At 67.7% G+C, this 56,879-nt stretch carries 55 protein-coding genes and 1 pseudogene (2 of these 56 only partly in view); 34 read left to right on the top strand and 22 right to left on the bottom strand.

Annotated features, from left to right (window positions below):
* From FDK12_RS13885 to FDK12_RS13875, 3 genes are all read left to right on the top strand, one after another.
* Window positions 1–1,673: the 3' portion of an ABC transporter substrate-binding protein gene (locus FDK12_RS13885; protein ID WP_137370098.1), read on the top strand. Its footprint begins 22 nt before the window's first position; only the last 1,673 of its 1,695 coding nucleotides appear in the window; its start codon lies beyond the left edge, outside the window; it ends in the stop codon at window positions 1,671–1,673.
* Window positions 1,674–1,772: 99 nt separating this feature from the next.
* Entirely contained in the window at window positions 1,773–2,777 is a 1,005-nt protein-coding gene (locus FDK12_RS13880) for an ABC transporter permease (RefSeq protein WP_104116356.1), read from the top strand.
* On the top strand, window positions 2,774–3,715 hold the full coding sequence (locus FDK12_RS13875) for an ABC transporter permease (RefSeq protein ID WP_137370097.1): 942 nt from the start codon (window positions 2,774–2,776) through the stop codon (window positions 3,713–3,715). Before FDK12_RS13880 ends, FDK12_RS13875 begins: the two co-directional genes overlap by 4 nt.
* 83 nt (window positions 3,716–3,798) lie before the next feature.
* Here the strand turns inward: FDK12_RS13875 and FDK12_RS13870 are convergent, their stop codons facing one another.
* From FDK12_RS13870 to FDK12_RS13855, 4 genes are all read right to left on the bottom strand, one after another.
* Window positions 3,799–4,800 carry a DUF5996 family protein gene (locus FDK12_RS13870; protein ID WP_223263293.1) on the bottom strand — a complete coding sequence of 334 codons (1,002 nt, stop codon included), beginning with the start codon at window positions 4,798–4,800 and terminating at the stop codon, window positions 3,799–3,801.
* A 98-nt stretch (window positions 4,801–4,898) separates the two neighbouring features.
* Entirely contained in the window at window positions 4,899–6,818 is a 1,920-nt protein-coding gene (locus FDK12_RS13865; RefSeq protein ID WP_137370096.1) for an ABC transporter ATP-binding protein, read from the bottom strand.
* A gap of 55 nt (window positions 6,819–6,873) precedes the next feature.
* On the bottom strand, window positions 6,874–7,359 hold the full coding sequence (gene aroQ / locus FDK12_RS13860) for a type II 3-dehydroquinate dehydratase (RefSeq protein WP_137370095.1): 486 nt from the start codon (window positions 7,357–7,359) through the stop codon (window positions 6,874–6,876).
* A gap of 7 nt (window positions 7,360–7,366) precedes the next feature.
* Entirely contained in the window at window positions 7,367–8,692 is a 1,326-nt protein-coding gene (locus FDK12_RS13855; RefSeq protein WP_223263292.1) for an MFS transporter, read from the bottom strand.
* A 250-nt stretch (window positions 8,693–8,942) separates the two neighbouring features.
* On the opposite strand from FDK12_RS13855, the gene FDK12_RS13850 reads away from it, so the two are divergent.
* A complete protein-coding gene (locus FDK12_RS13850) occupies window positions 8,943–9,365 on the top strand; it encodes an organic hydroperoxide resistance protein (RefSeq protein ID WP_137370093.1) in 423 nt (140 codons plus the stop codon).
* Between the two features lie 131 nt (window positions 9,366–9,496).
* Here the strand turns inward: FDK12_RS13850 and acs are convergent, their stop codons facing one another.
* Window positions 9,497–11,455, bottom strand: coding sequence for an acetate--CoA ligase (gene acs, locus FDK12_RS13845; protein WP_137370092.1), 1,959 nt, complete (start codon window positions 11,453–11,455; stop codon window positions 9,497–9,499).
* A gap of 284 nt (window positions 11,456–11,739) precedes the next feature.
* On the opposite strand from acs, the gene FDK12_RS13840 reads away from it, so the two are divergent.
* The 3 genes from FDK12_RS13840 (at window position 11,740) to FDK12_RS13830 (ending at window position 14,732) form a co-directional block, all read left to right on the top strand.
* Window positions 11,740–13,140, top strand: a complete 1,401-nt coding sequence (locus tag FDK12_RS13840) for a PrgI family protein (protein WP_137370091.1) — start codon at window positions 11,740–11,742, stop codon at window positions 13,138–13,140.
* 62 nt (window positions 13,141–13,202) lie between these two features.
* Complete coding sequence (gene nth / locus FDK12_RS13835) at window positions 13,203–14,006, top strand: endonuclease III (RefSeq protein ID WP_137370090.1); 804 nt, start codon at window positions 13,203–13,205, stop codon at window positions 14,004–14,006.
* Window positions 14,007–14,048: 42 nt separating this feature from the next.
* Window positions 14,049–14,732, top strand: coding sequence for an NUDIX hydrolase (locus tag FDK12_RS13830; protein ID WP_137370089.1), 684 nt, complete (start codon window positions 14,049–14,051; stop codon window positions 14,730–14,732).
* Here FDK12_RS13830 and FDK12_RS13825 read toward each other — a convergent pair.
* Window positions 14,644–16,143, bottom strand: a complete 1,500-nt coding sequence (locus tag FDK12_RS13825; RefSeq protein ID WP_137370088.1) for a hypothetical protein — start codon at window positions 16,141–16,143, stop codon at window positions 14,644–14,646. The two genes, FDK12_RS13830 and FDK12_RS13825, sit on opposite strands and share 89 nt — an antisense overlap.
* Window positions 16,144–16,250: 107 nt before the next feature.
* The gene (locus FDK12_RS13820; RefSeq protein WP_137370087.1) at window positions 16,251–17,945 is read right to left on the bottom strand and encodes a bifunctional 3'-5' exonuclease/DNA polymerase; all 1,695 of its coding nucleotides are present in this window, start codon (window positions 17,943–17,945) and stop codon (window positions 16,251–16,253) included.
* Between the two features lie 102 nt (window positions 17,946–18,047).
* Here FDK12_RS13820 and ssd point away from each other — a divergent pair, with 102 nt between their 5' ends.
* From ssd to FDK12_RS13785, 7 genes are all read left to right on the top strand, one after another.
* Window positions 18,048–19,118: a septum site-determining protein Ssd gene (gene ssd / locus FDK12_RS13815; RefSeq protein ID WP_137370086.1), complete on the top strand. Its 1,071-nt coding sequence runs from the start codon at window positions 18,048–18,050 to the stop codon at window positions 19,116–19,118.
* Between the two features lie 50 nt (window positions 19,119–19,168).
* On the top strand, window positions 19,169–20,401 hold the full coding sequence (locus FDK12_RS13810) for a TadA family conjugal transfer-associated ATPase (protein ID WP_411266172.1): 1,233 nt from the start codon (window positions 19,169–19,171) through the stop codon (window positions 20,399–20,401).
* Window positions 20,398–21,201, top strand: a complete 804-nt coding sequence (locus FDK12_RS13805) for a type II secretion system F family protein (RefSeq protein WP_137370085.1) — start codon at window positions 20,398–20,400, stop codon at window positions 21,199–21,201. The genes FDK12_RS13810 and FDK12_RS13805 overlap by 4 nt, the downstream gene beginning before the upstream one ends.
* Complete coding sequence (locus FDK12_RS13800) at window positions 21,108–21,809, top strand: type II secretion system F family protein (protein ID WP_317616741.1); 702 nt, start codon at window positions 21,108–21,110, stop codon at window positions 21,807–21,809. Before FDK12_RS13805 ends, FDK12_RS13800 begins: the two co-directional genes overlap by 94 nt.
* A gap of 429 nt (window positions 21,810–22,238) precedes the next feature.
* Complete coding sequence (locus FDK12_RS13795; RefSeq protein ID WP_223263289.1) at window positions 22,239–22,661, top strand: DUF4244 domain-containing protein; 423 nt, start codon at window positions 22,239–22,241, stop codon at window positions 22,659–22,661.
* A 140-nt stretch (window positions 22,662–22,801) separates the two neighbouring features.
* Window positions 22,802–23,125, top strand: coding sequence for a TadE family type IV pilus minor pilin (locus FDK12_RS13790; protein ID WP_223263288.1), 324 nt, complete (start codon window positions 22,802–22,804; stop codon window positions 23,123–23,125).
* A 136-nt stretch (window positions 23,126–23,261) separates the two neighbouring features.
* Window positions 23,262–23,576: an Rv3654c family TadE-like protein gene (locus FDK12_RS13785; protein WP_137370142.1), complete on the top strand. Its 315-nt coding sequence runs from the start codon at window positions 23,262–23,264 to the stop codon at window positions 23,574–23,576.
* A 164-nt stretch (window positions 23,577–23,740) separates the two neighbouring features.
* Here the strand turns inward: FDK12_RS13785 and FDK12_RS13780 are convergent, their stop codons facing one another.
* Together FDK12_RS13780 and FDK12_RS13775 are read right to left on the bottom strand one after the other, a co-directional pair.
* Window positions 23,741–26,197 (bottom strand): DEAD/DEAH box helicase, encoded by a 2,457-nt coding sequence (locus FDK12_RS13780; RefSeq protein ID WP_411266175.1) that lies wholly within the window; start codon window positions 26,195–26,197, stop codon window positions 23,741–23,743.
* Window positions 26,198–26,251: 54 nt separating this feature from the next.
* A complete protein-coding gene (locus FDK12_RS13775) occupies window positions 26,252–26,902 on the bottom strand; it encodes a GNAT family N-acetyltransferase (protein WP_137370082.1) in 651 nt (216 codons plus the stop codon).
* A gap of 85 nt (window positions 26,903–26,987) precedes the next feature.
* Here FDK12_RS13775 and FDK12_RS13770 point away from each other — a divergent pair, with 85 nt between their 5' ends.
* From FDK12_RS13770 to proC, 6 genes are all read left to right on the top strand, one after another.
* Entirely contained in the window at window positions 26,988–27,914 is a 927-nt protein-coding gene (locus tag FDK12_RS13770) for a rhodanese-related sulfurtransferase (RefSeq protein ID WP_137370081.1), read from the top strand.
* Entirely contained in the window at window positions 27,911–29,695 is a 1,785-nt protein-coding gene (locus FDK12_RS13765) for a methyltransferase (RefSeq protein ID WP_223263286.1), read from the top strand. The genes FDK12_RS13770 and FDK12_RS13765 overlap by 4 nt, the downstream gene beginning before the upstream one ends.
* Window positions 29,696–29,816: 121 nt before the next feature.
* Window positions 29,817–32,564, top strand: coding sequence for a type I DNA topoisomerase (gene topA, locus FDK12_RS13760; protein WP_137370080.1), 2,748 nt, complete (start codon window positions 29,817–29,819; stop codon window positions 32,562–32,564).
* Window positions 32,565–32,622: 58 nt separating this feature from the next.
* Window positions 32,623–33,636 (top strand): Ppx/GppA phosphatase family protein, encoded by a 1,014-nt coding sequence (locus tag FDK12_RS13755; protein WP_137370079.1) that lies wholly within the window; start codon window positions 32,623–32,625, stop codon window positions 33,634–33,636.
* Entirely contained in the window at window positions 33,626–34,438 is an 813-nt protein-coding gene (locus tag FDK12_RS13750) for a sugar phosphate isomerase/epimerase family protein (RefSeq protein ID WP_411266171.1), read from the top strand. Before FDK12_RS13755 ends, FDK12_RS13750 begins: the two co-directional genes overlap by 11 nt.
* Window positions 34,439–34,674: 236 nt before the next feature.
* A complete protein-coding gene (gene proC / locus FDK12_RS13745) occupies window positions 34,675–35,526 on the top strand; it encodes a pyrroline-5-carboxylate reductase (RefSeq protein ID WP_137370077.1) in 852 nt (283 codons plus the stop codon).
* Between the two features lie 107 nt (window positions 35,527–35,633).
* Here the strand turns inward: proC and FDK12_RS13740 are convergent, their stop codons facing one another.
* Entirely contained in the window at window positions 35,634–36,302 is a 669-nt protein-coding gene (locus tag FDK12_RS13740; protein WP_104050125.1) for a potassium channel family protein, read from the bottom strand.
* Window positions 36,295–37,707 carry a TrkH family potassium uptake protein gene (locus FDK12_RS13735; RefSeq protein ID WP_137370076.1) on the bottom strand — a complete coding sequence of 471 codons (1,413 nt, stop codon included), beginning with the start codon at window positions 37,705–37,707 and terminating at the stop codon, window positions 36,295–36,297. The genes FDK12_RS13740 and FDK12_RS13735 overlap by 8 nt, the downstream gene beginning before the upstream one ends.
* A 147-nt stretch (window positions 37,708–37,854) precedes the next feature.
* Between FDK12_RS13735 and FDK12_RS13730 the strand changes: the two genes are divergently transcribed.
* From FDK12_RS13730 to FDK12_RS13715, 4 genes are all read left to right on the top strand, one after another.
* The gene (locus tag FDK12_RS13730) at window positions 37,855–39,057 is read left to right on the top strand and encodes an acetoin utilization protein AcuC (protein WP_223263285.1); all 1,203 of its coding nucleotides are present in this window, start codon (window positions 37,855–37,857) and stop codon (window positions 39,055–39,057) included.
* Between the two features lie 49 nt (window positions 39,058–39,106).
* Window positions 39,107–39,700 carry an ArsR/SmtB family transcription factor gene (locus tag FDK12_RS13725; RefSeq protein ID WP_137370075.1) on the top strand — a complete coding sequence of 198 codons (594 nt, stop codon included), beginning with the start codon at window positions 39,107–39,109 and terminating at the stop codon, window positions 39,698–39,700.
* Window positions 39,701–39,895: 195 nt separating this feature from the next.
* Entirely contained in the window at window positions 39,896–40,108 is a 213-nt protein-coding gene (locus FDK12_RS13720) for a helix-turn-helix domain-containing protein (protein ID WP_104116382.1), read from the top strand.
* 192 nt (window positions 40,109–40,300) lie between these two features.
* Window positions 40,301–40,399 (top strand): 30S ribosomal protein bS22, encoded by a 99-nt coding sequence (locus tag FDK12_RS13715; RefSeq protein WP_003792170.1) that lies wholly within the window; start codon window positions 40,301–40,303, stop codon window positions 40,397–40,399.
* A 136-nt stretch (window positions 40,400–40,535) separates the two neighbouring features.
* On the opposite strand, the gene FDK12_RS13710 is transcribed toward FDK12_RS13715, so the two are convergent.
* Window positions 40,536–41,348 (bottom strand): HAD family hydrolase, encoded by an 813-nt coding sequence (locus FDK12_RS13710; protein ID WP_137370074.1) that lies wholly within the window; start codon window positions 41,346–41,348, stop codon window positions 40,536–40,538.
* Between the two features lie 107 nt (window positions 41,349–41,455).
* Here FDK12_RS13710 and FDK12_RS13705 point away from each other — a divergent pair, with 107 nt between their 5' ends.
* Window positions 41,456–41,713 carry a glutaredoxin family protein gene (locus FDK12_RS13705; protein ID WP_137370073.1) on the top strand — a complete coding sequence of 86 codons (258 nt, stop codon included), beginning with the start codon at window positions 41,456–41,458 and terminating at the stop codon, window positions 41,711–41,713.
* A gap of 181 nt (window positions 41,714–41,894) precedes the next feature.
* Window positions 41,895–42,581, top strand: a complete 687-nt coding sequence (locus tag FDK12_RS13700) for a redox-sensing transcriptional repressor Rex (RefSeq protein ID WP_137370139.1) — start codon at window positions 41,895–41,897, stop codon at window positions 42,579–42,581.
* Window positions 42,582–42,597: 16 nt separating this feature from the next.
* Here the strand turns inward: FDK12_RS13700 and FDK12_RS13695 are convergent, their stop codons facing one another.
* Both FDK12_RS13695 and FDK12_RS13690 read right to left on the bottom strand, forming a co-directional pair.
* On the bottom strand, window positions 42,598–43,263 hold the full coding sequence (locus FDK12_RS13695; protein ID WP_137370072.1) for a hypothetical protein: 666 nt from the start codon (window positions 43,261–43,263) through the stop codon (window positions 42,598–42,600).
* Window positions 43,264–43,459: 196 nt separating this feature from the next.
* Window positions 43,460–44,017, bottom strand: coding sequence for a YceI family protein (locus tag FDK12_RS13690; protein ID WP_137370071.1), 558 nt, complete (start codon window positions 44,015–44,017; stop codon window positions 43,460–43,462).
* Between the two features lie 169 nt (window positions 44,018–44,186).
* On the opposite strand from FDK12_RS13690, the gene FDK12_RS13685 reads away from it, so the two are divergent.
* From FDK12_RS13685 to ccsB, 5 genes are read left to right on the top strand one after another with little or no spacing between them, the layout of a single operon-like run.
* Entirely contained in the window at window positions 44,187–44,864 is a 678-nt protein-coding gene (locus FDK12_RS13685; RefSeq protein WP_137370070.1) for a histidine phosphatase family protein, read from the top strand.
* Window positions 44,865–44,903: 39 nt separating this feature from the next.
* Window positions 44,904–45,521 (top strand): TlpA family protein disulfide reductase, encoded by a 618-nt coding sequence (locus FDK12_RS13680; protein WP_411266170.1) that lies wholly within the window; start codon window positions 44,904–44,906, stop codon window positions 45,519–45,521.
* Window positions 45,522–45,542: 21 nt separating this feature from the next.
* Window positions 45,543–46,334, top strand: coding sequence for a cytochrome c biogenesis CcdA family protein (locus FDK12_RS13675; RefSeq protein ID WP_223263284.1), 792 nt, complete (start codon window positions 45,543–45,545; stop codon window positions 46,332–46,334).
* A 47-nt stretch (window positions 46,335–46,381) separates the two neighbouring features.
* Window positions 46,382–48,109 (top strand): cytochrome c biogenesis protein ResB, encoded by a 1,728-nt coding sequence (locus FDK12_RS13670; protein ID WP_411266169.1) that lies wholly within the window; start codon window positions 46,382–46,384, stop codon window positions 48,107–48,109.
* Entirely contained in the window at window positions 48,109–49,137 is a 1,029-nt protein-coding gene (gene ccsB, locus FDK12_RS13665; RefSeq protein ID WP_137370069.1) for a c-type cytochrome biogenesis protein CcsB, read from the top strand. Before FDK12_RS13670 ends, ccsB begins: the two co-directional genes overlap by 1 nt.
* A gap of 144 nt (window positions 49,138–49,281) precedes the next feature.
* On the opposite strand, the gene FDK12_RS13660 is transcribed toward ccsB, so the two are convergent.
* Window positions 49,282–49,722: a PLD nuclease N-terminal domain-containing protein gene (locus FDK12_RS13660; RefSeq protein ID WP_137370068.1), complete on the bottom strand. Its 441-nt coding sequence runs from the start codon at window positions 49,720–49,722 to the stop codon at window positions 49,282–49,284.
* Between the two features lie 30 nt (window positions 49,723–49,752).
* Here FDK12_RS13660 and FDK12_RS13655 point away from each other — a divergent pair, with 30 nt between their 5' ends.
* On the top strand, window positions 49,753–50,058 hold the full coding sequence (locus FDK12_RS13655; RefSeq protein WP_104116391.1) for a DUF4229 domain-containing protein: 306 nt from the start codon (window positions 49,753–49,755) through the stop codon (window positions 50,056–50,058).
* Between the two features lie 39 nt (window positions 50,059–50,097).
* On the opposite strand, the gene FDK12_RS13650 is transcribed toward FDK12_RS13655, so the two are convergent.
* The 4 genes from FDK12_RS13650 to FDK12_RS13635 form a co-directional block, all read right to left on the bottom strand.
* Window positions 50,098–50,982, bottom strand: coding sequence for a 1,4-dihydroxy-2-naphthoate polyprenyltransferase (locus FDK12_RS13650; protein WP_104116392.1), 885 nt, complete (start codon window positions 50,980–50,982; stop codon window positions 50,098–50,100).
* A gap of 52 nt (window positions 50,983–51,034) precedes the next feature.
* Window positions 51,035–52,165 (bottom strand): AMP-binding protein, encoded by a 1,131-nt coding sequence (locus tag FDK12_RS13645; RefSeq protein ID WP_137370067.1) that lies wholly within the window; start codon window positions 52,163–52,165, stop codon window positions 51,035–51,037.
* 7 nt (window positions 52,166–52,172) lie between these two features.
* Window positions 52,173–53,126, bottom strand: a complete 954-nt coding sequence (locus tag FDK12_RS13640; RefSeq protein ID WP_137370066.1) for a 1,4-dihydroxy-2-naphthoyl-CoA synthase — start codon at window positions 53,124–53,126, stop codon at window positions 52,173–52,175.
* A 139-nt stretch (window positions 53,127–53,265) separates the two neighbouring features.
* Window positions 53,266–53,952, bottom strand: coding sequence for a TetR/AcrR family transcriptional regulator C-terminal domain-containing protein (locus tag FDK12_RS13635; protein ID WP_223263283.1), 687 nt, complete (start codon window positions 53,950–53,952; stop codon window positions 53,266–53,268).
* Between the two features lie 104 nt (window positions 53,953–54,056).
* On the opposite strand from FDK12_RS13635, the gene FDK12_RS13630 reads away from it, so the two are divergent.
* Window positions 54,057–54,770: a DUF4386 domain-containing protein gene (locus tag FDK12_RS13630; RefSeq protein WP_223263282.1), complete on the top strand. Its 714-nt coding sequence runs from the start codon at window positions 54,057–54,059 to the stop codon at window positions 54,768–54,770.
* Here the strand turns inward: FDK12_RS13630 and FDK12_RS15370 are convergent.
* The 3 genes and pseudogenes from FDK12_RS15370 to FDK12_RS13620 form a co-directional block, all read right to left on the bottom strand.
* Window positions 54,767–55,150 carry a GDSL-type esterase/lipase family protein gene (locus FDK12_RS15370; RefSeq protein WP_262983391.1) on the bottom strand — a complete coding sequence of 128 codons (384 nt, stop codon included), beginning with the start codon at window positions 55,148–55,150 and terminating at the stop codon, window positions 54,767–54,769. The two genes, FDK12_RS13630 and FDK12_RS15370, sit on opposite strands and share 4 nt — an antisense overlap.
* 68 nt (window positions 55,151–55,218) lie before the next feature.
* A pseudogene (locus FDK12_RS15480) lies at window positions 55,219–55,557 on the bottom strand (GDSL-type esterase/lipase family protein); the annotation flags it as partial.
* A 56-nt stretch (window positions 55,558–55,613) separates the two neighbouring features.
* Window positions 55,614–56,045: a PaaI family thioesterase gene (locus FDK12_RS13620; RefSeq protein ID WP_137370063.1), complete on the bottom strand. Its 432-nt coding sequence runs from the start codon at window positions 56,043–56,045 to the stop codon at window positions 55,614–55,616.
* 507 nt (window positions 56,046–56,552) lie between these two features.
* On the opposite strand from FDK12_RS13620, the gene FDK12_RS13615 reads away from it, so the two are divergent.
* Window positions 56,553–56,879 carry the start of an extracellular solute-binding protein gene (locus FDK12_RS13615; protein WP_411266174.1) on the top strand. It continues 921 nt past the right edge of the window, so the window shows 327 of its 1,248 coding nt (coding positions 1–327); it begins with the start codon at window positions 56,553–56,555; its stop codon lies off the right edge, out of view.

Raw genomic sequence — 56,879 nt, 5'->3', positions numbered from 1 at the left:
TGCGAGGTGCAGGTTTCGCGAGGAAACGCGCTGCGCTCACCGCAGGATTCTCCATCGCCGCACTCCTCCTGACCGGCTGCGTGCAGAGCCAGCGTGAGGAGAACACCGGCGCCGAGGGCGAGAGCGCCGTCGACTCCACCTTCGTCTTCGCCGCGTCCTCGGACCCGAAGTCGCTCGACCCGGCCTTCGCCAGCGACGGCGAGTCCTTCCGTGTCAGCCGCCAGATCTTCGAGGGCCTCGTCGGCGTGGAAACCGGCACCGCCGACCCGGCTCCGCTGCTCGCGGAGTCCTGGGAGACTGCCGAGGACGGTCTGTCCACCGTCTTCCAGCTCAAGGAAGGCGTCACCTTCCACGACGGCACCCCGTTCAACGCTGAAGCGGTCTGCTTCAACTTCGACCGCTGGTACAACTGGACCGGGATCCAGCAGGCCGAGACCACGTCCTACTACTACGGCTCCCTGTTCCGCGGCTTCGCAGACAGCCCGGAGAACGCCGTCTACGAGTCGTGCGAAGCCAACGGCGACAACGAGGTCACCGTCAATCTCGCCAAGCCGTTCGCTGGATTCATTGCCGCACTGTCGCTTCCGGCCTTCGCCATGCAGAGCCCGACTGCGCTCGAAGAGTTCGCCGCGGACGAGATCGGTGGCACCGCCGAGGCCCCGTCCCTGAGCGAGTACGCGCTGGGCCACCCCGTCGGAACCGGTCCCTTCAAGTTCGATTCCTGGGACGTCGGGCAGCAGCTCGAACTGTCGATCTACGACGACTACTGGGGTGACAAGGGCCAGATCACCAACACCATCTTCCGCATCATCGACGATCCCCAGGCACGCCGCCAGGCCCTCGAGGCCGGCGACATCGACGGCTACGACCTCGTGGCCCCCGCGGACACCGAGTCGCTCAAGGATGCGGGCTACAACATCACGCCCCGCGATCCGTTCACCATCCTCTACCTCGGCATGAACCAGGCCATCCCCGAGCTGAAGGACCCGAAGGTCCGCGAAGCCATCGCGCACGCGATCGACAAGGACGCGCTCGTCTCGCAGACCCTGCCCGAGGGCACGAAGGTCGCCACCCAGTTCATCCCGGAGGTCGTCGACGGCTACAACGAGGACGTCACGACCTACGAGTACGACCCCGAGCGTGCGAAGGAGCTCCTCGCCGAGGCCGGCCACCCCGACGGCTTCGAAGTCACGTTCAACTACCCGACGAACGTCTCGCGTCCGTACATGCCGACCCCGGAGCAGGTCTTCACGAACCTGCAGGCACAGCTCAGTGAGGTAGGCATCACCGTCAACCCGGCTCCCGCCGCATGGTCGCCCGACTACCTGAACCAGGTCCAGGGCACACCGGACCACGGCCTGCACCTGCTCGGCTGGACCGGCGACTACAACGACACCGACAACTTCATCGGCGTCTTCTTCGGCCAGGAGAAGCTCGAATTCGGCTTCAACAACCCCGAACTGTTCGCAGCCCTCGACGAGGCCCGCGGCATCAGCGACCGCGACCAGCAGACGGAGCTCTACAAGGACATCAACGAGCAGATCGCCCAGTTCAACCCGGCCATCCCGCTCGCCCACCCGGCCCCCTCGCTGGCCTTCGCGCCCCGCGTCACCTCCTACCCAGCAAGCCCCGTCAATGACGAGGTCTTCACGGATATCGAGCTGAGCGAGTAGCAGCAGTACCGTCGTCCGGGCCGGCCATCGACGAGGTGGCCGGCCCGTGCTGTGTACAACCCCTGTCCGGCAGCAGCCGGTCAACCCGGAAGGAACTGAGTGTTACGCGTCATCGGTAAGCGGCTAGCCCTGCTCATCCCCACCCTGTTCGGACTGTCCATCCTGCTGTTCCTCTGGGTGCGCAGCCTCCCCGGCGGTCCGGCGACAGCCCTGCTGGGGGAGAAGGCGACCCCCGAGGCGATCGCCCGGGTCAACGAGCTCTACGGCTTCGACCGACCCCTCATCACGCAGTACCTGACCTACATCGGCAAGCTGCTCCAGGGCGACTTCGGCGTGTCGATCAACACCGGGCGTCCCGTCCTCGAGGAGTTCGCCACCCGCTTCCCGGCGACCCTCGAGCTCACGGTGATCGCCCTGATCTTCGCCATCGGCGTCGGGGTGCCGCTGGGCTACCTCGCCGCGCGGCACTACGGCCGGTTCCTCGACCACAGCTCCGTGGTCCTGAGCCTCGTCGGCATCACCGTGCCCGTCTTCTTCCTGGCCTTCATCCTGAAATACCTCTTCGCCATCCAGTGGTCCCTCCTGCCTCCGGACGGTCGGCAAAGCCCCCGCATGGACGCGACGCACTACACGCAGTTCTACGTCCTCGACGGACTGCTGACGGGCGAGTACGACGCCGCGTGGGACGCCTTCCTCCACCTCATCCTCCCCGGGCTTGCTCTCGGCACCATCCCGCTGGCGATCATCGTCCGCATCACCCGGGCGTCGGTCCTCGAGGTACAGAATGCCGACTACGTCCGCACGGCGCGGGCAAAAGGACTCATGGAGCGGACCATCCGCGGGAGCTTCATCCTGCGGAATGCAATGCTTCCCGTCGTCACGACGATCGGGCTGCAGCTGGGCCTGCTGATCTCGGGCGCGGTGTTGACCGAGACCGTGTTCGCCTTCAACGGGATCGGCCGGTTCCTGCGTGATGCCATCTTCGGGCTCGACTATCCGGTTCTCCAGGGCTTCATCATCTTCATCGCGATCCTCTACGCGCTGATCAACCTGATCGTCGACCTCTCCTACTCCGTCATCGACCCGAGGGTGCGTGTGCAATGAGTACCATCCTGCCTCCCGCCGCCGGCGGTTCAGCGGCTCCCAACGATCCCGCCATCGACACGGGGCGGGGCACCGGCCTGTGGAAGGACGCCTTCCTCCGGCTGCGCAAGAACCCGCAGGCGATCGTGGGCGCCGTCATCATCGGACTGTTCCTGCTCGTGGCGATCCTCGCCCCTCTCCTCGCGCCGTACGGCGGGGACGACCTCCCGGGGCGCACCTCGATCACTCCGACCACCATCCCGGGTCCGGGCGAGATCGAGGGATTCCCGCTGGGTCTCGACCGCTTCGGTGGTGACGTCCTGAGCAAGCTCATTTGGGGCGCACAGGCCTCCCTGCTGATCGGGGTGGTCTCGACGGCGCTCGGGCTCGCCGGCGGCATGCTGCTCGGCATCCTCGCCGGCGGTCTCGGAGGGTGGGTGGACAACGTGATCATGCGCTTCGTGGACATCCTGCTGTCCGTTCCCAATCTCCTGCTCGCGGTCAGTATCGCCGCGGTGCTGGGGCAGAGTTCCTACGCGATCATGATCGCCATCGGTGTCTCGCAGATTCCGATCTTCGCGCGGCTCCTGCGGTCCTCGATGCTCTCCCAGCGCGGTGCGGACTATATCCTGGCCGCTCAGACCCTCGGCCTGAGCCGCCGGACTATCACGATGAGCCACCTGCTGCCGAACAGCATGGGGCCGGTAATCGTGCAGGCGACCCTCACGCTCGCGACCGCCGTCATCGATGCGGCTGCGCTGTCCTTCCTGGGCCTAGGTGGTGGACTGCCTCAGGCAGCCGAATGGGGGCGCATGCTGACCTACGCCCAGGTCGAGCTCGCGGTCGCCCCGCAGCTGGCCTTCCTGCCCGGCGCCTGCATCGCCATCACGGCGCTCGGGTTCACCCTGCTCGGGGAGTCCCTGCGCGAGGCCCTCGATCCGAAGACCCGCAAGAAGTAGGCATCTGCGAACACGAGAAGCGGCCACCGAACGGGGATTCGGCGGCCGCTTCCGTGTGCGACGGCGGCAGCCGGGTAGGTGGGTTATGCCGGGGTCGAGGACCGGGCGTGCTTGTCCAGGCGGTGTGGGTCGGTGAGGAGACCGGAGTCCCAGTCGCCCGCCGTCGCCGCAGCTCGGTACGTCGCGCGCAGGAACTCGAGCAGGGCGGCGTCGGGATTCTCCGCACGGCGCACTGCCTCGTACGGCAGCAGGAACTGTCGGAACTCGGCGCTGTAGTAGGCGCCGTCGACGTCGATGGGCGTCTCGCGGTAGCCCTCGGGTTCAGGGTACGCGTACGAGTAGAACGCGCCCTCCTCGCCGCCGCCCGGCCAGAACCCGCAACTGGAGAGCTCGTGGGAGTACCCCTCCTCCATCACCCAGTCGGCGCAGTTCGGGGCGCCACCGGGATGGGTGGGAGCCGATCGGCCGGAGAAACGCGTGCACGCGAGGTCCATGCCTCCCCAGAAGAAGTGCACGGGGCTGACCTTTCCGAGGAACTCCGCGCGGAAGCGCGTGATCACGCGCTCCGCCTGGATCAGCTGCCGCCAGAATGCCGTCACGGCGTGCGCGTCGTAGGACGCGTGGTGGTGGTCCTCCGCGAAAGGAACGGCGGGATCCACTTCGGTGGGAACCGGCCGGATGGGTGCATCGATACCGAGTTCGGCCAGGGCCGTCAGCGTCCGCTCGTGGAACCGGGCCACGGACTGCGGCTCGAGGGGCACGCTGCGGTCCTCCCCGGACGAGCTCCTCACGAGCAGGCGGTGGGCTACGACGTCGAACTCCAGGTCGAACATGCCGTGCCCGTAGGGGATCGACGACGTGCCGAGACCGCGAGGGGTCACGTAGAGCGGCACCTGCCACCAGTGGTTCACCAGCGGAGCGTGCGCCATCCTGATCTTGCCGACCACCTGCATCCACATGTGCAGGGTTGCCTGAGTGTCCTGCCAGTCCGCTACGCGCAACTCGGGCCATTCGCCCGTCGTTCCATTCGTGGTGCCCCGCTCGGTCATCGTGTCCTCCGTTGTCGTGATGTGCCTGTCGTTCATGCTCCCGGGCACCCACAGTCGCCCGACGGTAACCGGTGCCGGGATGCCATGGCGCACCCACGCGCAGGCTTCCGTTTCCGATCAGCTGACGAGTGGCGCTAGGACGCCAGCTCCTGGGAGATATTGAGCTCGTTGCCGGGGATCGAGGCCAGAAGCTTCCGAGTGTAGGGGTGTCGCGGGTTCTGGAAGACCTCCTCGGAGCTTGCGGCCTCGACCAGTTCGCCATCCTTCATCACGCAGACGTAGTCCGAGATGAGGCGCACCACGGCCAGGTCGTGCGAGATGAAGAGGTAGCTCAGCCCCAGTTCGGACTGCAGCTCGCCGAGGAGTTTGAGGATCTGCGCCTGCACCAGCACGTCGAGCGCGGAGACCGGTTCGTCACACACGATGAGCTCCGGCTGCAGGGCGAGGGCGCGCGCGATCGCGACGCGTTGCCGCTGCCCGCCCGAGAGCTCCGCCGGATAGCGCCGCAAGGCGTTCTGCGGGAGCGATACCTGGTCCATCAGCTCACGCACGCGCGCCGAGCGTTCCTTCTTCGACCCGCGCTTGTAGGCATTGAGCGGCTCCTCGACGATGCGCTCGATCGTGAACATCGGGTTCAGGGAGGAGTAGGGGTCCTGGAAGATGGGCTGCACACGCTGGCGAAAGTCGTTGAGCTGCGCCTTGTCGAGGGTCGCGACGTCCATGCCGTCGAAGGTCATGGTGCCCGATGTCGGCTCGATCAGCTTCAGGAGCATGCGCGCCGTCGTCGTCTTGCCCGAGCCGGACTCTCCGACGATCGCCACAGTCTGTCCGCGCGGGACGTCGAGCGTGACGTTCTTCGCAGCGTAGAAGTCCTCCTTGCTGCCCCGGCGCTTGTAGATCTTCGTGAGGTCCCGGATCTCGACGATATTGGCGGGAGCGGTCTGAACCGCCTGCCTTCCAGAGCTGCCGGCCCCGACCGGAGCTGCCGGGCGGTCCGACGACGACGTCGCAGCGTGGGCTCCGGTGCCTCCGCGGGATGAATCGGAGGTGGAGCCCGCGGTGACGGAATCAGCCGCGGGTCGGCCACCGCCGTCCGGGAGCGCGGCGTCCGTGCTCCCGCTCTGGTGCCCGGCCTCGTGCTCCGCGAACACGGCTTCGGCCAGCTTGAGCCGGGCTGCCGCATCCGCGGTGAATGCGCCCGGGCGCAGGCGCACGGCCGCGACACTCGGCGCAGCCCGTACGAGTGACTGCGTGTAGGGGTGTTGCGGGTCGTTGAGCAACTGATCGGCAGGGCCGGTCTCGACAACCCGGCCCCGGTGCATGACCACGAGCTGCGAGGCACGCTCGGCGGCGAGGCCGAGATCGTGGGTGATCAGGAGGACCGATGTGCCGAGTCGCTCGGTCATCGTCTCGATCTGGTCGAGGATGGTGCGCTGCACCGTCACGTCCAAGGCGGACGTCGGCTCGTCGGCGATGAGCAGCCGCGGCTGGCAGGCGAGGCCGATCGCGATCAGCGCCCGCTGGCGCATGCCGCCCGAGAACTCGTGCGGGTACTGCTTGGCGCGCTCGCCCGCATCCGGAAGCCCGGCGGCCGTCAGTACCTCGATGACTCGCTGCTTCACGTCCTTCTTGGTCGCCATGCCGTGCACCAGGAGTGTCTCGGCGACCTGCGTGCCGATCTTCGTCACCGGATTCAGGTTGGACATCGGATCCTGCGGCACCAGGCCGATGGCCCTGCCGCGAATGGAGCGCATCCTCGACTCCGACAGCTTCACGAGGTCCTGTCCCTCGAACAGGATGCTGCCCGAGGTGACCCTGCCGTTGCCCGGCAGCAATCCGATGCACGCCATCGCCGTCGTCGACTTGCCCGAGCCGGATTCACCGACGATCGCCAGGGCACTGCCGCGCTTGAGCGTGAAGCTCGCGTCCTCGACCGCCTGCACCTCACCGTGCGTCGTCCGGAAGCTCACTGCGAGATTCCGCACCTCGAGCAGGGGTGCGTCGGGGTCATGGGGCTGGTCGGTCGCGCTCTCGGCGGGAGTGATGTCCGTCATAGCACCATCGTGCCCTATGGGCGATCCCGTCGCCGTCCAACGGGCGGCGACGGAGCTAACTTTCTGGTGACGATACGGAACCGGCGGCCGTCGCCACGAGCCGTGCGGCGAGATGGTCCACCGCCAGGCGGTATCCGTCGATGCCCGCTCCCACGATCACGGCGTCGGCCACCGCGGAGATGTAGGAGTGGTGACGGAACTCCTCGCGTCGATGCACATTGCTGATGTGGACCTCCACGACCGGTAGCGCGACGCCGGACAAGGCATCACGGATCGCGATCGAGGTGTGGGTGAACGCACCCGCGTTGATCACGATTCCGTCCACGGTCAGCCGGGCGGCGTGGATCGCATCGATGATCTCACCCTCGTGGTTGGACTGCATCGCCGTCGTGGTGCAGCCGTGCTGCTGCGCTGCGGTCTCCGCGAGGCGGACGACGTCGTCGAGCGTGGACGAGCCGTAGACGGACGGTTCCCGGCTGCCGAGCAGATTCAGGTTCGGTCCGTTGATCACGAGGATGCTGGGTGCGCGCGCGGGGGTCATGCCCTAACTATGCCGCACCTGCTCGGGTACCCACCGGATCGATGAGGCGAGAACGCAGGCGTACCGCGCCGAGGGCGCCGGCAACCGTCACGAGGCTCATGGACGCGAGCACGACGCCGGGGTGCCACCAGGCGCCGTCCGTGGCGATTCCGAACTGCTGCGTGATCGACGGCGCGAAGCCGGCGACGATCGCGGCGATGCTGTAGGCGAAGGAGAGCGCGGTGAACGCCGTCGCAGGCCTGAAGATGTCAGCCATCAGTCCGCCGAGCGCTGCCCAGCTGGCCGTCGGGAGGATTCCGCCGAGGATGATCGCGGCGACGTACATCGGTTCGGTGGCGATGCTGATGATCCAGTACAGCGGAAAGGCGATGAGCGCGGTTCCGAGAGCGCCCCCCGCGACGACCTTCGCCGAGCCGACGCGCGTCGCGAGGTAGCCGAAGGCAGGGATGGTGACGAGTTGCAGGATCGACCCGACGAGGGCCGCATTCAGAACCGTCTCCTGCGACAACCCGAGCGTCTGGGTGCCGTACGCCTGCGTGTAGGTGACCATCAGGAAGTAGGACCCGATGCCGAGCACAGCTGAGGCTATCGCGACCACGATGGCGGCGGGCTGGGACTTCAGGACCTCCAGGAACGGGACGCGGGGCAGCGCCTGCTTCCGGCTCGTCTCCTCGAACACGGGCGTCTCATCGATGGCGAGGCGGAGGTAGATCGCCACGGCAAGGAAGGGAAAGGCGAGCAGGAAGGGAATCCGCCAACCCCACGTGGTCATGACATCGGGTGCGACGACGGCGAGGATCAGGAAGATGGCCGAGATCAGCATGGTGCCGACGGGGGAGCCGAGCTGCGGGATGGACGCGTAGAGCGCTCGCTTGCGGGGCTCGGCATGCTCGGTTGCGATGAGGATGGAACCGCCCCATTCACCGCCGAGTGAAAGACCCTGCAGCAACCGCAGCACCGTGAGGATGATCGGTGCCCAGATGCCGATGGTGTTGTAGTCGGGGAGCAGTCCTACGGTCCCGGTCGCGACACCCATCAGCGTGATGGTCCAGATGAGGGTCCGCTTGCGCCCGATCCTGTCACCCAGATGACCGAAGAGGATGGCGCCGAGGGGGCGGGCGACGAAGCCCATCGCGAAGACGAGGAAAGCGGAGAGGGTGCCGGCCAGTGGATCCTGCTCAGCGAAGAAGACTGTGTTGAAGACGAGCGCGGCTGCTGTGCCGAACACATAGAAGTCGTAGGACTCGAGGGCGGTTCCGACGAAAGAGGCTCCGGCGACACGACGGGCCATGCGCGGATTCGATACGGGGGGCTGCTGCACGGTTGTGGACACGCTGAAATTGTCCTCTCGCCCTCTGCGCGGGGCCATCTTTCACGACGAACATCACACTGCCCGGCGGCTGGCCGCATCCGGGAGCGCGGACTCGCACTAAAAGGCTCCTCGTCGTCCCCCACCGAGGGTCTTCCCCGGGGGAAGCGACCTCCCGCGCTGCATCCCGGGAATCCGTCCAGAGGTAGGGTTACCAGCTGGTAACCCACGGGGCGGGCGGATAGCCAGGCTCCACGACCGAAGGATGGACAGCATGAGTGCTCTGTACACAGCAGTGGCCACGGCAACCGGCGACGGGCGGAACGGTGCAGCCCGCACCGACGACGGGCAACTCGTCGTCGACCTGGCCGTGCCCAGGGAGATGGGCGGTCCCGGTGGAGCAACGAATCCGGAGCAGCTCTTCGCCGTCGGCTACGCGGCGTGCTTCCACAGTGCCCTGAAGCTCGTCGCGAGCCGCAGCGAGGCCCGGATCAGTGATACAGCAGTCACAGCGGAGGTCAGCATCGCTCCGGTCGAGGGCGGTGCGTTCCAGCTCGCCGTCGCCCTGCATGCGGAGATCGGCGGGGTGGACCAGGAGACGGCGGACCGGCTCGTCGAGCAGGCGCACCAGGTGTGCCCCTACTCGAACGCGACCCGCGGGAACATCGAGGTCACCGTCGACGCGACGATCGGCTGATTTCTGTCCCGCGCGTGTCGCCGGTATCGTCCCGCCGGTAGGAAAGGGACCCCAGCAGATGCAGGGGTCCTTCTCCTGTCCCGGCCCCGAGCCCCGGGGCCGTACCCGCCCCATTACCTCCTGAGCGAGCCCTACTTCCTGAGCGAGACTGCGATCTGCTGCATGATCGTGGGATCCGACAGCGTGGTCGCATCGCCCACTTCGCGACCCTCGGCGACATCCTTGAGCAGCCGGCGCATGATCTTCCCGCTACGTGTCTTCGGCAGTTCGGGGACCACCAGGATGTTCCGCGGCTTCGCGATCGGGCCGATCTCCTTGCCGACGTGGTTGCGCAGCGTGGTGACGATGTCGTCGTCGTCCTTCGCGGACCCGCGCAGGATGACGAACGCGACCACCGCCTCGCCCGTCGTCTCGTCGCTCGCCCCGACGACCGCCGCTTCCGCCACGGACGGGTGACTCACCAGTGCCGACTCGATCTCGGTCGTGGAGAGGCGGTGGCCCGAGATGTTCATGACGTCGTCGACCCGGCCGAGAAGCCAGATGTCGCCGTCGCTGTCCTTCTTCGCGCCGTCACCGGCGAAGTACATCGCGTCGAAGCGGGACCAGTACGTGTCCTTGAACCGCTGCGGGTCACCCCAGATGCCGCGCAGCATGGCCGGCCACGGTTCGCGGATCACGAGGTAGCCGCCCGATCCGTTGGGCACCGACTCGCCCATCTCGTCCACGACGTCCACGGCGATGCCGGGGACGGCCACCTGCGCGGAGCCGGGCTTGGTCGCGGTGACGCCGGGCATCGGCGCGATCATGTGGGCACCGGTCTCCGTCTGCCACCACGTGTCGACGATCGGAGCCTTTCCGCCGCCGATGACCTCCCGGTACCACATCCACGCCTCGGGGTTGATGGGCTCCCCGACGGAACCGAGCACCCGGATCGACGAGAGATCGTACTTCTTCGGGATGTCGCGGCCCCACTTCATGAAGGTGCGGATGGCGGTGGGGGCCGTGTAGAGGATCGACACCTTGTACTTCTCGATGAGTTCCCACCACCGACCCTGGTGCGGCGTGTCCGGTGTGCCCTCGTACATCAACTGCGTCGCACCGTTCACGAGGGGGGCGTAGGTGACATAGCTGTGGCCGGTGACCCACCCGATGTCCGCCGTGCACCAGAAGACATCCGACTCGGGGCGCAGATCGAACGTGTTCCGGTGCGTGAATGCCGTCTGGACGAGGTAGCCGCCGGTCGTGTGCAGGATGCCCTTCGGCTTCCCGGTGGTCCCCGAGGTGTACAGGATGAACAGAGGGTGCTCGGCGTCGTGCGCCACCGCGATGTGCTCGTCCGGCGCGTTGCCGACGACGTCGTGCCACCAGACGTCGCGGCCCTCGGTCCACTCCACGGGCTCGTTGTTGCGGCGTACCACGACGACGTTCGTCACAGTGTGGCCCTCTCTCTCAAGGGCGCCGTCGACGGCCGGTTTGAGGGAGCTGAGCTTCCCGCGGCGGTAGGTTCCGTCGGAGGTGACCACGAGTTTTGCCTCCGCGTCGTCGATGCGACTACGAAGAGCGTCAGCCGAGAACCCCCCGAAGACCACGGAGTGGACGGCGCCGATTCGGGCACACGCAAGCATCGTGATCACGGCTTCGGGGATCATCGGCAGGTAGACGGCGACGCGGTCGCCCTTCTGCACGCCGAGCGATTCGAAAGCGTTCGATGCTTTCTTGACCTCCTGGGTCAGCTCCGCATAGGTGATGGTGCGCGTATCGCCCGGCTCACCCTCGAAGTGGATCGCCACGCGGTCGCCCAGACCGGCTTCGACGTGACGGTCCAGGGCGTTGTACGCGGCGTTCACAGTTCCGCCCACGAACCACTTCGCGAAAGGTGCGTCCGACCAGTCGAGCGTCTCGGTGAAGTCCCTGTCCCACGTGAGGAGTTCCCGGGCCTGACGCGCCCAGAAGTCCGTTCCCTCGTTCCGAGCCTCGTCATAGAGGGACGGTTGGGCAACCGCATCCGCGGCGAACTCCTCGCTGGGCGGGAAGCGACGCTCCTCGTGCAGCAGGTTCTCGAAGGCGTCGCCTTGCCGTTCAGCGCTCATGTTCTACCCCTTTGTGACGTGTTCGGTGGACGGGACCGGACCCAGGCTGGTGCGACGACTTGCCGCACCACCACGTGCTCTAGGGGAACCCTATCGAGTTCTCCGCCTGCACGTGTGCCCCGCGTCACAGGCTCTAGCCGAGTTGCGGTGATTGTGCGATGAACGGCTTCCTGCCCGCGCAGTGCGTCGGTGGAGAAGGCCCGGGCCGGTGGCTAGGGTGGAAGGAGATAAACGACGCCTTCGGCCATGGTCGGCGGCACCAGCGCGACGAACGGGAGTACGACATGACCGAACCAACCGAGGGGCAGCGCGATGCTGGCCCCTCCGAGACGGCTCGACAGGCGAACCTCGAGGGTGCTGGCCGATCGCCTGTCGCGACTGAGTCCACTGCCGGCGGTTCTCCATCCAGCGCTACGGAGCCGGTCGGAACCGCTGCGTCCGGAGCGCCTGGGCCGGACCAGGAACAGGGTTCGGGTCCGAGCAAGGCCCTCCTGGGTCCCTTCACGTTGCGGGAACTGGTGTTCGGCGGTGGCGTTGCGCTCGTGTTCATCGGTACGTTGTTGCCCTTCGTCGACGGCATTGTGCGGTACATCAACTTCTGGAACAGCGTCCCGCTGTTCTTCGTGGGAATCGGGATACTGCTGCCCGTCATCGCGCTCGCACTCCTTGCGGGACGTCGGCTGGGAGGCACTGGCCTTCGCGTCGGTTCGCTGTCAGTCGACCAGTTCGCATCCGTTTCAGCGGTTCTGGCGGCGACCTTCTTCTTCCTGCAGACGGCCACGGACTTCCATGCCGGACCGATGGTGGCGCTGATCGGCTCACTGGGCATGGTGGCTGCGACTGTCGTCGGGCCGTTCCTGCCGATCATCAAGGACGACTTCGCTGGTCGGCCGGAGGTGCCGGCGCATCGTCTGGCACGCCCCATCGCCGCCGCGCGTCCCCGCCCCCCGAAGCCGCCGAAGCCCGCCGAAGCGAGCACGACCCCTGGAGCAGTGGACCCTCGCTCCGGGCACCACGGCCAGGCGGGTGTGAACCCGGCTGCCGCCGCGGTTCTTCAGAACGGTGCGGGTCTCTACGGGGCCGGCGGTGCCGGTGCCGTGGGAGCAGGTGCTGCTGCATCCGGGCAGTCTGGGCTGGCGGCAACGGGAGGCAGGCAGGCTGGGCAGGGCCTGGACGGAGCACCCGCCGGTGCGCATGCTTTCGGTAAAGATGTCGATCAGGACGTTGATCGGGGGTTCGCTCAGGACGTCGATCGGGACTCCGCTCACGACGAGACGGGCGAGGGCCGGGATCACTCGGTCGCGGCCGGCACGCCGGAGGCGCGCTCGTCGCAGTCCCCGTCCCCTTCCAACGACCAGACGCGCCTGCAGGACGTCGCAGCCGATGACTCCACGCGCACGTACGCGACGGTCGGCCACTCGGAGGACCGGGGCCGGCAGGAGCCCATCACGGCGACGCGATCGGCCGAGGAAGAGCCTGTTGTCGAGGCCTTCTGGTTTGCCGTCGGGTCCCCGAGGCCCGTGTTCGACGAGCAGACCGGGCGAGAAGTGTTCGCATTGCAGCCGGGCGACTGGGAGGTGGGAATCGAGGACCGCGGAAGTGAATTCCTCGTGCAGGACAAGCGCACGGGCGCGGTCGGCATCCTGCGCGACCTGCGCAACATCGAGCGCGCGCCCCGCGACTGAGCCCTGGACCTCCGCCACTGATTCCCAGTGTTCGAGAGGTATCGCTGGAAGGAGAGGTGCACGTGGCAGGCAGGAAAGCGAAGACCGAGGAAGAGTCACCGGTCGCCCTCAAGCGCAGGGCGCGGAAGATCAACAGGATCCTGGCCGAGACCTACCCCTACGCGGTGGCGGAGCTCGACTTCCGCAACGCCTTCGAGCTGCTGGTGGCGACGGTTCTCTCGGCGCAGACCACCGACGTCAGGGTCAACCTCACCACGCCCGCACTGTTCGAGCGCTACCCCGATGCCCAGGCGCTGTCGGAGGCTAACGAGCTCGAGCTGCAGGAGATCATCCGGCCCACGGGGTTTTACCGGGCGAAGGCGAACAGCCTCCTCGCGTTGTCCCGTCGGCTGGTCGATGAGTACGACGGCGAGGTGCCGGGCCGGCTGGAGGACCTGGTGACTTTGCCAGGTGTGGGGCGCAAGACCGCGAACGTCGTCCTCGGTAACGCCTTCGGTGTCCCTGGCATCACCGTCGACACGCACTTCGGCCGATTGTCCGGCCGGTTCGGATGGACGGCCTCCGAGGATCCGGTCAAGGTGGAGCTCGAGGTCGGTGCTCTCTTCGACCGCCAGGACTGGACGATGCTGTCCCACCACGTCGTCTTCCATGGGCGTCGGATCTGTCATGCCAAGAAACCGGCATGCGGCGTATGCCCGATCGCTGCGCTGTGCCCGTCCTACGGGGAGGGAGAGACGGATCCCATGAAGGCTGCGAAGCTTCTCAAGTACGAACTCGCTCCGGGCAGGGAAGAGTTGCTCGAGCTGATGCGCGCAGGACGAACGCGTGCAGAGTTGCGCGAGGCCGGGTACGGTCTGGGTGCCTGAATCCCGACGTGCTCTGGTGGAGCACATTCCCCTGGTCCTGGCATGAGCGCTCGCGGCGAGCTGACCGAGTGGGTCGGACGGATGGGAAGCCCCGATGCCGTGCTGCTGCAGCCGAGCGGTTGGCAGTTCGGGGCGCTGGACCCCGAGAGGACCCGTCGCGCCGCCGTCCTCATCCTCGTCGGAGTTCGTCAAGGCGTGCTGCACCGCTCCGCCGGGGAAGCCGCCCGTGATGACCTCGACATCCTGTTCGTGATGCGCGCAGCGTCGCTCGCCAACCATCCCGGCCAAGTCGCGTTTCCGGGAGGTGCTATCGACCCGGGCGATGTGGACGAGGGGGCAGCGGCGCTACGCGAGGCGCGGGAGGAAACCGGGCTCGATCCGAAGGGCGTCGAGATTTTGGGAACGCTGCCGGAAGTCGGGCTCCCGATCAGCAACTTCCTGGTCACTCCGGTGCTCGCCTGGTGGGCAGAGGAGTCGCCCGTCCACGCGGTCGATGCGGCCGAGTCCGAACTGGTTTTCCGATGTCCGGTCAGCACTCTTCTGGATCCGTCACGGCGGCGAACAGCCGTGGTGCGCCGAGACGGGTTCGTGAGCCGCACGCCCGCTTTCCTGACGTCCGATGCAGTTATCTGGGGTTTCACTGCGCTGTTGCTGGACGCGATGTTCGACGGCCTCGGCTGGACGCGGGCGTGGGACCGGTCGCGGGAGATGCCTGCACCGCTGTGAGACGGCCAGGCCCCGCTGCGCTGGCCGCTGGGCCTTCGATCTTCCCTGGCGCATAGCGCGCCACGGATGACGCGGGAAGCGCCGCGAGGTCAATGACGGTCTCGACCCGGTCCTTGGCGCGAAGGGTCGCTTCGAGCGCGGGCATCGTCCGGGGCGCCCGGAAGCCCGTCGTCCGCAGCACCGCGAACGCCTGCTCGGTCAGATCGCCTTTGACCGCGCTCGAACCCAGCACGTTTCGGCGGACGTGCCACGCCAGTTGCTCCCGGGCGAGCGCCGCCGGGCTGGACAGGGCCACGGACACCGCCTTCGAATCAAGGATCTGAATGCCGGCTTTCCCGAGCGGACGGACGATGCGGACGGCAGGTGCAAGCCGCGACAACGTGGCCGCCATGACCGGGGAACGCACCGCGGTGACGAGTGTCAGTTCCGCGGAACGTGCGGCCGTTCCTAGCACAGCCGGTGTCTTGGCGAGGGCCTGTAGCCCGGCTGTGAGGCGAGTAGCTCCTGGCATGCGCGACGCGAATACCGAGGCGGCGCGCGCGAGCGCAGCGAGCCGCGTGAGCACCTGATGCACCCGTGCGATCATCTGCGCGGTGCGGGCGGCGCCGATGAGCGTGGTGATGACTGCTGACCCTCCGAGTGTGACGAAGCTCAGTGCGGTGCCGGCCACAACCAGGCCGGCGCACTCCAGGGCGAACGACTGCGTCTCGTCGATCAACTCCTGATGAGCCGCTTCTACAGCCTCGGCGAGGGACGTACAGCCAGCTGCGATGTCGCGCGAGGCATGTGCGGTCTCGACTCCGGCTGAATGGATTGCAGCACTGCGCTCACGAAGGAGAGTGAGATCCTCGGCCATCAGGCCGTTCACGGCGTCCTGCGCGAAGCGGACAGGACCACTGACGTTCGCCTCGACGTCGTCGGCCAGGGTGCACCACGCAGTACCGGCTGCCCGAAGCATCTCCGGGCTGCCCGCGGGCCAGACGACGCCCGCCAAGCCGGCGATGATGTCCCAGCACGGCGGGGGCCACCCTGGGTCGGCGCCGCCGGCGGAGGGCAGGTTCGGAGCAGTCGCATCCGGCACGGATGCCGGCAGCAGCGGCATGACAAGCTCGGACAACCCCATGGACGCTACGTGCTCGGCATCGATGTAGTTACCGGCGGAGTAGGTGAGCGCCCGCGATGTGTCCGAGGATGCGAGCGCGAGCTCGCGACAGGCTTCGAGGACTTCACGGGCCGCACTGTCGTACGAGACCGACCACTCCGCACCCATCGCATCCCATCCCGCCATGCCGGCAGTGTGCATGAGCGCGGAGTTCGTCGACAGGACCGCTTCGGAGATTCCCTGTCCCGCTACAGCAGCGAGGCCTGCCGCTTCCCCGTATCGGTCCGTATCGATTTTCAGGATGCTCACGCGCACCGCCCTTCCCCGTTCGTGATGTCACCGTACGGGCCCTTTAGGAGCACCGGGAAAGGCGGCCACGGTATGTGGACAAACGGCGCGCGGACGGTGCGGTCTGCCTACTTCGCGTCCGCGTAGGACACGACGGTCACCGTGTTGATGGAGAACTCGATGGGGATGTCGCCGAAGATCAGATGGGTGGCCGCCCGGGCAGCGTCCTCCAGGATGACTGCTGCATCGCCCGCCTGCTCCGACGGGACATGGAGGACCACCTCATCATGCAGGAAGAGGGCGATGCGGCTCCTTGGTTCCGGAATGCTGCTGGCTTTCAATCGACGCCGGATCTCGGCGAGCCAGCAGAGCGCCCACTCGGCCGCAGAGGCCTGCACCACGAAGTTCCTCGTGAAACGACCCCGGGCGCGCGCGGCTGCATCCGCGCGGCGCTGCTCCTCCGCCGTCGACGTCCGCTGCCTGGCACGCCATTCATCCGAGGCGGGCGGGCAGCCCCGGCCGAGGTAGCTCGACACGCCCTCTCCCGCTTCCCCTGATCTCGCGGCCGCCTCGACGACACCGATCGCCCGCGGGTACGCGCGCGTCAACTGCGGCATCAGCCGACCGGACTCGCCGCTCGTCGCGCCGTACATGGCTCCCAGCATCGCCAGTTTGGCCTTGGCCCGGTCGCCGCCGAACCCCTGATCGGCGATCCCCTGATACAGGTCCCTGTCCCTGGCTGCGGCGGCGAGCGCGGAATCCTGGCCGAGAGCCGCCAGGACCCTCGGTTCGAGTTGCGCCGCGTCGGCCACGATGAAGACATGCGCGTCGTCGGGACGGACCGCGTCCCGGACCTGTCGGGGAATCTGCAGGGCACCGCCACCGCGTGACGCCCACCGCCCGGACACCACGCCGCCCACCACGTACTCGGGCCGGAACCGGCCGTCGTGCACCCACGCGTCGAGCCAGTTCCAGCCGTTCGCCGTCATGAGCCTCGACAGCTTTTTGTACGTCAGGAGTGGCGCGATGGCGGGGTGCTGTTGCCGCTCGAGCTCCCAGGAGCGCGTCGTCGTGACCTCGATTCCGGCCCTGTGCAGCGCGCGCAGAACCTCCTGCGGTGAGTCCGGGTTGAGCGAAGGGCTCGCGAGTGCTGTCCGGAGCTCACCGGCGAGCCTTTCGAGTTCTGCCGGCCGCCTGCCCTCCGGCGGGCGCGGTCCGAGGGTGCGTTCGAGCAGGTCCTGGTGGACGTCCTTGCGCCAGGGGAGCCCCGAGTGTTCCATCTCGGCGGCGATGAGGGACCCAGCCGACTCGGCCGCCAGCAGGAGGTTGAGTCGTCCGGATTCTGTCGCTTCGGCAGCGGTGGTCAGCTGCTCGCCGAACTCCTCGATCACAGCGTCGAGTGCGGGGCCGGCGTGGTCGCAGGGCTCATCGAACAGCGAATGCTGGTTCGGCGGTGGTGGAGGTGGCATCAGGACCCGGGCCGGCTCGGTACCGTCGTCCGTCGTCGCGCTTGCCCTCGCCGCGTCGACGTACGGGGAAGGCCGACACGATCCCGAGTGCGCGAGGATGTTCCGCGTCAGGCCCAGGTCCCAGCACCGGTCGACGTCGACACCCGCGCGCAGGAGGTCCGGGTACCATTCCCGCGTGCTGTTCCAGACCCACCGAGGACGCCGTTCGTCTGCACGTGCTACCGCCTCCGCAAGCTGCTGGGGGTCGACGACGATCGCGTCACCGCGTCGGACTCCGCGGGCATCGAGGTCCTGAAGGGCGATGCCGGCCCCGTCGCCGGCACTCGACGGGACGGGCCCCACGGCTATGTACATCCCCTCATTGTCGGCCGACCCGGTGCCATTCCTGCAATCCGTGTTGTCCACATAGGACCGGGGCGAGTACGTGGAAGCGGTCTGCGAGACGAGGCTGTGTCCATGACGCAGCAGACGTGGACCATGGAGGCCCGACGGCAGCCGGTAGTCCTCGCCGGAGGTTCTCAACGCGTTCGGGATCTGGTGGCCAGGGCGTGCGCCTCGGCCGGGGTGGCGCCCGTCTTCGTTCCTGGTCTCGACGAAGGTCTGGCCCTGAATCCCGTGGTGTTGCTCGTCGGGCCCGAGCAAGCGGCCGGAGGGACGACGGGTCAGCGGGACGTCATCGTGGTAGGCATGACCGAGGACGAAAACTCGGTCTGGGGGACTGCCGCCAACCTCGCCTCCTCCCGTGTAGTCATCCTGCCGCAGGGGGCGGGCTGGCTTGCCGAGTATCTGGGACGCCGGCTGGGTTCGGCCACGTCCGGGTCCGTCGTCGGGTTCCTCGGAGCTGCCGGGGGCTGTGGGGTCAGCACGTTCGCCTATTGGTGCGCCCGCCAGATCGCGGGCGCGGGCAAGTCGACCGTGCTGGTGGACGGACATCCCCTGAACGGCGGGCTCGACCTCGCCCTCGGCATCGAGGACCGCCCGGGTGTGCGGTGGCACGACCTCAGCGACATCCGGGGCACGCTCAACCCCGAGCAGCTCGCGTCTGCCCTACCCAGCGATGGCAGGCTCTCCGTGCTGTCGCATGCAGCGCGGGCGGGGACGGTCGGCGGAGGGCCCGGTGGCGCTATGCCGTCCTCCGGAGCGGTCGTCGACGCCGCCCGTGGAGCCTTCGACGTGACGGTCATCGACCTCGGCAATGGTCCCGCTGCCCGGTTTCTCGGCGCGGTCTGCGACCACGTCGTGCTCCTCGTTCCGTCGAGGCCGCGCAGCGTCGCCGCAGCTGGTGGGGTTCTCCGCGCTCGCAACTCGGTACCCATGACGGTCGTCCTGCGCGGGCCAGTACAGGAAGGGTTGGATGCGTGGCTCGTCGCGGACCTGATGGGGCGTCCCGGACCGCTTCCGTTCCTTCCGTTCGTGCGGGGCGCCCGCCAGGCCGAGGCAGCCGGCCGGATGGTGTCTTTCGTGGTGCCTCGATCCGTGAGGAAGGTTGTTCGCTCCGTCACGAGCGCGATCGAGCTGTTGGAATGACAGAGGCGAACACTCGCGGCGATATGCAGGGTGGGCTGACGAGACGTCAGATGCGCGTACTGAGAAGCGACACGGGGTACCGGGGCGGTGAGGGGTGGCACGAGGAGGGCCATGCCGTGCAGGATAGCCAGGGCCCGGCGTCGATGGTGGACACCGTGCGCAGGGCGGTCCTTGCGGGAACCGTGCCGGCAACCAGTGCGGCGCTCGCCGGCGCCGTCGGGTCAAGTGGCAGGCTTCTCGGTTCCGAGGGCACCCTCTCGGTTCTGGATCGTGTCCGAGCAGAACTCAAGGGACTTGGACCCCTCGAGCACCTCCTTGCGGACCGTACGGTCACGGACATCCTCGTCAATGGACCGGACGACGTCTGGGTTGACGGGGCGACGGGCCTGCGGCAGATCGACCGCGTCTTCCAGCACGATGATGAGGTCCGTTCGCTCGCCGTCCGACTGATAGCCGCAGGTGGCAGGCGGCTCGACGATGGAAGTCCGGCGGTCGACGTGCGGGTGGAGAACCTCCGGGTCCACGCTGTGCTTCCACCGATCTCGACTGCGGGAACGCTCCTGTCGATAAGGATCAGACGCTCCCGCGTCTTCTCCCTGCCAGAACTAGTGGACAGCGGAACCGTGGCGCCCGTGATGGCTCAGGCACTCACGTCGATGATGCAGCACCGCTTGAACTTCCTGATCAGCGGCGCCACGGGGACGGGGAAGACGACACTGCTCTCCACGCTCCTCGGCCTGGCTGCCCCGGATGAGCGAGTGGTGCTGGTCGAGGACGCAGCGGAACTCAACCCTGCCCACCGACACACTGTCGGACTCCAGTCCCGCCACGGCAACCTGGAGGGGGCTGGCGTGCTTGACCTCACCGAGCTCGTGAGACAAGCCCTCAGGATGAGGCCGGACCGCCTGGTCGTCGGAGAGTGTCGCGGAGCGGAAGTCCGGGAACTGCTGTCGGCAATGAATACCGGGCACGACGGCGGCGGAGGGACTGTGCATGCTAATTCGGCCGACGCGGTACCGGCACGGCTGGGGGCACTTGCAGCGCTCGCGGGACTGAGCCCGGAGGCCCTGGCTCTCCAGGCTGCAAGTGCCCTCGATGCCCTCGTGCACGTGGTGCGTGATTCCAGGGGTCGCCGTGTCGAGAGCCTCGGATTATTGGAGTTGAGTCCGGACAACACACTCGTGGTCAGGCCCGTTCTGGTGAATGACGGGACAGCGTGCCGAGCAGGCACAGCATGGCCGGAGTTCGCCCGTCGCGTCGGCTGGACCGGAGTCCAGATATGACAGGGATGACGGTGGCCGTTCTGCTGGCCGCAGCGTGCGCGGTGACCGTCCTGCAGGGTCCGGGGCAGTGGCGTCGTGACCAACGTGTGCGGTTCCCCGGTGCCGGCGGCAGTGCCGGGCAGCGTCGGGATGATGCGACGGCGTCGGCACCGGCGGGTGTGCAGAGGCTCGTCCAGCGGTTGTCAGGCAAGTCTCCGACGATGGATCCGCATGAGCTCCCGCTCTTCGTCCATCAACTCGCCGGGCTCCTTCGAGCAGGGCGACCGCCGCGTGTCCTCTGGGCGGACATGGAGCAGGTCCATGCCGACGGGCGCACCGGATTCTCCTGTGCGGTGCTTCCCGTCGTCGCCAGGGCACGTCGTGCTGCTGAACTCGGCCTGAGTGTCCCCGGTGCGCTCCGTGATGATTCCGTGGGATGCACCGGTCGTCGAATCTCCGGGGCGGAGCACACCGACCGCATGTGGATCGATCTCGCCGGGTGCCTTGAGGTGGCAGAGCGCAGCGGGGCACCGCTGGCAGGGATTCTCGAGCACTATGCCGCTCAGCTCGACGCCCAGCTCGACGGCTTGTCAGCCCGGGACACAGCACTGGCTGGACCACGCGCGACAGTCGTTCTCCTCGCCTGGCTTCCGGCCGTCGGTATCGTTCTCGGCTTCGCACTCGGCATCAACCCGATAGAGGTGCTGGTGGCTTCACCGCTGGGACGGTGGGCTCTTGGGGCAGGAGCGCTGCTGATGCTTGCCGGACGAGTGTGGTCCCGGCGTCTGGTACAGCGGGCTGGAGGAGGGACGCCGCGGTGACGGGGTTGCTGGTGTCGTTCCTCCTGGCGTGCGCAGCGATTGTTCTCGACGCTCGATCCGCGGGCGTGAAGCGCCCCGCTGTGAGACCGCGGAGCGCGGTCAGTCAGCGTGGCCTCCGTGAGGCGCCGCTCATTCTCGACCTGCTGGGCGCTCTCCTCACTGGCGGCGCGTCGGTCGAGTACGCGTTGTCCGTCGTCGCGGCGTCCTGTGATCCCACCATGGGCTTCCTACTGCAGAGAGTTCATGCAGCCAGGTTGCTCGGTGCGTCCTGGAACGCGGCTTGGGACGCGGGACTGGACGCACACCATCACCGTCTCCCACAGCGGCGGCGCGGACTTCCCAGAATGATCGCGCTGACGGACCAGGCAGTGCGAAGCGCCGAAGAAGTGCGGCAGGGTCTGCGCTTCGCGACGTCCACGGGTGCACCTTCCGCGGCGCTCCTGCACGCTCACGCGGCCCAGTTGAGACGGCGACATAACCGGGAGATGGAGAGGAAAGCAGCGGCACTCGGAGTGCAGCTCGTCCTGCCACTCGGACTGTGCTCACTGCCGGCCTTCATCTGCCTGGGAGTCGTTCCTGTTGTTCTGGGGCTCCTTCCTGCCCTGTAGCACCGGCGGTACGGGCACCGGCGTCGAGGTGGAACCCGCTCCTCCCACGTGCCCCGTGCTGGTACGGGAACCAGCCTGATCCTGCTGCCGATGCCCGCGTAGACGCTAGATGCGAGGACACGCCTGAACGGTTGGCTCCAGTTGTCCACTTAGCCCGCCCCGGCACTCCGTGTCCGGCGCTGCTTCGACAGAGTTGTCGCAGCGATAGCCGTCGCTACTAGCGGAACGCGGGGAAGATACCCCGCGTCGATCGAGGGAGACTCCATGTCTATTGGAACGCAGCCGACAACGAAGAATGGTTCGGCATTCCGGGTTCGATGCACACGGCAGGGCATTGACGAGTACCCGCCTGACAGTGCTTCGCCCGAGCAGACGCAGTGCACCCGCCTACGCGTTCTCGCGTCCGGCGGCCCGCGCGGCAGGAACCTGGTGCAGCTGACGCCCGCGGCCGGTGATCAGGATACGGATTCGTCAGCAGGCGAGCACGAGGCACAGGGCGGGCAGGTCGAGTCACGCATGCGATCCGTGGAGTCCGAACCGTTCGGACAGCGGCAGTGGGGTGGCTTCTTCGCGGGCTCACAGGACGGAGTGCCGGGCGCTGCGAGCGAGGCGAGCGGCGATGACCGGGAGACCCGTCGGCGCGACGCACGACGGGAGAGAGCCAGTGCACGGACAGTACGGCGTCGTCGGGCCGGGGTGCTGGACCGGGAGGCAGGAATGGCAACTGCCGAGTACGCCATCGCGACGCTCGCCGCGGTAGGTTTCGCCGCGCTTCTTGTAGCTGTGCTGTCCAGTGGTGAGATCAAGGGTCTCCTGATGTCCCTGATCACGTCCGCACTGAATTTCGGCTAGTGAGGAGCGACCAGGGCGGCTCGAAGCATCGATCGGGTATTCCTGGCCCTACGGAGAGACGCTGCCAATCCAGCAGGCTGGGCCGAGCGTCCGCGCAGATCGAGCCACCAGTCGAGGCCGACGGACGTCAGCGCGGATCGGTGACCGCAGAGGTTGCGGTCGTGCTTCCCGCCCTGGTCGTGCTCCTTGCGCTCCTACTGGGAACAGCTCACGTGGGCACGGTTCAGCTGCGGATTGAAGAAGCGGCTCGTGCCGGAGCGCGGGAAGCGATGCGGGGCGAGAGCGATCAGTCCGTGCAGCAGACGGTCCGCCGATTGGCCGGGAAAGATGCGACAACGACGGTAGGGGGCGGGACGGAGTGGACCACCGTTGAAGTCCGGGCGAAGGTCGACGGACCGGTCGTGGACCTTCTGGGCCTCGAGTTGAGCGCGACAGCCACGGGGAAGGTCGAGCACAGTGGGTAGGCAGGCCCGTGCAACCAGCCTGCGACGACGATCTGTATCCAACGGCGCGCGACGCACACGCTGCGCGTCACGTAGCCGCCTCGGTCGCGGCACTCGTTCGGTGGCGGGTTCCGATCAGGGCGCGGGAACACTCCTGATGGCCGCTCTCGCGCTGCTGACACTACTATTGATCGCCGCGGCCGTCCTGCTGCTGCAGGCGGCATCGGCAGCATCGAAGGCAGCTACAGCAGCGGACCTGGCAGCACTGGCTGCTGCTGATGTTGCCCGGGGTCTGTCTGCTGGTGACCCCTGCTCGGTCGCCGGATCGGTCGCGCAACGGCAAGGAGCTGCCCTGCGTGATTGCTCGATAGGAGCAACAGGGGCCGGAACGGCGGAGATTCGCGTGTCGGTCCCTGTGGAAGGGCTTCTGCCGGACGCGGTCGGAGCAGCGCGAGCGGGTCCTCCGCCGTGAGCCCAAGAAAGCATCGGACACCGCTCGAAGACGATGCGCCGGACACCTCGGCAAGGTTCCGCGGACTTCCCCGCGCGCGTCCTCCATCAGGTGCGCGGATTTGAGAAGGTGTTTGGATGGCTGGACGAGCTGCCGTGAGTGCGCACAGCGTGCGGACAGAAGGGTCAGGCCGCTGGTGCACCGCTCCTGGTTCCGTCAGTCCTGGTGGAGGTCGCCGGGGTTGTTCCAGTCGCACCCTGGACCGGGTCGGTAGGCGGGTTCGCGTCGGCCGCGCCGTCGGGTGTCCCCGTACCGCCGGATCCCATGGCAATGCCGGCCTCCCTGAGGATCAGTGTCAGCACCGCAACCGCACCCCCTTTGCTCAGCGGGTTGTTCCGGTTTCCGCACTTGGGGGACTGCACGCAGGACGGGCAGCCCGACTCGCACTCGCACGCTTCGATGGCATCCCGGGTTGCGGACAACCAGGTCCGTGCGGCCTCGAACCCTCGCTCGGCGAAACCGGCACCGCCGGGATGACCGTCATACACGAAGATCGTCGGGAGGCCGGTGTCGGCATGCAGGGCGGTGGACACCCCGCCGATGTCCCACCGGTCACTCGACGCGACGAGAGGCAGCAGTCCGATCGCTGCATGCTCGGCGGCGTGCAGCGCTCCGGGCAGCTCCTCCGCGAGGATGCCCTCGGCCTCGAGCAACTCGGGGCTGATCTCGAACCAGACACTCTTGGTGAAGAGGTCGCGGGCCTCGAGTTCCAGGGGTTCCTCGCCGAGGACCTCGTTGGAGGAGAAGGCCTTGCGCTGGAAGGAGACCACCTGAGTGGTCACTTTCACATCACCGAAGTTCGCGAGGACACCGCCCCACAGCTGGCTGACATCGCGGCCGATCACCTCGATCTGCGTGACGTCCCGCGCCTGCGTGTAGTAGTCCGGATGCGCGCGGGCAACCACTGCACAGTGGTCCTGCTCGTTGAGCTCCTGCACTACATAGGTGCGGCCCTGATGGACGTACACCGCCCCGGGATGTGCCTGGTAGTGACTCTGGGGAGAGTCCATCGTGCCGAGGAGGGCGCCGGACTCCGCTTCCACGATGTTGATCGGTCCACCGCCGTCCGCTCGGAGGTTGACCATCGCCGCCGCGCTCTGCGGGTGTGTCCAGAACCACCCTGCAGGGCGGCGCCGGAGGAATCCCTGCTCAGACAGGGTTGCGAGCAGGGATTCCGAGGTGGCGCCGAACAGATCGAGGTCAGCGTCCGTCAGGGGTAGCTCGGCCGCTGCAGCGCACAGGTGCGGGCCGAGTACGTAGGGGTTGGAGGGATCGAAAACGGTGGCTTCCACTGCGAGGTCGAAGACCGCCTCGGGATGGTGCACGAGATATGTGTCCAGGGGGTCGTCACTGGCGACGAACGCGGCGATGGCGTCCTGGCCCGAGCGACCGGCACGTCCGATCTGTTGCATCAGGGACGCCCGTGTTCCCGGCCACCCGGCCACCAGGACCGCATCGAGTCCGGAGATGTCGATACCGAGTTCGAGGGCGGAGGTGCTTGCTACCCCGAGCAACTCACCGCTACGCAGATCCCTCTCGAGAGCGCGCCGTTCCTCCGGCAGGTACCCCGACCGGTAGGCCGCGATGCGGTGCGGGAGGCTCGGATGCACGTCCTCGAGCATGCGCCGGGATGTCTGTGCGATGCTTTCCGCCCCTCGCCTGGACTTGATGAAGGCGATCGTCCTCACATGGGAGGAGACCAGGTTGGCGAGGAGGTCCGATGTCTCGGCGATGACCGTCCGCCGGGTGGGAGCACCGTTCTCGCCCTTCATCCCGGTGAGCTGTGGCTCCCAGAAGGCGACCGTGGTGGATCCGTGCGGCGAGCTGTCCCGGTCGACGGCACGCGCCGGAGCGCCGATGAGGCGCCCGAACGACGCTGCAGGTTCGGCCGACGTCGCGGAGGCCCCGATGAACACCGGGTTCGCTCCATAGCTCGCGCAGATCCGGCGAAGCCGTCGCAGGAGATTGGCCACATGGGACCCGAACACGCCCCGGTAACTATGTGCCTCGTCGATGATCACGTACTTGAGCCGGCGGAAGAACCGCGCCCACCAGGTGTGGTTGGGAAGGATGCCGTAGTGGAGCATGTCCGGATTCGCGAGGATGAGATTGGCATGGTCCCGGATCCAGCGGCGGGCACCCGATTCGGTGTCGCCGTCGTACGTCTCTGCACGAACGGTGGGCAGCTTCAAGGCGTTGATCGCGGACAACTGATCCGCGGCAAGCGCCTTCGCCGGTGCCAGGTAAAGGGCCACCGAGCCGTTCGGGGCCAACGTGGCGCGGTTCGTCAGCTCGCTGCGGTGGATCTCGTCGAGGACCGGCAGCTGGTAGCAGAGGGACTTCCCCGAGGCGGTGCCCGTCGCGATGATGGTGTGCGCTCCACCATGGGCGGACGTGGCCCCCTCCACCTGATGGCGCCAGGGCTCACGGACACCCCGCGCGGCGAAGGCATCGATGACGTCAGGATGGGCCCACGCGGGCCAGGGGGCGTGCTCGGCATCGCGCGCCGGTATCTCGCGGACATGCAGCAGCTGCTCGGGGTTGGGTCCACCCCCGAGCAGGGAGATCGATTGGTTCCGCACAGCCACCCGGCAATTGTCCCATCGGGCCGAGCGAAGGGACTCGGGTAAGCGCCCTTATCCTCTGATAACGAACACGTCGGCGAGGTGCCGCCACCCGAGGAACTCGTAGAGCGCCCGTCCGTCAGCGGACGCCATGAGCAGTCCGGTGGTGACGTCGTCCTCCAGCACCCCTGCGGTCAGCGCTCGCATGACGTAGCTGCCCAGTCCTCTGCGCCGGAAACCCTCCTCGGTCACGATGCGGTCGTAGACCGCGTAGTCGCCGACTACGGACACGGAACCGCGCGCTGCGAGGAGCCCGTCGGCGTGCACCGTGACGCGGCGGCAGGTACCTTCGCGGGTGCGCTCGAGGGTGAGACCGTCGCCTGGCGCGCGCGGGTCCTCGACGTCCTGCCCGTGCATGTCGACGCTCATCAGGGACTGCTGGCGGTCCGTCACGCGCATGTGGAGCGGGGCTGCCGCGTCCATCAGATCCTGCGCCCGGTTCGTGACAACGGTCAGCACGCGCGTGGGGTCCTGCTTCGTCTCCTGCGCCAGTTCCAGGAATCGCTCGGTGTCGGGCTCGAAGAGGAAGTGCTCTGTCTGGTTCTGCTGGTCGGTCAGGAGAACGGAGGTGGTGCGCCCGTCGTCGTGCGGCTCGTAACCCCGACATGCGGTCCATCCGGTTATCCAGGTCTGGAGAAGTTCGTTGTCTGCAGATGCGCCCATGTGCTGAACGATAGTTCTCGCCGGCCGACAAGCACAGGCGACGCCACGACAGTGACCGATTGCGACGCCCAGTACCCTTTAAGCCGTGTCGATGAACCGTATTGCCCTCTTCTACGCCTTTGCACCACTGCCCGATCCCGAGGCGATCCGGCTGTGGCAGCGCGCCCTCTGCGAGAAGTGGGGGCTGCGCGGCAGGATCATCATCTCGAAAGACGGTATCAACGGGACCGTCGGCGGGGAGATCGGTGCGGTGAAGCAGTACGTCAGGATCACGCGCGAGTACCCGGCCTTCAGGGGGATCGAGATCAAGTGGTCGGAGGGTGGCGCCGACGACTTCCCCCGGTTGAGCGTCAAAGTACGCGACGAGATCGTCTCTTTCGGTGCTCCCGGCGAGCTGAAGGTCGACGAGACGGGGGTGGTGGGCGGCGGGACACACCTTGCACCCGAGGAGGTGCACGAACTTGTCGACGCCAAGCGCGCCGCGGGGCAGGAGGTGGTCTTCTTCGACGGACGCAACGCCCTCGAGGCCCAGATCGGACGCTTCAAGGGAGCCGTCGTCCCCGATGTCCGAACCACCCACGACTTCGTCCGTGAGCTGGACTCGGGCAAGTACGACGACCTCAAGGACAAGCCCGTCGTCACGTACTGCACGGGCGGCATCCGCTGCGAGGTGCTCTCCAGCCTGATGATCAACCGAGGCTTCCAGGAGGTCTACCAACTCGACGGCGGCATCGTCCGCTACGGCGAAAAGTACCGTGACGGCGGACTGTGGGAGGGCTCGCTCTACGTCTTCGACAAGCGCATGCACCTCGAGTTCAGCGACGACGCCGTCACGATCGGTGCGTGCGTGCGCTGCCAGACGCCGACGAACAAGTTCGAGAACTGCTCCAATCCCACCTGCCGCAACCTCACCCTCTACTGTGCAGGGTGCGCGGCGGATCCCGCGACCCTCCGTTGCCCGCAGGGTTGCGAGTCGGACGAGGCCGAAGCCACGACGGCGGGCGCAGCTTGATACGCGACACTGCAAGCGGTCACGAGGGATTCGACGACGACGTCCCCTCGGCGCCGTCGAGCCGGGACCTGGCCGTGCTCACGGCGCTCGCAGCCGATCTGTCCAGGCTCCAGTACACGGTCGACGGCGTCGAGGACCTCCTCGGCGCGCAGGCCTATGCCGCCCTCGGCAGGGGACAGTTCGTCCCGGCGCTGCTGCGCGCACAGCAGCGCCACCGGGGGCCCGACGGCGTCCGGGCCGCGCCGGTCCTGCTCTGGCTCCTGGGGGAGCCGGTCACCGAGGGGGACCTCGGCGACGCCTTTCCCACCGTCGGCGTCCGGGGCCTCGAGCACCTGCGACTCATCGAACGGGCTGCGCACTCGGTCGGATACGCGACGGCGCCTGCGCCGGCGGCCGAGCCGGTAGCCGCACCTGCGCCTGCGACCGAGCCGGTAGCCGCGACAGCACCAGCACCAGCACCAGCACCGGCAGCCGGGCCGAAGACAACACCGGCAGCCGAGGCGAGCGGATCCGCGACCGCACCACTGTGGCGGGCAGCGGTCGAGTTGCGCCCGTACGGCTCCGACGTCGGCGGGAACCTCTGGGTCGCCAGCGACCTCGGGGCGGAGCAGCGGCCCGGACCGCTGCGCCACGACCACGTCCTGGGCATCGGCGGTGCGTCACTGACCCTCGCTCAAACCGTCATGAGGACACCCGTCGGCCGTGCCCTCGACCTCGGTACGGGGTGCGGTATCCAGGTGTTCCACCTCCTGCCGCACGCCGACCACGTGACGGCGACGGACATCTCGGATCGGGCACTGGCCTTCACCCGCTTCAACCTCCTCCTGAACGCGCCCGCACTCGGCATCGACCCCTCGCGCCTCGACGACCGCGTCAGCCTCCGCCTGGGCAGTCTGCTGGAGCCGGTCGCGGGCGAGGAGTTTGACCTCGTGGTGTCCAATCCTCCCTTCGTGATCACCCCGCGCTCGGGAACGCGCGACGAGGCCTATACCTACAGGGACGGTGGGTTGGCCGGCGACGCCATCGTCGAGACACTGATCCGTGAACTGCCGACGGTGCTCGCTCCCGGCGCCGCTGCACAGCTGCTCGGCAACTGGGAGATCACCGAGGGTACGCCCTGGGACCGCCGCCTCCGCTCCTTCGTCCCGCCCGGAGTCGATGCCTGGATCATCCAGCGCGAACAGTTGTCGCCGGTGCAGTACGCGGAGACGTGGCTGCGGGACGCCGCCGAGAACCGTGACCGCGCCGCCTACCTCGACAGTTTCACCGCCTACCTCGAGGATTTCGCCTCGCGCGATGTCGAGGGCGTCGGCTTCGGCTCAGTATGGCTGCGCAGGCCGGCCGCATCACGCGACCTCGTCCGGATGACGTTCGAGGAGATCACGCACGACATCGAACAGCCCGTCGGTCCGCACCTGGCCGCCGCCGTCGAACGCAGTGACTGGCTCGCCGCGCATACGGAACAAGCCGCCTCGGGTGTTGGCATCGCGGAGGAGTTCCTTCTCGTCGCGGACGACGTCACCGAGGAACGCCACCAGCGGCCCGGGGCCGAACATCCGGGCGTCATCCTCCTGCGGCAGGGAGCCGGGCTCCGGCGCACCACCCTGCTGAGCACCGAACTCGCCGGCTTCGTCTCGGCATGTGACGGTGACCTCACTGCGGGCCAGATCGCCGGTGCCCTCGCGATGCTGCTGCAGCGGCCGGACGCCGCGTTCACGTCGGAGTTGCTGGTCGATGTCGAGCAGTTGATCCGCGAAGGGTTCCTGATTCCGGCCCCCTGAAACCAGCGGTTACCCTTGTGTCGGTACGCATGACGCATACTGTGAGGGAGCCCCGGCAGCGGGATCCTGACCGGACACCTAAGAGTTGCAGCGGCATCGCCCCCGTATATATAGGAGAGAAGTGCCGACCAAGGCCACGGACAAGAAGCACGGCAAGAAGCTCGTCATCGTTGAGTCCCCCAGCAAGATCAAGAGCATCTCGGGCTATCTCGGCGAGGGTTTCCAGGTCGCGGCGTCCATGGGGCACATTCGGGACCTCCCGCAGCCCTCCGACCTCCCTGCCGAACTCAAGAAGTCCTCCGTGGGCAAGTTCGCCGTGGACATCGACAACGATTTCGAGCCCTACTACGTGGTGTCGCCCGAGAAGCGGAAGACCGTCGCGGAGCTGAAGGCCGCACTGAAGGACGCCGACGAGCTCTACCTGGCAACCGATGCGGACCGCGAAGGCGAGGCCATCGCCTGGCACCTGCTGCAGGTCCTGAAGCCGAAAGTGCCTGTGTACCGGCTGACCTTCGGTGAGATCACGAAGGAAGCCGTCACCCGTGCCATGGGTGAGCTGCGCGACGTCGACATCCCCATGGTGGACGCCCAGGAGACCCGACGCATCCTCGACCGCCTCTACGGGTACGAGATCTCCCCGGTGCTGTGGCGCAAGGTGGCACGCGGCCTGTCCGCCGGCCGCGTGCAGTCCGTGGCCACGCGTCTCGTCGTCGAACGGGAGCGCGAGCGCATGGCGTTCCGCTCGGCGTCGTACTGGGACCTGACGGGCACTTTCGCCCCCCAGGACACGAGCAAGGGCAACGCCTTCCCCGCCAAGCTCGTCGCCGTCGATGGCAGCCGCATCGCCACCGGCAAGGACTTCTCCGATCGGGGCGAGCTGAAGGCAGCGAATGCCGTCCGCCTGAACGAGGAATCGGCACGCACGCTGGCGGCCGGGCTCGAAAGCGCGGCCTTCACCGTGCGGTCCGTCGAAACTAAGCCCTACACGCGGCGCCCTGCGGCCCCGTTCACGACGTCGACCCTGCAGCAGGAGGCGGCGCGCAAGCTGCGCTTCAGTTCGAAAGTCACCATGCAGGTGGCCCAGCGGCTGTACGAGAACGGCTACATCACCTACATGCGTACCGACTCCTCGGCGCTGTCGGACCAGGCCATCAACGCCGCACGCCGCCAGGCCTCCGAGCTGTACGGCCCCGAGTACGTCCCCGAGGCGCGCCGCGTGTACAAGGGCAAGGCCAAGAACGCGCAGGAAGCGCACGAGGCTATCCGCCCTGCGGGCGACTCGTTCCGCACGCCCGCGCAGGTGGCCCAGTCGCTCCGCGGCGACGAATTCCGCCTGTACGAACTGATCTGGAAGCGCACGGTCGCTTCCCAGATGGCGGACGCCAAGGGTTCGACGGCGTCGCTCCGCCTCGGTGCCAGGAGTGCCGACGGACGGGACGCCGAGTTCACCGCATCCGGCACCGTCATCACCTTCCGCGGTTTCATGGCCGCCTACGAGGAGGGCCGCGACGCCGATCGCAACGAGGACGGCACGGACGACGACACGCAGGGCACACGCCTGCCGAACGTCGCCAAGGGTGATTCCCTGGGCGCGACGGCGATCGAGCCGATCGGCCACGAGACCTCGCCGCCCCCGCGCTACACCGAGGCATCGCTCGTGAAGGTGCTCGACGAGCGCGGGATCGGCCGCCCGTCGACCTACGCCGCGACGATGTCCACCATCATGGACCGGGGATACGTGCGCACGCGGGGTCAGGCCCTCGTGCCGAGCTGGATCGCCTTCTCGGTCGTGCGCCTGCTCGAGGAGCACTTCCATGACTACGTCGACTACGACTTCACGGCGGAGCTCGAGGAGGACCTCGACCGCATCTCGCGCGGCGAGGCCGGACGCGTCGCGTGGCTCAACCACTTCTACTTCGGGGACCGCAAGGACACCGGCCTGCACACGATCGTCAACGAGTTGGGGGAGATCGACGCACGTCGCATCAACTCGGTGGAGATCGCGGACGGCATCACCTTGCGGGTCGGGAAGTTCGGACCGTACCTGGAGAAGCCGCTGCCGGCCGACGCGCCGGAAGGCACCGAGCCGCAGCGCGCCAACGTGCCCGAGGACCTCGCACCGGACGAACTGACGGCAGAGAAGGCCATCGAGCTGATGGAGGCGCCGACATCCCAGGAGCGCGTGCTCGGCACCGACCCGGAGACGGGCCGCACCATCGTCGCCCGGGACGGTCGCTACGGGCCGTACGTGATCGAGCTGATCCCCGAGATGACTGCCGAGGAGATCGCAAGCCAGCCGGTCGAGTACTACAAGAACGGCAAGCCGAAGCCCCCGAAGAAGCCTGCGAAGGTCAAGCCGCGCACGGGATCGTTGTTCAAGTCCATGTCCGTGGACTCCGTGACGCTCGAGGATGCCCTCAAGCTGATGAACCTGCCGCGCGTCCTCGGCACGGACGAGGACGGCAAGGAGATCACGGTACAGAACGGCCGCTTCGGCCCGTACCTGAAGAAGGGCAGCGACTCGCGGTCGATCGGCTCCGAGGAGGAGATCTTCACGATCACCCTCGAGCAGGCGCAGGAGATCTACAAGCAGCCCAAGCAGCGGGGTGGCCGCGCAGTGACTCCGCCTCTGGCCGAGTTCGGCGACGACCCCGTGAGCGAGAAGCCCATCGTGGTGAAGGACGGCCGCTTCGGTCCATACATCACCGACGGCGTCACCAACATCACGGTGCCAGGCTCGATGGCCATCGAGGAGCTCACGCGCGAACAGGCGATCGACATGCTCGCCGAGAAGCGCGCCAAGGGCCCTGCCCCGAAGAAGACCACCCGCCGGGCGCCCGCGAAGCGCAAGGTCGCTGCGGGCAAGTAGCCTGTCGCTCGGTGCGGGACCAGACGATAGCGGACGGAAGCTGGAAGGCGCAGGAACAATGCGGCTAGGTGTGCTGGACATAGGGTCGAATACGGTCCATTTACTGCTCGTGGACGCCCATCCGGGTGGGCGGCCGGTGCCTTTCGCATCCCACAAGAAGCCCCTGCAACTCGTCGCCTACCTCGACGAGAACGGCAGGATCTCGAAGAGAGGGCAGGACGAGCTCGTCAGGTTCGTCCGCGAGGCGCGTGAATTCGCAGCGGGTCACGACGCGGAGGATTTCCTCGCGTTCTGCACCTCGGCCATCAGAGAGGCCGGCAACGGCAGTGACGTGCTGGCGCGCGTCCGTCGCGAGACCGGCGTCGATCTCCAGGAACTCTCGGGCGACCAGGAAGCCGCGGTGACCTTCCAGGCCGTCCGCCGCTGGTACGGCTGGGGTGCCCACTCGATCCTCAACCTGGACATCGGAGGAGGATCCTTCGAGATGGCGATGGGCACGGACGAGCTTCCCGAGGTTGCGCTGTCCGTCCCCCTCGGCGCAGGGCGGCTCACGCGCGACTGGCTGCACGAGGACCCGCCGTCGGCGAAGAGCGTGAAGGAACTGCGCCGCTACATCCGCGACACGTTGCGGGACGCCGTGCCGCAGTTCGCCCACCTCGGGGAGCCGCACCTCGTCGCAGGCACTTCCAAGACTTTCCGCTCGCTCGCGCGGATAGCGGGTGCTGCACCGTCCGCCGCCGGGCCCTTCGTGCGTCGTGAGCTGCGCCTGGAGGACCTCAAGCTCTGGACCAAGCGGCTCGCGGCGATGAGTATCGAGGACCGCAGCAACCTCGACGGGGTGTCCGAGCTGCGCGCGCCGCAGGTGCTCGCCGGTGCGCTCGTGGCCGAGTGCGCCCTCGAGCTGTTCGACGTTTCCTCGATGGACATCTGCCCCTGGGCGCTGCGGGAGGGACTGCTGCTGAGGCGGTTCGACGCCAAGATGTTCGACGCCGACGAGCCGTTGCCCGGTGCCGGGGTGGGGCACCACCAACTCGACTCGACCCGGCGGACGTCCGTCTCCGGTGGGGTCTGACGTGGACGCTCCCGACCACGGGTCCCCGCACATCCCGGTGGCGCTCTCGAGCGCCTCCGTCTACCCCCTTGCGGTCCATGACGCCTTCGCCCTCGCGCAGGATCTGGGCTACGACGGCGTCGAGGTCATGGTCACGAACAATTCGGTGAGCCAGGATCCCGATCAGTTGAACGTCCTCAGCCAGCGGTACGAGATGCCGATCCTGGCCATTCATGCCCCGACGCTGCTCCTGACCCAGCAGGTGTGGGGCAAGGCCTGGACGAAGATCGAGCTCTCGGCCGCGATGGCCGCCGAGGTGGGCGCGAAGACCGTGGTGACGCATCCGCCCTTCCGCTGGCAGACAGGGTATGCCGAGGAGTTCCCCGAGGGGATAGCGCGCGTCGCAGCGGAGTACGGGGTGGAGATCGCTGTCGAGAACATGTACCCGTGGAAAGTCCGGGGCCGTGAGGCGAAGGCCTACCTGCCGCACTGGAACCCCGTGCCGGAGCCGTACGAGTGGATCACCTGGGACTTCTCCCATGCCGCGATCGCGGGCATGGACTCCTACGAGGAGATCCGTGCGCTCGGCAGCAGGCTTGCCCATGTGCATCTGACGGACGGGACGCCGAACGGCAAGGACGAGCACCTGTTGCCGGGCCAGGGACAGCAGCGGTGTGCCGAGGCCCTCGACCATCTGGCCGAATCGGAGTGGAACGGCGTCGTGGCCGTTGAGGTGAGCACACGCCGCGCGCGTGGTGCGGGGGAGCGCGAGGAGTGGCTCGCAGAGACGCTGCGCTTCGCGCGGACGCATCTTCGCCACTGACGCATCCTCGCCACTGACGGTATCGAAGAGGCTGGGCGCTTAAAGAGAGATGGCGCCGGTGGCCTGCAGATGTTGGGGGGATCATCTGCTGCCACCGACGCCGGACCGGGTCAGGAAGTCCGGTCCTCATCACTCGCACCCTTATGAGGTAGTTAGAACACTAGGCGCCCTCCTTGTGTCGCAACACCAAGAACGCTGGGAGCAGCCTGTGAGCTGCGCGTGGCAGGATGGAAGCCATGACGACAACCCGGCGCATCGCCTTCCTCGGCTGCGGATCGATGAACGAGTCCATCCTGGCCGGGTTGCTCGCGGCCGGCCTGAATCCCGCATCGGTCACCGCGACCGTCCGGCGCGCCGAGCGGGCCGAGGAGCTCCGGAACCGGCACGGCGTGAGAGCCCTCGCCACGGCGGACGACGACGCAGCGAATGTCGCCGCAGTGCGGGAGGCCGACGTCGTCGTCCTCGGGGTGAAGCCCGTCGGGATCGTGCCGCTCGCACGGGAGATCGGTCCCGCGCTCAAGCCGTCCGCCGTTGTCCTGAGCGTTGCCGCCGCAGTGTCGATCGCGATGATCGAGGGAGCCCTGCCGGAGGGCCAGCCGGTCATCCGTTCGATGCCCAATACGCCGTCCCGGCTCGGCAGGGGAGTCCTCTCCATCTCCGCCGGGTCCTCCGTCAGCCACGACCTGATGGCGCAGGCGCGCGAGCTGCTGCGGCCGGCCGGCACCGTCGTCGAGATCCCCGAGGAGCAGGTCGACGCGCTGTCGGCGGTCAGTGGTTCGGGGCCCGCGTACGCGTTCTACCTCGCGGAGGCGATGGCCGCGGCGGGGGAGGAACTGGGGCTGGATGCCGGGCTGTCCGCGCTGATCGCGCGCGAGACGGTCGCCGGCGCGGGGTTCATGCTCGCCGAGCAGGGCGCAGACGCCGCGGCCCTCCGCCGCGCGGTCACGAGCCCCAACGGTACGACGCAGAGCGCCATCGAGACATTCGAGACGCTGGGCCTGGCGGGCATCGTCGCCGACGGAGCGCGCGCCGCAACCGCTCGGGCGGCCGAGATCACACGGGAACTGGCAGGTCCGTCGTCGTCCTGACGGGCGCAGTGACCATGAGTGGGCGGTGCCACCCACTTGACGGCGCCGAGCGCTGCGAGACCGCAGCGCGGCCGTGAACCTGCCCCGCCTTCCTGGAGCGCCTCGCCCTAGGGCCGGCCGGCGAACCGCTCGAGCAGGTCGACGTGGCCGGATACGATCAGCATGTCGCGGCCGGACACCTTCGTATCCGGTCTCGCATAGGTGAAGTCCTCGCCGGGCGACTTCACGCCGACCACGGTGACGCCGTACTTCGAGCGCACGGACGATTCGGCAAGGGTGAAGCCCTGGGTCTCCTTCGGCGGGTACATCTTCACGATCGCGAAACCGTCGTCGAACTCGATGAAGTCCAGCATGCGCCCGCCGACCAGGTGCGCGGCCCGCTGACCGGCGTCGGCCTCCGGGTAGATCACGTGGTTGGCACCGATGCGCTTGAGGATCTTGCCGTGCGAGGGCGTGATGGCCTTGACCCACAGGTGGTCGATGCCGAGGTCCACCAGGTTGGCCGTGATCAGGACGCTCGACTCGATCGACGTCCCGACTCCCACGACGGCGGCGGAGAACTCCTGGGCGCCGAGTTGCCGCAGCGAGTCGATGTTCGTCGCGTCGGCCTCCACCACGTGCGTGAGGATGCTCGCGAACTTCTGCACGAGCTGCGGATCGCGCTCGATCGCCAGGACCTCGCGGCCCTGCCGGACCAGTTGCTCGGCCGTGGCCGCACCGAAGCGGCCGAGGCCGATCACGAGGACGGGTGCGTTGTGGGCGGGTCTTTCAGCCAATGATCGGCCTCTCGTCGGGGTAGCGGTACAGCGTGCTGCGTTGCCTCAGCGCCAGGGCCGAGGCGAGTGTGATGGTGCCCATGCGTCCGGCGAACATCAGGGCGGACAGGACGTACTTGCCGGCCGGAGGCAGCTCCGCGCTGAGGTTGGTACTGAGGCCGACGGTCGCGAAGGCCGAGATGACCTCGAAGACCACCTTGTCGAGGGATTCGTCCGAGAGTGCGAGGAGGAGGCCGCTGCCGACCAGCACGAGCGTCGCGCCCATGAAGATCACCGAGATGGCGACGCGCATGGCGCCGTGCGGGATGGTCCGGCCCCAGGCGCGGACGTCGGCGTCGCCCCTGGCCTCCGCGACGATCGCCAGGAACATCACGGCGATGGTGGTGACCTTGATGCCGCCGGCGGTGGACGCGGAACCGCCGCCCGCGAACATCAGCGCGTCCGTCAGCAGCATCGTGGTGCTGTTCATGTCGTTCTGGTCCACGAGGTTGAACCCGCCCGAGCGCGTCATGACGGAAGCGAAGAGGGCGTGGATGGCCTTGTCGACGACGCTGAGGTTCGAGATCGTGCGATCGTTCTCCCACTCCAGGAAGCCCCAGGCGAAGGTCCCTGCCACGAGCAGGATCAGTGAGACGGTCACCGTGAGCTTCGCGTGCAGCGTCCACTTGCTGAAGCGGTGGCGAACCTGTACGAGGACCATGATCACCGGGAAACCGAGGCTGCCGAGGAACACGCCGACCATGAGGGGCGTGAGGATCCAGAGATCCGTCTCGTAGGGGACCAGGCCGTCGCTGTGGGGGGTGAAGCCGGCGTTGTTGAAGGCGGAGATGGAGTAGAAGACGCCGTGCCAGAGCGCCTGCCACCAGGGTTCGCCGAGGATCATGAAGCGGGGTACCAGGGCGACGGCGAGCACGATCTCGATCACGACCGAGGTGGTGATGACGATCCGCAGCAGGGTACCGATCTCGCCGAGTCGGCTGGCGTTGTTCAGGGCCTCCTGCGCGAGGAGCTTGCCCCGGACGCCGAGGCGCTTGCTGACGATCAGGGCGAGGAGGGATGCGAGCGTCAGAGTGCCCAGACCGCCGATGAAGATGCCGAGCAGGATGACGAACTGTCCGAAGAAGGACCAGTGGGTGGCCGTGGACACCACGGTGAGGCCCGTGACGCACACGGCGGACACCGCCGTGAAGAAGGCATCGTGCAGGGGAGTGACCGTGCCGTTGCTCGTGGACATCGGCAGGCTCAGCAGGGCCGTGAAGACCAGGATCACGCCGGTGAAGATGAACAGGGCGAGCCGCGCGGGCGAGCTGTTCGCAAAGGAGTCGACGAAGTCGCGGACCGACGCCAGGAGCCTGACGTATCCGTGTCGATCGTCCTTCAGCCACAGTGGCTGTTGACTTACCATTGACGCCCGCTCTGCCCCGTTCGCTGGTCCGTGCCGCCGGAGCGGCACCGTGACCATGCCTTGTGGTCCCTGATTGTCCCTTGCAGTAGTAAAGCATCCCATCCCGGGGCATCGTCGAAGTATCGCGCATCGCGTAGCCTTGCAGGGATGTCTACGCGCACCGGGCCGGCGGTACCCCTCCAGGTCGTCTGGGACGACTCGATGCTGGCCTACGACTTCGGTGGGCAGCATCCCATGAATCCCGAGCGCCTCCACCTGACCGCTCGGCTTGCGCGCGACTGCGGTCTCCTCGAGCTCGACGGCGTCAGCGTCGCCGCTCCGTCGATCGCGTCCGACGATGACCTCGCCTCCGTGCATGACGCCGACTACATCAGTGCCGTCCGGCGGGTCAGCAGCAACCCGGACCAAGCGGACGCTGCCCACGGCCTGGGCACGGAGGACAATCCCGCATTCGCGGGGATGCATGAAGCCAGCGCCCGGTTGGCCGGGGGGTCGATCGGGGCGGCGGAGGCGATCATGGCCGGTACCGCCGTCCGGGCCGTCAATTTCGGTGGAGGTATGCACCACGCAGCGCGAGCGCGAGCCAGCGGCTTCTGCATCTACAACGACGCCGCGGCGTCCATCCAGCGACTGCTGGACCGAGGTGCCCAGCGTGTCCTGTACGTCGATGTCGACGCCCACCATGGGGACGGTACGCAGAGTATCTTCTGGGATGACCGACGCGTGATGACGATCTCGCTCCACGAGACCGGCATGAGCCTCTTCCCCGGAACGGGCTTCGCGAACGAGACGGGCGGGCCCGGAGCCGAAGGCTACGCCGTGAATGTCGCCCTGCCGACGATCGCCGGTGACTCCGCGGTCCTGCGTGCCTTCCACGCCGTCGTGCCCCAACTCGCGGAGGCCTTCGCACCGGACGCCATCGTCAGCCAGCATGGCTGCGACTCCCACCGCGAGGACCCGCTGACCAACCTCCGGGTCAGCGTCGACGCCCAGCATGCCCTGATGCTCGGCGTACGGGACCTGGCGGACAGGTTGTGCGGCGGCCGATGGATCGCCACCGGCGGAGGCGGTTATGCCCTGGCCAGCGTGGTGCCGCGCTCCTGGTCCCTCCTGGTGGCCGTCGCCGCAGGATCCCCGCTGGGGCCGCGTACGCCGGTGCCGGCGGCATGGCGGCACTACGTGCTCGAACGGCACGGGATCGATGCTCCGGAACTCATGGGCGACGGCGCCGACACGTGGTGGCGGTCCTGGGAGATCGGCTACGACCCGAACGACGACCTGGATCGGACGGTGATGGCCACCCGCAAGGCGGTGTTCCCGTTGCACGGCTTGGACCCCTGGTTCGACTGACGACTCCGGGCAGGATGCCCTGCCACGTATATATCGCTAGGGTGGGCGAATGGGAATCGATGATGTATTCGCGGTCATCGCCGAAGGAACCCGCAGGCAGATACTCGAAAACCTGCGCGACGGCGACAAAGCGGTGGGGGAGCTCGTTGTCGAGTTGCAGGTGAGCCAGCCGACGGTCTCGAAACACCTCAAGGTCCTGCGGGAAGCGGGACTGGTTTCCATGAGGGCGCAGGGCCAGAAGCGCTACTACTCCCTGGACACCGCTCCCCTCGCACTCGTCCGCCAGTGGCTCGCGGCGTTTGATCGGCAGGCTGACCAGGACCACGGGATGCCGGTCGGGACGAAACAGCAGGATGTCGCGAACGGGGCCGAGGGCGGGACCACCGACACCTTCTCCGGGTCCGCCGGCGGCGCCCCCGCCGGGGCACCCGTTGCGGACGAACAGGACGGCACGGCGGACGGGGGAACGGATCCGGAGCTCGCCGAGGCAGGTGTCCTGGCGGCGGCAGTCCTGGCAGGGCCCGATTCGCCCTCCGGCACAGACGTGCAGCGGCCCCCCATCGGACGGACGATGGGCCGGGCCGCGGAACGGGCCGCCGACCTCCTGTCACAGCTACGGCGACGCCGCGATCCGTCGTCCTGATCGGGGCAGAGGGGTGAACAGTGCACAGGCCGGGCGGTGCCCTTTCACTTTGGTCACAACTGCCACTAGGATTATCCCCTAGGCGGATAATCCTTATGCTTCAAGGCGACACGCCGAACAGTCGCTCCGGGGGTAGTCTTTCTGATGCCGGTCTCAGGGTGAGTACAGGCCTCCAAGCAAAGGAATAGTGGTGAGATGGCAGACGGGAATAACTTCTCGGATGTGCAGTTTCTGACGGTCGCCGAAGTGGCGGAGCTGATGCGTGTCTCGAAGATGACCGTGTACCGGCTCGTCCACGCAGGAGACCTTCCGGCGGTGCAGTTCGGCCGCTCCTACCGCGTTCCCGAGTCAGCAGTCCAGGAGTTCCTCCACCGCGCACAGGTCGACGGGCAGACCGAGAGCGCTTGAGGCGGCCGCCGTCCGGCCCGTTCTCCAAACGGATGTACCCTGTTAAGGAGCGTTTTGGGCGGGCTTCCGCCTGCTCATCTTTGTGTATCATCTCGGCAGCTGCCACCAGGCATTCGCCGTTCGTCATCCCAGCGCGGTCCCCGGCTTCCGGCCGGAGTTCCGCTGGCAACCAAACAAGTTTGTGAGGACTCTATGGGTTCAGTAATCAAGAAGCGCCGTAAGCGGATGGCGAAGAAGAAGCACCGCAAGCTGCTTCGCAAGACGCGTCACCAGCGTCGCAACAAGAAGTAGCAGGCGCCCGGCCACGAGTCGGAGCGTGCCGAACGGCCCGGATCCCAGCCCTCAGGGCATGGGAGCCGGGCCGTCGTCGTTCTCCGGAGCACGACTCCGATTCCGCGGCGTCCGGCGCCTCGGAGCGTCAGTGGTGTCAGCGGCTCCTGAACCGCGAGAACCCGCGCCAGAGTCCGTAGACCGAACCAGCCACGGTGGCCACACGCAGGCCGAGGGTTGCGGCGCGGCGCCCGCTGCGGAAGTCGTAGACCGGCCAGTTGTTCGCCCTGGCATGCCTGCGGAGTTTGCTGTCCGGATTGATCGCCACGGGATGGCCGACGACCGTCAGTAGCGGGATGTCGTTGTAGGAGTCGCTGTATCCCCAGCACCGCGCGAGGTCCAGGTTTTCCCGTTGAGCGAGATCCAGGACAGCAGCCGCCTTCGCCGGCCCGTGCAGGAAGTCACCGACGAGCTTCCCCGTGTAGAGGCCCTGGGCAACCTCGCCCACTGTGCCGAGGGCTCCGGTGAGTCCGAGGCGGCTGGAGATCACGGCCGCCACCTCCACCGGCGTCCCTGTCACGAGCCAGACCTGACGATTCGAGGACAGGTGCTGCTCGGCGAGTGCACGTGCACCCGGCCAGATCTTCGAGGCGATCATCTCGTCGTACACTTCCTCGCCGAGGGCGAGGATGTCCTCGTGGGCGATGCCGATGGCGAAGGCGAGGGCGGCATCACGCACCGAGTTCACGTCCGTCATGGTCTCACCGCGCATGATGAAGCGGAGTTGCTTCCACGCCAGCCCGGCGGCGAAGCGGAGGGTGAAGGCCTTGCGTTGATACATCTTGCGCGCCACGTGGAAGAGGCTCGCCCCGCGCATCAGCGTGTTGTCGACGTCGAAGAAGGCGGCCTCGCCCTTAATCTGCTCCGGATGCTCCGGGGAGGGCTGCGTGGCCCGGTTGGCGTCCGGCATGCTCCGAGTCTAGTCATGCGTCCTTCCCACCTGCTCCCCGGCACAGCAGTGCCGCCGAAGTGCCCGCCGGGGTGCCCGCCGGGGTGCCGCCGAAGTACGGTGGAAGCATGCAGACCCCGACGGACTCGCCCGGTGCCGGCGTCGTGCTCCTCACCCGGCCCGAATGCCATCTCTGCGAGGACGCGCGGAGCGTCGTGGCACGGGTGGCGGCTGAACTCGGCGTCGATTGGCAGGAGCTGTCGGTGACCGAGGCGCCGGGTCTCGCTGCCCGGTTCGCGGAGGAGTTGCCCGTCCTCTTCATCGACGGCGTACAGCGCGACTTCTGGTCCATCGACGAGGCGAGGCTGCGCAGGTTGCTGGCCTGAAACGCCCCGCGCCGGATGACAGGGCAGTGCTGCACCGTCCGACCAGCCGGCTTGGAGGCGCCGCGTCGTCGGCATAAAGTGGTGGTACTTCCGCCCCTGACGCCGAGGGATCACGGATCCGCTGATCCGGACCGGGTGCGGCGGTGCTATCAACGGAGCGACGACAGTGACAACGCCGGACATGCCAGGCCTTCACCCCGTAGGGGACCCCGCGCGCCACATACCGCCTGCGTCCGTAGCCCGCCTGACCATCTACGTGCGGGCACTCAATTCGCTGCTGGCCGAGGGCGTCGAGCGTGTCTCCTCGGACGAACTCGCCGACGCGGCCGGCGTCAATTCCCCGATGCTGCGCAAGGACCTCTCCTATCTGGGGTCCTACGGCACGCGTGGGGTCGGCTATGACGTGCAGTACCTCAACCGGCAGATCTCCGCAGCCCTGGGACTGACACTGGACTGGCGCGTCGCCATCATCGGAGCGGGTAACCTCGGTCGCGCGCTGGCCGGCTACTCGGGGTTCGTGTCGCGCGGGTTCGAGATCGTGGCGCTCTTCGATGCGGACCAGCTCGTCGTCGGGTCCGAGGTCGGGTATCTCCGCGTCAGTGCGGTCGGTGATCTCGAGACGGTGCTGGAACGTACGCGCACCAACATGGCTGTCCTCTCGGTTCCCGCGGCGGTCGCGCAGGAACTGTGCGACCGCCTCGTCGCGGCGGGCATCTCGAGCATTCTGAGCTTCGCGCCCGTGGTGCTCCAGGTTCCGCCGCACGTGCAGGTGCGGAAGGTGGACATGTCCACGGAACTGCAGATCCTCGCCTATCACGCGCAAAGGGCGCAGGAGCCGGACCTCGGTCCGATCTCCCGCGCCCAGTAGGTTCGCGGCGGTAGGTTCAGTAGCCCAGCTTCTGCGGGGCGAAGTAGGGGCGCGCGGGCTTGAGGTAGGTCATGATGACTCCGGCGAGGCCGAGGACCATCACGATGACACCCAGGGCAGTCGAGACCACCGGCGTCTCCGGCATCGATTGCCCGCTGGCTTCGGCTGCCTGGGTCGCCAGCGGCAGCAGCAGGAGTCCGCCGAGCACGAAGAGCGCGTTCAGGGCCGCCAACACGGCCGCGGTGATGCGGGCCCAGTTCTGGCCCCTGCGGATGAAGATCGCGAGGACGACGTAGACCGCAGCGAACAGGACGGCGAAGACGAGGCCGACCACCACGCCGACTGCAGCCCCCGGCAGGTCCGGCACCTCGGCCGTCAGGGCCGAGATGATCGAGGACAGCAGCGTCAGGACGCCGGCGGCGAGGATCAGGTAGTAGGCACGCTCGACCTCGCGGGGTGCGGGGCCCTTCCCGCTCGCGTCGAGATCACCGCCGGAGGTCGGATAGGCGTAGCCCGAGGGCTGGGCGGCCTGGTAGCCGTACTGGCCCCCGTCGTTCTGCTGCCCGTAGGAGCGCGGCTGGCCGGACTGGTGGTCCGGGCTCTGGCTGCCGCCATTCGCGCCGGCGGGATTCCAAGCCGGCCCGCTGCCCTGTCCGTTCGGGTTGTCCTGTGGCGTGCTCATTGCGGCGTCCTCCGTTGATCTGATGCGGTCATCCTGCGCTGGTGCCCCCATGGACGTACCCGGCGTGGATGTGGTCCCTGTCAGCCTAGTTCGTCGCGTCGCGGTGGGCACAGTGCTTAACGCCGGCGGCCGGCGTCGTCCTCGGGACGACGCCGGCCGAGAGGCAGGCCGCAGGCGGTCTGCGTGGCGCGGCGGATCAGACCGTGGCGACGGCGGGAGCCACGAAAGCGGCTTCGATGGTGATGGTCACCTTGTCACCGACGAGGACGCCACCGGCTTCGAGGGCGGCGTTCCAGGTCAGGCCGAAATCCTTGCGGGAGATGGTGGTCGATGCCGAGACACCTGCGCGGGTCGCGCCGAAGGGATCGACGGCGACACCGTTGAATTCGGCGTCGAGCACCACGGACTTGGTGATCCCGCGGATGGTCAGGTCTCCGTGGATCTTGTAGGTCTCGCCCGAGCCCTCGTGGGAGGTGGAGACGAAGGTCATCTCGGGGAACTCCTCGACGTCGAAGAAGTCGGCGCCCTTGACGTGGGCGTCGCGGTTCTCGTCGCCCGAGGTGAAGGACGCGGTCTTGATGGTGGCCGTGATGTTCGAGTCCTCGAGCGAGGAGCCGACGGTGAGGGCGGCGTCGACATCCTTGAACGAGCCGCGCACCTTGCTGATGCCGGCGTGACGGACGCTGAATCCGACCTCGCTGTGAGCGGGGTCGAAGGACCAGGTGCCGGAGGTGAGGCCTGAGGGGACAGTCATGTTGTTCTCCTGGAAGAGTGGGTGGCGAATGCTTACGGGGTGTAGAAGCATGCGTATGCATGTTTTATTCCACACATCGCTCAAATGTTCAACCAAAGTGACGTCGAAGGTCGAGCGCGTCGCTCGGGCCGATTCGCCGAGCCGCGGGCACATGCGGGAAACTGGGACCATGCAGCGATCAACCGTCCACCTGGTGCGCCATGGTGAGGTCCACAACCCGGAGGGGGTCCTCTACGGCAGGCTTCCCGAGTTCCACCTCTCCGACCTCGGCCGGCGGATGGCAGCGCAGATGGCCGGGTACTTCGTGCAGCGACGCGACGAAGGTGCGAACATCGTGCATCTCGTGGCCTCCCCGCTGACCAGGGCACAGGAGACGGCGCAGCCGGTAGCCGATGCGCTCGCACTCACGATCTCCACCGACGTGCGCATCATCGAGGCGGAGAACCGCTTCGAAGGCATGTCGAGGATCAAGAGCAGGCTCCGCCAGCCGCGGTACTGGCCCCTCCTCGTCAACCCGTTCCTCCCCTCGTGGGGCGAGCCCTACAACCAGCAGGTCGAGCGGGTCATGGCTGGAGTACACGATGCCCGCCGGCGCGCTCTCGAGCTGGCCGGGCCGGACGCGGTGGACCGTCCCGCCGAGGCGATCCTCATCAGCCACCAGCTACCCATCTGGGTGACGCGACTGGCCGCAGAGCACCGGCGCCTGTGGCACGATCCGCGTCAGCGTGAATGCACCCTGACGTCGGTCACTTCGCTCGATTTCGACGGCGACGTCATTACGCGCGTGCGGTACGCGGAGCCGAGCGCCGATCTCCTGCCCGGTGCGGCGAATGTCCCCGGGGCGTAATAGAATTACTACACGTCGTAGAAATCAAGGGAAGAAGCCGTGACCGCAACCGCCCGTCCCACGAACCGCCGACGCCTGCTCAGGCTGGCGGCGCTGGCCTTCGCCGTGCCGGTCTCCCTCGTGATGACGTCCTGCACGGCAGAGGATCCGCTGGCCCAGCAGGCAGCGGCGGGCGACGGCAAGAACTACATCGCAGGCGACGGCTCGGTCACGGAATACGCCGAGTCGGACCGCGGCCAGCCCGTCGAGGTGTCGGGCACGCTGTTCGACGGAACGCCGGTCTCCAGTGCCGACTGGGACGACCAGGTGACGGTCCTGAACTTCTGGTACGCCTCCTGTGCCCCGTGCCGGGAAGAAGCCCCCGATCTCGTGTCGCTCCACGACGAGTACACGCCACAGGGTGCCGCGTTCTACGGCGTGAACATCCGCGACGAGCGGGCGACCGCCGAGGCGTTCGAGCGCAGCTTCGGCATCCCGTACCAGAGCTTCGACGACAAGGACGGCGGCGTCCTGCTCGACATGACGCAGTACGTGCCACCGCAGGCCGTGCCCACGACGATCGTGCTCGACCGCGAAGGGCGCGTGTCGGCCAGGATCCTCGGACTCGCCGACCGCGGCACCCTGAAGGCCTTGATCACCGATGCCCTCGCCGAGTAGCGCCCTGCTCGCGCCGCGCCCATGACGGGTCCGCTGGCCGTATCCGTTCCCCTCGCCGCGGGGAACGCCTTCGCCGACGCCGTGCTCAACGGGTCGATGCTCCTCGCCCTCCCGGTCGCGCTGCTCGCAGGCCTGGTCTCCTTCGTTTCGCCCTGCGTCCTTCCGCTGGTGCCCGGGTACCTCGGGTACGTGACCGGCCTGACCGGCGTCGACCTCGAGAAGCAGAAGAAGGGGCGGATGGTCGCCGGGATCGGGCTCTTCGTCCTCGGCTTCTCCGCCGTGTTCATGGCCTACGGAACCCTGTTCGGCCAGCTGGGAGCCTTCCTCAGGGTGTCCCAGGGATGGCTCATCCAGGTCTTCGGCGTCGTCGTGATCCTCCTCGGTATCGTCTTCATGGGCGGCCTGTCCTGGTTCCAGCGTGAGAGCAGGGTGCACGCCAGGGTCCCGGCGGGGCTCCTCGGGGCGCCGCTGCTCGGCGTGACCTTCGGCCTCGGCTGGGCTCCGTGCATCGGTCCGACCCTCGGCGCCGTGCAGCTGCTCGCGATCTCCGGCAACGACGCGACAGCCCTCAAGGGCGCCGTGCTGACCTTCGTGTACTGCCTTGGACTGGGGCTGCCGTTCCTGCTGATCGCGCTCGGAGTGCGTCGCGGCATGGGGGCGCTCGCCTTCTTCCGGAAGCACCGGCTCCTGCTGCAGCGTGCCGGGGGAGGGCTCCTCGTGCTCGTCGGCGTGCTCATGGTCACGGGCGTGTGGAACTTCTGGATCACCCGGTTGCAGGACGTGCTGATCGGGAACGTGGTGCTGCCGATCTGATCGGCGGCACGCACACGGAAGCAATCGACTCTGATGGGACAGGCACAGTGAAGCAGGACGTCACGCAGGACACGACAGGCAGGGACGGTGCGCAGGGCACCAGGCCCGACGTCGTCCTGCCCTCCCTCGGGTTCCTCGGGACCCTCCGCTGGGCGTGGACGCAGCTCACCAGCATGCGCACGGCCCTGTTCCTCCTCCTCCTCCTCGCCGTCGCGGCTGTTCCCGGATCGTTGTTCCCGCAGCGGCCGGCGAATCCTGCCGTCGTCACCCAGTACATCCAGGACAATCCGGAGAGCGGGCCGATCCTCGACTGGTTCCAGCTGTTCGACGTCTACTCGTCGGTCTGGTTCTCCGCGATCTACCTCCTGCTCTTCATCTCGCTCATCGGCTGCGTGGTACCCCGTGCGGCCGCGCACTTCCGGGCCGTGCGCTCCAAGCCCCCGCGCACGCCCAAGCGCCTGTCGCGCCTGCCCGTCTACGGCACCCTGGAGGTGTCCGCGGCCCGCGCGCGCGACGCCGGACTCACGCCGTCGTCAGCCGCGGAACAGGCTGCCGCAGTGCTGCGCAAGCGCGGCTACCGGGTCGATGTCCGCGACGCAGGGACGGACCGACCGTCGGTGGGCGCCGAGCGCGGGCTCGCCAAGGAGTTCGGCAACCTGGTCTTCCACACGTCGCTGATCGGAGTCCTCGTCTCGGTCGCGGTCGGTGGGCTCTTCGGCTACAACGGCCAGAAGGTGGTCGTCGAGGGCGAGAGTTTCGTCAACACCCTGATCGGTTACGACAGCTTCAACCCGGGGTCGAAATTCACCGACGACCAGCTCGATCCCTACTCGATCCGCCTGGACTCCTTCGACGTCCGCTTCGATCGGGAGCAGGAGAGCCACTACGGCCAGCCGCTCGACTTCACCGCGAACATCACCACGCAGGACGGCCCCGGCGAGGACGAGGAGCAGCAGGTCCTCAAGGTCAACGCACCGCTCACGATCGGCGGGACCAACGTGTACCTCGTCGGGAACGGCTACGCACCGGTCGTGACCGTGCGCGACGGCGAAGGCAACATCGCCTCACAGGGACCGGTCGTCTCGGTGCCGTCCGACGGCCTCTACACCTCCCTGATCGTGATCAAGGCTCCCGACGCCAAGCCCGAGCAGCTCGGCTTCGTAGGGTTCTTCCTGCCCACCGCGTTCGTGGACGAGCAGGGCGTTTCCTTCTCCCGGGACCCCGATCCGTTCAACCCCCAGCTCAACCTGAACTCCTACTACGGCGACCTCGGGCTCGACGACGGAACACCCGAGAACGTCTACGTGCTGGACACGGAGAACCTCACGGAGCTCAACAGCAGGAACAACGACGACGGCGGCATCGTGCTCGGTGTCGGCCAGACCTACGACCTGCCCGAGGGCAAGGGCTCGATCACGTTCGACGGACTCAAGCGGTACGCCGCCCTCGACATCCACCACGATCCGGGCGAGCTGGGCGCCCTCGTGTTCTCGACGCTCGCGTTGCTCGGCCTCTCCGCGTCCCTGTTCATCGGCCGCCGCAGGCTATGGGTGAGGACGGGCGAGCATCCGGACGGGCGGATCATGGTCGAGTACGCGCTGCTGGCGCGGGGCGAGGACCACCGGCTCCCGGCGGAGGGCGACGCCGTCGCGAAGCTGCTGGCCGACCGATGGTTGGTGCCGGGCGGCACGCCGGAGGAAAATAGTACGCAGGACGCCGCCGCATCTACTGCGGTCGGTACGGGGCAGTCGCACCACAACGCAAAGGACACCTGATGCCACAACCAGTCAATGCCGAGCTCGGGCAGCTCAGTGAGCTCTTCATGCTCCTGGCTTCCATCGCCTATGTGGTGGCGCTCATCTTCTTCGTGCTCGACCTCGTGAAGTCGAGTGCGACCATCGGTACCCTCGAGGCGCGGCTCGCCGGCGAGAAGGCGGCTCCGGTGCTCGCCGGCGTCGGCGGTCGCGGATCCGGTCCGACGGCGGAGTCCGTGCCGACGCGTGCCGAGACGGCCGACGACTCGATGGACTACGGCAAGGGCCCGCGGCGTGGAACGGCACGCGTGGCTGTCTCCCTGACGGTGCTTGCCGCCGTGATCCACGGTGCCGCCGTCGTCACACGCGGTGTCGCCGCACACCGCGTGCCCTGGGGCAACATGTACGAGTTCTGCACGACGGGCGCATTCCTCGTTGCCGCGATCTTCCTCATCACGCTCACGCGGAAGGACCTGCGCTTCGTGGGATCCTTCGTCGTGGGACTCGTGGTCATCATGCTGTGCGCGGCGACCGTCGGGTTCCCCACTCCCGTCGCCCGCCTCATCCCCGCGCTCCAGAGCTATTGGCTGATCGTGCACGTCTCCATCGCGGTCGCATCCTCGGCCCTGTTCACCATCACGTTCGCCATGTCCGTGCTGCAACTCCTGCAGACCTCCCGCGAGGCCAAGCTCCTGGCGGGCAAGGCCGACAGGGCGAGGTTCCTCCGCCTCGTGCCCTCGGCACTGAGCCTCGAGAACCTGTCCTACCGCCTCAACGCCGTCGCATTCGTGGGCTGGACCTTCACGCTCATGGCGGGTGCCATCTGGGCCGAGCAGGCATGGGGCCGCTACTGGGGCTGGGACACCAAGGAGGTCTGGACCTTCGTCATCTGGACCGTCTATGCCGGCTATCTCCACGCCCGCGCCACGCGCGGCTGGACGGGCACCCGGGCTGCCTGGCTCTCGATCGTCGGGTACCTCTGCATCGTGTTCAACTTCACGATCGTCAACATCTACTTCTCGGGCCTGCACAGCTACTCCGGCGTGTAGCAGGCGGGTGGCGCGGCGCACCGGCGGCACGTCCGCCTGTGCGTCGCGCTGTCATATCCAGGACCGGCGCCTCAGCGCCGTCTGACCGCCACATCGTGCCGGCACCTCAAGGCTGCGAGCGCTGTCCCATCGACGACGAGCACCTCAGGGCCGGTGTGCGCCTGCGGATCCCGAACCGGCGTCGTCGTTGCCGTCGTGCTCGTCGCCTTTGGCGGGCTTGTCCTTTTCGTTCTCGCGCGCCTTGGCCTCCCGGTCCTTCTGCTGCTGTTCGCGGCGCCGCCTCTCCTGCTCGCGGGCCTGCTGCCGGCGCTGGGTCTCCAGGTTCTGGAGGAAGGCGGGATCATCGTCAGGAGCAGTCGGAGTGCGTGGCGCCGGGCGGCGAGGCCCGGAGGGACCCTGCGAGCGCGGCCTGCCGAAGAGGAACCACATCCCCGCGCCGATGAGCGGCAGGATCAGGATGGTGACGAACCAGGCGGTCTTCGAGATGCTGCGTACCTCATGTTTTCGGCTCATGACGCAGTCGATCAGTGCGTAGATGACGACGGCGACCCCGAGGATCGCGGCGAAGAGCAGGAGGCGGGGCATGCGCCAATTGTAGGCGAGTAAACTTGGAGCGTGGCCTTCCTGAAATTCACCGCCCTGCGCCTGGTGCTGATCGTCGTCTTCTACGTGGCGTGCGTGCTGCTGGGACTGGGGATTTTCCTGTCCGCCGTGGTGGCCGCCATCCTGGCCTGGTGCGTGACCTACCTCTTTTTCCGGGAACTCCGTGACTCCGCCGCGGCCTCGCTGCAGCGCCGCTTCACGCCTGGCGCTCCGCCCGTGCGGACCGCGGTCGAGCTCGACGACGCCGCTGCCGAGGACGCGCTGGACCCCAACACCCCGGTGAACTCCGACCGCAAGCCGCGAGGCAACGCCGCCTGATCCGCCTGCCGGTCCACCTGCCCGCCCGGCAGGCAGGAGCTACGCGAGCACGGTGGTGATCACGATCCCCGCCGCGAAGAGAACACTGAACGCGAGATTGATCAGGCCCGTCTGCTTGAGGACCGGGATGAGGCTCTTGCGCTTCTTGCCCTTGAGCATGAGCCAGCTCGGCATCAGGCAGGCAGGGATGAGCAGCAGCACGAGCAGGACCCACGGGTAGTCGTAGCTCAGGAACAGGGGCAGCAGCAGGGCCGCGGCGAGCATCATCACGTAGCTGACGCGGGCAGCGGTGTCGCCGAGCCTCACCGCCAGGGTCTTCTTGCCCACCGCGCTGTCCGTCGGGATGTCGCGCACGTTGTTCGCCATCAGCAGGGCCATGGCGATCAGGCCCGTACACACCGCGCCGACCCACGCAGGGCCACTGAGCCGGTCCGCCTGCGTGAAGGTCGTTCCCAGGGTCGCCACCAGTCCGAAGAACACGAACACGAAGATGTCGCCGAGGCCCAGGTAGCCGTACGGGTTCTTCCCCCCGGTGTAGCCCCATGCAGCCGCGATGGAACCTACTCCGACGAGGAGCAGTATCCAGGCCTGGGACAGGATGATCAGGGCCAGACCGGCGAGCATCGCGAGGCCGAAGCAGATGAAGGCCGCGAGCTTGACGTGCTGCGGCCGCGCTACCCCCGAGCCGGTGAGGCGGAGCGGTCCCACGCGTTCGTCGTCCGTCCCCCGGATGCCGTCCGAGTAGTCGTTGGCGTAGTTCACGCCGACCTGCAGCAGGACGGAGACCACCGCCGCGAGCACCGCGTTGAGCGGCTTGAACGATCCGAGGCCGAAGGCAGCGGCGCTTCCGATGATCACGGGTGCGAAGGCCATCGGAAGGGTACGCGGACGGGCCCCTTCGAGCCATTGAGCGGCAGTCGCCACAGGTATGTCCTCCTGGTCGGGTCGGTCGTGCGTCGGGTGTCCGGGAGCCGGTTCAGGCACGTTCGAGGAGTGAATGGATGGTGCGGCGGTCGGGTTTGCCGCCGGGCAGGAGCGGAAAGGCGTCCAGGGTCACGATCGCCTTGGGGACGGCGTGTGCGCCCAGTTCCACGTGCACGGCCTGGCGGATGACCTCGGCGTCGACGTCGCCCACCACGGCTGCGGCCACGGACATGCCCCACTCCTCGCTCCGGATGCCGAGCACCATGGCCTGCTCCACGCCGGGCAGGTTCTGGATCACGTCGGACACCTTCGTGGCGGAGACCTTCAGGGCACCCGTGATGATGACGTCGTCGAGCCGCCCGTGCACGGTGACCGACCCGTCGAGCGCCACGTCCCCGGCGTCGTCGGTCATGAACCAGCGCCGGCCGGAGTTGAAGACGAACCTCTCCTCCGTGAGCCCGGGCGCGTTGAGGTACCCGTCCGCCAGGACCGCACCACCGATGCGCAGGCGCCCCTCCACGGAACGGAGTTCGACGCCGTCGAGCGGGGTGCCGTCGTACACGCAACCGCCGCAGGTCTCGCTCATGCCGTAGGTCTCGACGACCTTGAGGTCGTGGCTGCGAGCGAGCGAGCGCAGCGCTGCTCCAGCCGGCGCACCGCCCAGCAGGATCGCGTCGAATCGCCGCAGTACCCGGAGTGTCTCGGGAGACGGATCAGCCAGCAGGCGGTGGAGCTGTGTCGGAACCAGCGAGGTGAAGCGCACGCGGTCCGTCAGCTCCGCCGCGGCGTCGGTGAACGCCTGCGGCGTGAAACCCGCGGAGATGTCCATGACCCACGGCTGCGTGCCGGCGAACAGCGATCGGACCAGCACCTGGAATCCCGCGACGTAGTGCACCGGGAGGGTGAGGAGCCACTGGCCCTCGGCTTTCAGAGCGAAGGCCGTGCCCATCGCCGAGGCCGCGAGGGCGTCGACGCTGAGCATCGTCTGCTTCGGGGTTCCCGTCGACCCGGAGGTGCTGATCACCGCGGCGATCTCGTCATTGGGCAGCACCCCCTCGAACGCCTGGTCCGGCAGGGCATGGGGCGCGACGGCGGGACCCTCGCCGGCGAGGGCGGCTGCGAGGGGCTTGAGCAGCCCGAGGGGATCGAAGCCCTCGGGGGTGTGCACGGGGAGGAGTTCCACGCCGCTCCTAGAAGTAGTAGGGGAACGAGGACCAGTCCGGGGCACGTTTCTCGAGGAACGCTTCCTTGCCCTCCACCGCCTCGTCGGTCATGTATGCAAGGCGCGTCGCCTCGCCTGCGAAGACCTGCTGGCCGGCAAGTCCGTCGTCCGCGAGGTTGAACGCGAACTTCAGCATGCGGATGGCCTGGGGGCTCTGCCGTGCGATATCGGCTGCATACGTGAGTGCCGTGGCCTCCAGTTCCACGTGGTCGACGGCCTCGTTGACAGCGCCCATGTCCACCATGTCCTGCGCGGAATATTCACGCGCGAGGAAGAAGATCTCGCGGGCCTTCTTCTGGCCGATCTGCCGGGCCAGAAGGGCCGAACCGTAGCCGGCGTCGAAGCTGCCCACGGTGGCGTCGGTCTGCTTGAACCTGCCGTGCTGGGCAGAGGCGATCGTGAGGTCGGCGACGACGTGCAGGCTGTGGCCGCCACCTGCCGCCCAGCCGTTGACGACGGCGATGACGACCTTCGGCATGGTCCGGATCAGGCGCTGGACCTCGAGGATGTGGAGACGCCCGGCGCGCGCCGGGTCGATGGTCTCCTTCGTCTCCCCCTCGGCGTACCGGTAGCCGTCGCGGCCACGGATACGCTGGTCGCCGCCGGAGCAGAAGGAGTGGCCGCCGTCGCGCGGGCTCGGGCCGTTTCCTGTCAGGAGCACGGTCGCCACGTCCGGCGTCATCCGGGCGTGATCCAGGGCGCGGTACAGCTCATCGACCGTGCCGGGGCGGAAGGCGTTGCGCACCTCGGGGCGATCGAAGGCGATCCGGACGGTGGGGAGGTCGCGCACCACGTTGCCGTCGGCGTCGCGCTCGACCTGGCGGTGGTACGTCATGTCCGTGAAGTCCTCGAACCCCGTCACGACCCGCCAGCGGGTCGGGTCGAAGATGTCGGATACCTTGGCCGGGAGCTCTGAAGTCACCCGTCGAGTCTAGCCGCGCCCGCTCGTGTCCGATCCGGCCGACGGTCCTGCCCGCGTGCCCGCCCGTCCGGTCGGGGTGAGTGATTGCGGGACCGATGGGGTGTGAGTGGAGGGAGGCTGCCCGCGCGGGGAGGCAGGGTCATGACCTGTCCGTGCGCCACGACTCCCTCAGCGCGTCGATGCCGTCGAGCAGTAGGTCCAGTCCCACGGCGAACTCCTCGTCGTAGTCATAGCCCGACCGCCCCAGTTCGACGACGACCTCCATCAGGTAGGGGTACAGCTCCGCGGCTTCCGCGGCCAGCCCCTGCTGCGTTGCGGCCGCGACCTGGCCGGACTCCTCCGGCGTCTCGAACGACAGTGTCTTCTGCTGCAGGGCGAAACCGTAGACGTAGGCGTCCAGGGCGGAGGTGACGTGCACCGTCGCCCGGAAGGAGAATCCGCTCTCGCGCAGGCATCCCATCATGGCGTTGTGCTGCCGCAGGTTCTGCGGTCCCGGCCGGCCGTGGGCCTCCATGAGTCCCACCGCCCAGCGGTGCCGGGTGAGTGCAGCGCGGAGTGAGACGGCGCGCTCGCGCAGTGCACGCTTCCACCCGCGCGCGGCACCCGGCTCGGTCACCTCGCCCCAGACGATGTCCACCATGCCGTCGAGCAGGTCCTCCTTGTTCGCGACGTGCTTGTACAGCGCCATCGGAACCACGCCGAGCTTCTGCGCGAGCGTGCGCATCGTGAAACCGTCGATCCCGACGTCATCGGCGAGCTCTATGCCGGCGTGCAGCACTGCCTGCCTGTTGAGGCGGCGGCGCGTGGTCTCCTCCCGCTGAACCACGGATGCTCCTCCTGATGCCGACTGTCCCGTTGACAAAGTGTACGGCATACACCTACCGTCGAGGCGCTGGTGTACGCCGTACACATCGAGTTGACAGGAGCATCATGAAATCCGACGACAGGGCTGCCCGGCTGGCCGGAATCTTCTTCATCATCACGTTCGTGTCCGCAATAGCGGGCGCCCTGCTCTACGGGCCGGTGCTGACCGACCCCGAATACGTGACCGGACCCGGTGCGGATGTCCGGGTCCTTCTCGGCGCGGTGTGCGAGATCGTGCTGGTCATCACGAACATCGGCACCGCGATCGTCCTCTTCCCCTTGCTTCGGCGGCACCACGAGGCTGCTGCCCTCGGCTACGTCGCCGCGCGGATCATGGAGTGCGCCCTGATCGTCGTCGGGATGCTCAGCGTGCTGGCCGTCGTGACCCTTCGCCAGGTTGCCGCATCCGACGGCGACGGCGCGTCCTACCTCCCGGTGGCCCGCGCCCTCGTCGTCCTCCACGACTGGACGTTCCTCCTGGGTCCCGGCTTCGTCGTCGGGATCGGGAACGGCCTGCTGCTCGGGTTCCTCATGTACAGGTCGGGCCTCGTGCCTCGGCGCCTTGCGCTGCTGGGCCTCATCGGCGGGCCCCTGATGTCTGTGTCCGGGGTCGCGGTGCTCTTCGGCGCATACGAGCAGGTGTCGGTGTGGTCCGGGCTGGCGACGCTCTCGGAGATCGTGTGGGAGGCATCGCTCGGCATCTACCTCGCGTTCGTGGGGGTCCGACGCCGGTCTGCCGTGGACGCCTCCAGGACAGTTCCGGCTGTACCGCTCACCTAGCGTCGAAGCTGCGGAAGGTCCAGGGCGCTCCGGACCGCGGGGTAGTACCCGTGCCGGTAGCCATCGGCAGTGGGATGCAGGTTGTCGCTCGCTTCCATGCGGAGAGTGATCCAGGGGTCGGGGGAGCCGAGACCGTGGTCCTCGAAGGGTGCCACCACGTCCACGAAGATGAAGCCATGGGCTTCGGCCCGGGACCTGATGAGCGCGTTGAGCGAGTCCGTGCCCGCGTTGAAGGCCTGCTGCGACGCCAGGGGGATGAGATCGTTCCCGAAGCGGGGTGAGAACAGGTGGGGGTAGCCGGTGACGACGACGGCAGCGTCCGGTGCAGCTGACCGGATGGTGCCGTACAGGGCGTCGAGGTGGGCGCCGAGGGCCGGCAGCGCCGTCGCGCTCCTGGACGCGATGGTCTGTGAGCAGGCGGGCGCCGGACGGCTTGCGCACAGGCGACGACCTCGCCGAAGCCGGCATCGTTGCCGCCCACCGAGATGCTCACCACGCCGGTGTCCGTACCCAGCCCGCCGGAGGCGATCACCTGGTCCACCTGCTCCGGCAGGTCGACGGCGCCGCCCGGGTCCGACGTCGCCTTCGCACCCGCGCAGGTGGCATCCGCCACGAGGTCGAGCTGTCCCTCAGCGTCGAGGATGCCGGGCAGGCCCAGCGGGGACCGGCCGCAGTCGCCGGTGTAGGAGCCGGCGCCGAACCCGGAAGCGTACGAATCCCCGAGGGCCACGTACTGCGGCGGTGCCGCGCGTCGATCAGCTCCGGGACCGGAGGCACCACCGAGCATCATGCTGGTGGCGATGACGACGGCGGCGAGACGGGCTGCTCTGAAAGCGTGCTGCGTCATTCCTCCACGGTACGTGCAGGGACCGGCTTGTCGAGGAGGAGATTCGTGATGCGCAGGGTGCACAGGCGTCGGCCTGCGTCATTGGTGAGCAGCACTTCGTGGGTTGTCAGGGTGCGTCCCAGATGAATCGGGGTCGCCGTGATCGTCACCGTGCCCTCCCGGGCACCCAGGTGGTGCGTTGCCGACACGTCCACGCCCACCGCCGTCTTCCCCAGCGTCGACGCGTGAATCACGGCAGCCCAGGAGCCGACTGCTTCGCCGACAGCGAGGGAGGCCCCGCCGTGGAGGAGCCCGAACGACTGGCGGTTGCCCTCCACGGGCATGGTCGCGACGACCCGGTCAACCGACTGTTCCACGATGACCACGCCCATCTTCTCATCGAGCTCGCCGAGGGCAATGGTCCAGGGGGACGGGGGTTCCTGCGTCATAGCGTGCTGCTCCTGAGCTCTTCGATCTGCGTGCTGGTCGCCACTCTAGCGCTGCGGTTCGCGTCCACCAGCACATCCCTTGCATAACAAGTGCGTTACGGAGCTGCATGGCGCAACCTCCTGACCTGCGGCGATAGCTGTTCCCGCTGATCTCCGCTAGGCGTGGAAGCGCTCCCACTTGACAGTGCCGTGGGTCACAGTCAGGATGGGTGGACAGCGTGAGAGCGCTCCCACCGGAATTGATCCGCCGGAGGTCCGGCTCGCTCGATCGCCACCACCACTCGCACCGGCGGCGGGTTCCGGGTGCTCCCGCAACCCGCCGCCGCCATCACCGTCCTGGAACGACCCGAACCAACCGGCCGCGTGCCGGCGTCCCGTCCGGACGCAGGGTCCGCCAGGAAGCCTCACCCAGAATCCGCTGCACTCGGCAGCGGAATCCGAGCTGACAAAGGAGTCACCGTGCGCATCAAAGCACGATTCACCGCACTTTCCGCTGCCGCTGCGCTCATGGCCCTGACCATGACCGCCTGCGGCTCGGGATCCGGTACGGAGAACGCCGGAGTCGAAGGGGAAACCGGCACGGAGGACGTCACCCTCTCCGTCGGAACCTTCAACGAATTCGGTTACGAGGAGCTCTTCACGGAGTACGAGGAGCTCAACCCCAACGTCACCATCGAGCACAAGAAGGCTGCCACGTCCAACGAGGCACGCGACAACCTCACAACCCGCCTTGCTGCCGGTTCCGGCCTGTCCGACATCGAAGGCATCGAGGTCGACTGGCTGCCCGAGCTGCTCGAGTACCCGGACCAGTTCGCCGATCTGACCGACCCCGCG

It is taken from the genome of Arthrobacter sp. NamB2, from assembly GCF_005281365.1.
In the GTDB taxonomy this organism is placed as follows: Bacteria; Actinomycetota; Actinomycetes; order Actinomycetales; family Micrococcaceae; genus Arthrobacter_D.
Note: the sequence above shows the minus strand (reverse complement) of the source record. Positions and strands in the feature narration are given on the sequence as shown.

Bases quoted from the DNA above. Each gene is read 5' to 3' on its own strand.
- FDK12_RS13875 (WP_137370097.1), top strand. From the start codon at position 2,774: ATGAGTACCATCCTGCCTCCCGCCGCCGGCGGTTCAGCGGCTCCCAAC.
- FDK12_RS13870 (WP_223263293.1), bottom strand. From the start codon at position 4,800: ATGAACGACAGGCACATCACGACAACGGAGGACACGATGACCGAGCGG.
- FDK12_RS13865 (WP_137370096.1), bottom strand. From the start codon at position 6,818: ATGACGGACATCACTCCCGCCGAGAGCGCGACCGACCAGCCCCATGAC.
- aroQ (WP_137370095.1), bottom strand. From the start codon at position 7,359: ATGACCCCCGCGCGCGCACCCAGCATCCTCGTGATCAACGGACCGAAC.
- FDK12_RS13850 (WP_137370093.1), top strand. From the start codon at position 8,943: ATGAGTGCTCTGTACACAGCAGTGGCCACGGCAACCGGCGACGGGCGG.
- acs (WP_137370092.1), bottom strand. From the start codon at position 11,455: ATGAGCGCTGAACGGCAAGGCGACGCCTTCGAGAACCTGCTGCACGAG.
- FDK12_RS13840 (WP_137370091.1), top strand. From the start codon at position 11,740: ATGACCGAACCAACCGAGGGGCAGCGCGATGCTGGCCCCTCCGAGACG.
- FDK12_RS13830 (WP_137370089.1), top strand. From the start codon at position 14,049: ATGAGCGCTCGCGGCGAGCTGACCGAGTGGGTCGGACGGATGGGAAGC.
- FDK12_RS13820 (WP_137370087.1), bottom strand. From the start codon at position 17,945: ATGTACATAGCCGTGGGGCCCGTCCCGTCGAGTGCCGGCGACGGGGCC.
- ssd (WP_137370086.1), top strand. From the start codon at position 18,048: ATGACGCAGCAGACGTGGACCATGGAGGCCCGACGGCAGCCGGTAGTC.
- FDK12_RS13810 (WP_411266172.1), top strand. From the start codon at position 19,169: ATGCGCGTACTGAGAAGCGACACGGGGTACCGGGGCGGTGAGGGGTGG.
- FDK12_RS13805 (WP_137370085.1), top strand. From the start codon at position 20,398: ATGACAGGGATGACGGTGGCCGTTCTGCTGGCCGCAGCGTGCGCGGTG.
- FDK12_RS13785 (WP_137370142.1), top strand. From the start codon at position 23,262: ATGGCCGCTCTCGCGCTGCTGACACTACTATTGATCGCCGCGGCCGTC.
- FDK12_RS13775 (WP_137370082.1), bottom strand. From the start codon at position 26,902: ATGGGCGCATCTGCAGACAACGAACTTCTCCAGACCTGGATAACCGGA.
- FDK12_RS13755 (WP_137370079.1), top strand. From the start codon at position 32,623: ATGCGGCTAGGTGTGCTGGACATAGGGTCGAATACGGTCCATTTACTG.
- proC (WP_137370077.1), top strand. From the start codon at position 34,675: ATGACGACAACCCGGCGCATCGCCTTCCTCGGCTGCGGATCGATGAAC.
- FDK12_RS13735 (WP_137370076.1), bottom strand. From the start codon at position 37,707: ATGGTAAGTCAACAGCCACTGTGGCTGAAGGACGATCGACACGGATAC.
- FDK12_RS13730 (WP_223263285.1), top strand. From the start codon at position 37,855: ATGTCTACGCGCACCGGGCCGGCGGTACCCCTCCAGGTCGTCTGGGAC.
- FDK12_RS13725 (WP_137370075.1), top strand. From the start codon at position 39,107: ATGGGAATCGATGATGTATTCGCGGTCATCGCCGAAGGAACCCGCAGG.
- FDK12_RS13720 (WP_104116382.1), top strand. From the start codon at position 39,896: ATGGCAGACGGGAATAACTTCTCGGATGTGCAGTTTCTGACGGTCGCC.
- FDK12_RS13715 (WP_003792170.1), top strand. From the start codon at position 40,301: ATGGGTTCAGTAATCAAGAAGCGCCGTAAGCGGATGGCGAAGAAGAAG.
- FDK12_RS13710 (WP_137370074.1), bottom strand. From the start codon at position 41,348: ATGCCGGACGCCAACCGGGCCACGCAGCCCTCCCCGGAGCATCCGGAG.
- FDK12_RS13705 (WP_137370073.1), top strand. From the start codon at position 41,456: ATGCAGACCCCGACGGACTCGCCCGGTGCCGGCGTCGTGCTCCTCACC.
- FDK12_RS13700 (WP_137370139.1), top strand. From the start codon at position 41,895: ATGCCAGGCCTTCACCCCGTAGGGGACCCCGCGCGCCACATACCGCCT.
- FDK12_RS13695 (WP_137370072.1), bottom strand. From the start codon at position 43,263: ATGAGCACGCCACAGGACAACCCGAACGGACAGGGCAGCGGGCCGGCT.
- FDK12_RS13690 (WP_137370071.1), bottom strand. From the start codon at position 44,017: ATGACTGTCCCCTCAGGCCTCACCTCCGGCACCTGGTCCTTCGACCCC.
- FDK12_RS13685 (WP_137370070.1), top strand. From the start codon at position 44,187: ATGCAGCGATCAACCGTCCACCTGGTGCGCCATGGTGAGGTCCACAAC.
- FDK12_RS13675 (WP_223263284.1), top strand. From the start codon at position 45,543: ATGACGGGTCCGCTGGCCGTATCCGTTCCCCTCGCCGCGGGGAACGCC.
- ccsB (WP_137370069.1), top strand. From the start codon at position 48,109: ATGCCACAACCAGTCAATGCCGAGCTCGGGCAGCTCAGTGAGCTCTTC.
- FDK12_RS13660 (WP_137370068.1), bottom strand. From the start codon at position 49,722: ATGCCCCGCCTCCTGCTCTTCGCCGCGATCCTCGGGGTCGCCGTCGTC.
- FDK12_RS13630 (WP_223263282.1), top strand. From the start codon at position 54,057: ATGAAATCCGACGACAGGGCTGCCCGGCTGGCCGGAATCTTCTTCATC.
- FDK12_RS13620 (WP_137370063.1), bottom strand. From the start codon at position 56,045: ATGACGCAGGAACCCCCGTCCCCCTGGACCATTGCCCTCGGCGAGCTC.